We start from the raw sequence: 57,671 nt of genomic DNA on the forward strand, positions 1-57,671 counted from the left end.
TCATGATGGGCTGAAAATTAAATTGTGGTGAGAACCATGCACCAAAATCAAATTGTTGCAGCTGTTCTAAGGTGTAGTGATCCACTCGCCCAAAGCCGTTACTACAGCGGTCGATGGTGTGGTCATGGCAGACAACAAGGTGCCGATCTCGGGTGGGTTGAACATCCACTTCGATCCATTCTAAACCCATGTCTATTGCGGCTTGAATACTCACGAGCGTATTTTCAGGATATTGCCCAGCGACACCTCTGTGTCCGACGATGGTAATCGGCATTTTATGACTCTTATTGAATGGGTAAAGACGGTTTATTTTAGAACGAATGGGGCATTCCGGAAATGATTATTGTGTGCGCGTGATCGGCAAAAATTGCGCATAACCTGAATTTAAGTCGAGATAAGAAAGTCTTTTAAGCCGTGAGAGAAAAAGATGAAGTTTACTCGGTTCGTTGAAAAGCATGACGTAACTCACATTCTCTCTCTATTTGAAACGACCATTTTGGATATCACATGGACTCGTAAAATTATCACATTAAAACAATTAGTTATTGATGAATTTCGCGATTATCTAAGAGGAAATAGCGACGCCATTATTTCTGAATTACCACGTGGTGAGAAAGGGCGCATTTTAAGCGGGCGGGTTTACCGCTAGTGTGTGTTAATTTTTTGTTGGTGATGTGGTGCGTAATGGTTTTATTTTCGATGCTCCATTTAGCGTATTATTCAAATTTTCACAAATTATCATCACTTTTCTTCTACTTAAATTATCAAAATGAGCCATTTAACCTATAAATAATGCGTTTATAGGTTAATTGTTGGTCTGTATTGGTGAGTTCAACGAAAATACCGATAAAGTTCTACCTCATTGAAGCTTGAAAGGAATGTAAAAATGAAAGGATTAACACTGGTTTCAACGTGTGCTCTTATATTAGGAGGCTTCTCATTTGTTGAGAATGCACAGGCGGGAGAGCAGTACATTACCATTGGGACTGGCGGTCAGACGGGCGTTTACTATGTCGCCGGTCAATCGATTTGCCGTTTCGTAAATAGAGGTGGCGATGATCACAATATTAAATGTAATGCCCCGGCCAGTGGCGGTGGTGTGGCGAACGTCAATGGCCTTCGTAGCGGTGAATACAATTTTGGCATCATGCAGTCTGATCACCAATACAAAGCTCTTGAGGGCGTAGCGCCTTTCCAAAACCGTGAGCCAATGGCGGATATTCGCGCGGTTTTTTCACTACAAAGCGAAGTGTTTACGATTTTGGCGCGCAAGGATGCCGATATTACCAAACTGGATGACTTGAAAGGTAAACGAGTCAATATCGGCAATCCAGGCTCAGGCCAACGCGATACGTTTGAGCAAGTGATGGAAGTGAAAGGCTGGGAGCCTTCAGTATTTAGCCTCGTGTCTGATTTAAAACCGGCAGAGCAAGCATCAGCGATGAGTGACAATAACATTGATGCGATGAGTTATTTTGTCGGTCATCCAAATGGCGCGATTCAAGAAGCGTCAACGACAACCGATGCTCTATTAGTCGCGGTGACAGGGCCTGAAATTGATCAGCTTCTTGCGGATAAAGCCTACTTCACTAAAGCGGTCATTCCTGGTGGGATGTATCGTGGCAATCCTGACGATACCCCTTCGATTGGTGGCAAAGCCGTACTGTCTACCACAGCGGAAACCGATCCTGAGTTGGTATACCAATTGGTGAAATCAGTGTTTGATAATCTCGACCGCTTTAAGCGTCTGCATCCCGCTTTTAAAGATCTTAAAGAAAGCGAGATGATCGAGGTGGGCTTGTCAGCGCCTTTGCATGAAGGCGCAGCACGCTACTACAAAGAACGTGGTTGGTTATAAATGTATTTCACTCCGGTAGCAGGTAATTGCGGCCAATAGGAGATCGCGTTAAATAAAAGGTTTCCCTTTTTACTAAGTCTTAATCAAACACGTGTTAAGGCTTAGTCTTTTTATCTTATATAAAAACAATTAGAGAATAGTTATGGATAGACCGATATCTACAGCGTCGTCTCCGACGTCGGCTGAAGAATTGATCGCCCAGGATTTTGGGGCTCGATTGCCTGGCGGCATTATGGAAAAAACCATCGCATCATTGGCATTGCTTTGGTCACTCTTTCAACTTTGGATTGCTTCGCCATTGCCATTTATTGTGGGTTTTGGTGTGATGAATGACACTGAAACGCGTGCCATTCATTTAGGCTTTGCCCTGTTACTGGCGTTTCTAGTGTTTCCCGCTTTTAAGCGTTCACCCCGTGATCGCGTACCCGCTATCGATATGATGTTTGGCTTGATTGCTTGTGCATCATCTCTTTACTTATTTGTGATGTATGAAGCACTGGCACAGCGCCCAGGTAGCCTCACGACAGAAGATTTTATTGTGGCTTTGATTGGTCTTCCATTGTTATTGGAAGCCGCGCGACGCGTGCTGGGCCCCGCACTCCCTCTTATCGCCCTTGTCTTTATCGGTTACAGCCTGGCGGGTCCTATGATGCCGGGTATTTTGTCTCATCGAGGTGTACAGTTAGATGCGTTAGCAAACCATCAGTGGATCACTACCGAAGGTGTGTTTGGTATTGCGTTAGGCGTTTCGACCAGTTTTGTGTTTCTGTTTGTTTTGTTTGGCGCGTTACTAGAACGGGCAGGGGCAGGGCATTACTTCATCCAACTTGCCTTTAGTATGCTGGGGCATTTACGTGGCGGCCCGGCGAAAGCAGCGGTTGTGGCATCCGGTTTAACGGGCTTGATCTCAGGATCTTCAATTGCCAATGTGGTGACGACAGGAACGTTTACCATTCCGATGATGCGTAAAGTGGGTTTTAGTGCAGAAAAGGCCGGAGCGGTCGAGGTGGCGTCATCGGTTAATGGCCAAATTATGCCGCCAGTGATGGGGGCTGCGGCGTTTTTGATGGTGGAATATGTGGGTATTCCATATGTCGAAATCATCAAGCATGCCTTTTTACCTGCCGCCATCTCATACATTGCGCTCTTGTATATTGTTCATCTAGAAGCCTTGAAACTGGGCATGGAACCGTTAGAGACCACACACTCAAAACCTTGGCTCGCACGTTTAACGGGCTTTGCCTTTGGGGTGACATTGGTGAGTGGTTTGTCGCTATTGGTCTACTATGGTTTGGGTTGGCTAAAGCCGATGATGGGGGATTATGCTCTGCAAGGCGTTGCGGTATTGCTGGTGGTCAGCTACCTCGGTCTGCTGCGTATCGCTGCGAATAACGAACCACTGGCAGAAGAAGACCCTGATCGCCCATTAGATCAGCTCCCGAATACCCGACATGTATTACTTTCCGGATTGCACTATTTGTTGCCTGTCGTCGTACTGGTTTGGTGCCTTATGGTTGAGCGGTTATCTCCGGGATTATCGGCATTCTGGGGCTCAATGATCCTCGTCGTTATTGTACTGACGCAGCGTCCGCTTCTAAACTGGATGCGCAAAGACGGTCGACATGACTACGGCAGTTTCAAAGAAGGGTGTGTTGATTTGCGAGAAGGCTTGATTGCCGGTGCTCGTAATATGATTGGGATTGGTATTGCTACGGCAACGGCGGGCATTATTGTTGGCGCAGTCTCTCAAACTGGTGTGGGCCTTGTTTTAGCCGATTTGGTTGAGATGTTGTCGATGGGTAACTTGCTTCTGATGTTACTATTAACCGCCGTACTGAGCTTGATTCTTGGTATGGGGCTGCCAACCACCGCGAACTATATTGTGGTTTCGAGCCTCTTAGCGCCGGTGATTGTAACGCTGGGTGAACAGCACGGACTGATTGTGCCGTTAATCGCAGTGCATTTGTTTGTGTTCTATTTTGGTATTATGGCCGACGTGACGCCTCCGGTTGGTTTAGCCTCTTTTGCCGCCGCCGCGGTCTCAAAAGGCGATCCGATCAAAACGGGCTTAACCGCGTTCTATTACAGTTTGCGTACCGCCGCGTTGCCATTCCTGTTTATTTTCAATACAGACTTGTTGTTGATTGATGTTGATCTGTTTCATGGTATCGTCATCTTCATTGTCTCGACGATAGCCATGCTGATTTTTGCCGCGGCGACGCAAGGGTGGTTCTTAACGCGAAATAAATGGTATGAAGGCGTACTCTTACTCTTAGTCGCTTTTACTTTGTTTAGACCGGGTTATTGGGTTGATTTGGTGATTGACCCTTATCAATCAAGCAATCCTAAAGTGATGGCGCAGACGTTAGAATCTTTAGAGCCTGGCGGCGTATTAAGAATGCGAATCAGCGGCGAAGACAGCGTGGGTAAAATGCGTGATTTTTCGGTGTTGCTCGAAGTGCCAGAAGGTGAAACAGGGCAAGATCGCTTAGATACATTAGGCATTGCCACCTACCAGCATGATGGCCAAACCTTGATTGATGTCGTGGGCTTTGCCAGTCCAGCGGAAGCCGCGGGACTGCAATTTGATCAGCAAATCGTCGATATTCGGGTTCCGATTGAGCGCGTGCGTAAAGAATGGATGTGGATCCCTGCGTTATTGTTGTTTGGCTTCGTGGTTACACTGCAACGTCGAAGAGTCGCGAGGACGGCGATACCTGTCGCCGCCTAAAATCGGTAGGTCGTTTAATCGAAACAGTGTTTAAATTTGAAACCCGGCAGTGCCGGGTTTTTTCATTATGGTTAATTAAGCCCCATCAATTGATGACTAGTGCTTGTACTGATAATAATTGCGATTTAGAATCGCATCCTTCTTGGCTGTGTAAGAAAAAAAATGTCGAAAATATTGGTCGTTGATGATGATGTCGAACTGAGCAAGTTGATCGCTGAAGTATTAACGTTAGAGGGCTATCAAGTCGAATGTGCTCACTGCGGTGAAAGCGCCTTGCAATTTATTGAAAAGAACTCCGTTGATCTGGTGTTGCTTGATGTCATGTTGCCTAAATTAAATGGGTTACAAGTTGCACGCCGTATTTGCCAACGTTTTGCGACGCCAATATTGATGTTAACAGCATTAAATGATGAATCATCGATGCTGGAAGGGTATCAAGCCGGCGCGGATCAATATGTCGCCAAACCCTTCAAAGTGCCGGAGTTACTCGCGAGAATCAAAGCTATTTTTCGTCGTGTCGGGTTAGAAAAGCAGCGCCAAAGCTACCATTCTGATGAGCATGGTTTTTCAGAATCCGTCTCCGGTTTGCCGTTTACGGGCACAGAAGCAGATCTACTGAACTATTTAATGCGCAATGAAGGGGTCGTCATTTCAAAAGCGCAGCTACAAATTGAAGTATTGAAAAAAGAGCTCAGCCCTTTTGACCGCAATTTAGATATGCACATCAGCAATGTACGTCGTAAACTGGTGGAAGCCGGTATGTCTAAGCAGCATATCAAAACGGTACGAGGTAGAGGCTACAGTTTTGTCGCCAGTGTTCGGGAGTAATTTTTGAAACTTAAATGTCCTCTTTTTATTGAAAAACGTAAAGACGGATTAGCGTTCCAGCTGTTTAGCTATATGTCGATTGTTGTGCTGAGTATCTTGTTGCTACAGGGCCTGACCGAGCAAGCGTTGATCCGTACCGTTTTAGTTTTGCCCGATTCAGTCAAGTTGGAATTACGTCAACTCGCCGAGCAAGCCAACGAATTGATAGAAGAGGGCGATATGGATGAGCTTGCCGATTGGGCAAACGCACAACCGTATTATCTCTTTGTATTGGATGATAAAAATCAACCAATCACCCACCGAAAAATGCATCCACATTTCGCTTTTAAATTAAAATTTCTACGCCAACTAAATGAAATGATGGGCGACCGCGTGTCTAGACCGCTTATTGGTCAAACCCTGGTTAACAACCATATTTTGGTGGTTCAGTTACCCAGTCAGCTACATCCTGCCCATCGCTTTATCAGTTACCTCGCCGTCAGTAAGTTTGTCATCGCTTTCGGTATTCTCGCGTTATTCTCATTGATCTTAGCCCGTAAACTGCAGCAACCGCTTGATCGGCTTCGAGAAGCCAGTCATCGCCTTGCTCAGGGGCATTTTAATGTGAATGTTGAAACCGAGTTGAAATCGAACATTCGTGAATTTAATGAACTAGCCAGAGATTTTGATCAGATGAGTGTGCAAATTCATTCTTTGGCTGAAAAACAGAAACGATTAATTCGAGATGTCTCCCACGAACTTCGCACGCCTTTGGCGCGACAAAACCTGGCTCTGCATTTACTAAAATACAAAGTGTCAGAGTCTGAACGTGAATTGGTCTTACGCTTAGAGCGAGAAGTGGAAGAAATGGATTCGTTGGTTGGGGAAATTCTCACCTTCAGCCAATTAGAAAATTCACGTTATGAAGTCAACTTGAAACCGATGTGCTTAGAAAGTTATGTGGCGTCTCAAGTCACCCAAAGCCACTTTGATATCGGAGCGGAACAGAAATTGGTCTTTGTGCCCAGCCAATCAGAGAGCCAGGTGCTTGCTGATGAACGTCTGGTTGTGCGATGTGTACGCAACTTGATCACCAATGCGGGCAAATACGCAGGGGAGCAAGCCAATATTGAGGTACTACTTTATCGTCTCACGCAAAATGACCAAGAGTATAGCGTGGTTGCGGTGCAAGATGATGGTAAAGGCATTGAGCCGAGCCGTTTAGATGAAATTTTCCAACCTTTTACCCGCCTAGAATCAGCACGGGATAAGAAATCGGGCGGTTATGGTCTTGGTCTCGCCATTGTTAAAGAAGCAATGCATGTCATGCAAGGCAGGGTGCAAGCATCGAATCGAAGTGATGGGGGGCTACGAATAGAGCTCCTCTTCCCCAGTAATCTTGTAGCCACAAAGACAACACGCCAATAGGCGTGTTTTTTTTAATCTGAAATTTCAGTTTCGATAAAACTATGGACAAACAGCATGTTGGGGGAAAGGTAATATTTTCCTGACAAATGCAAAGAATGTAAATTTCAATGCAAATGATACTGATTATCAATTATATTTCGTTTCGTTAATTGCACGCAGTCGTAGTGGTCTGCGATTAAATAGTTCGGTTTACTAAGAGTCAAATAGATGTAGAAGCAGTGGCCATTTTCGAGCAGCTTTAAATGTTGCTTAGGGTTTGGCTTTATGGGGGTATAAATCAAACTTTATGGAAAAAGCGTTATTTAGGCTCTCCTAATGTTACCCATCACGACCGCCATCATTACTAGTTATATTTCGACTCGTAAAATCATTCTTATTTACGATGAGAGTTCCATGACATCGTAAATGACAAAATGAGTAGGAAAATTAAAAAATGAATTTCAAAGTAACAACCATTTGCAGTGCAGTGGCATTCGCACTTAGCACCTCAGCTGTGCATGCACAAGAGACAGATACACAGGTAGACGAAACGATAGTTGTGCATGCTCAGAGCTTCAACGACTATAAAGTTGATAGTGCAACAGGTGCGATGCGTACTGATACCAGCATGCTTGATACGGCACAATCAATCAATGTTATCCCTGAGATTGTACTGGAAGAGCAACTAGCGACCACGTTAGGCGAAGCGTTACAAAACGATGCTAGTGTGAGTGCAGGTACACAAAAATGGAACCGTGAAGTGTTTTATCTTCGTGGCTTTGAACTTTCTTCAACGAATGGCTATTTAAGAAATGGTCACTCGCTATTTACTCATTACATGTTACCTATCGAAACACTAGAAAGCATTGAAGTGATCAAAGGTCCTTCAAGTTTGCTTTATGGTCGTACTGCTCCAGGTGGTTTGATCAACATGGTTTCGAAAAAACCAACGGAAGCGCCTCAAGTCAATGTTGGAACAAACTTTGATGACTTAGGCAGCGCCCACCACCATATTGATGTTTCAGGTAAATTAAACGAATCAGGCACGCTGCGTGGCCGTACAGTACTCGTAAAACAAGATTCAGTAGAAAGCCGTAAATATGCAACTGGCGATGAGCGTGAGCGTGATCGCTTCTTGGGCTACGGTGTTATTGAAGCCGATCTGCAAGACTGGGGTTTATTGTCATTTAACTATGAGAAAACCAGCGACAGAGCACCACTTGATACAGGTGCTTGGTTAGACCTTAATGGTGATGTTATTGGTAATCGCGACATGATTCGTGATGCGAATTGGTCATTTATTGATAACGATGTTGAAAACTGGGGTGCAGATTTAGATATCTACATTAACAGCCAGTGGCGCGCAAACCTAAGCTATAACTCACAGGATATGAAGCGTCATCGTTACGACTCATCACCAAAACCAACGGGTCAAACGTCAGTTGATGGCAGCTACACGCTTAGCCCATTTGATCGCCACGATACATGGAAAACGCAAGCATTCCATGCAGACCTACATGGTGAATTTAGTGCTCTTGATGTTGATCATCAAGTACTAGTGGGTATGAACGGTCAGTTCTACGACTATGAACAACTAGTCGTTAAATCTGGAAGCAGCATTAACGTGAGCCCTGGTGAAAATCCAGCTAATCCGGGACTTGACTACAAGAACGATGATTCAGCATATAAGAGTGAAAACAACTACTACGGTTTCTATGTACAAGATTTGATTACTTTTAATGATCAATGGCAAGCTCTTGTAGGTGGTCGTTACGACATGTACTTCGCTGATGGCACAACGAGTCAGAATCAGGTTGTTAAAGGTGCGAATGACAGTGAATCATTCTCACCAAAAGCGGGCATCATCTACCATCCAACGTACAACGGTAGCATCTATGCGAACTACTCTGAAAGCTTCAATCCAGTTGACAATGTTGTCAATGACGACACAAGCATTACAGAGCGTAAGCCAGAAGAAAGTAGCCAATATGAATTGGGTACCAAGTGGGAGTTAATGGATAGCCGAGTACTATTGACTGGTGCGATATTTGATATTGAGAAGCGCAATATCAGCATTAAGGAAAATGGTATTACTACCCAAGATGGCATCCAACGTCATGTCGGTGCAGAAATTGGTTCGCAAGGACAAATTTCTGACAAATGGTTCGTGATGATGTCTGGTATGTATCTAAATGCCAACTACGACAAGCATGACCAGTACCAAGATAAAGTACCAGCAAACGTACCAGAATGGTCGGGTTCTGTGTGGACTCGCTACTCTATGACAGAGTCAACAGCGTTCAACATTGGTATGTTCTACCAAGGCGAGCGTTGGGCGGATAATGCCAATACTGTCAAGCTCGATGATTACGTGCGCTTTGATACAGGTGCTTCGCACTCAATTAATAGCGACTATGTGAATTGGGATTTCCGCTTCAATATCGAAAACCTATTTGATACTGAATATGTTGCGGGCACTGGTGGTAGCGTGAGTAACGATGTTGTAACTGATGTTCACTATGGTAACGAGCGTCGCTTTAAGTTCTCAGTAAATGCGACATTCTAAAGCTTGCCAATTAAGCTAAATGCAAATAAACACCGTTCTGTTTGGGGCGGTGTTTTCTGCTATCTGTCGTAAACCATTATGTAGGCCAGTTATGTAGACGTTTAGACAAGATTATTGCTATTCGACGCTAAATATTAATGATAATATTTATCAAATAGAAATTAGAAAATTGAGCTGCATTTGAGCGAGCTTTATTGTTGATTTATTGAACACTTTAAGATTATGAACTTATTTAAAACCAGTTTAGTTATTGTTATTGCTGCGGCTGTTAGCCCGGCTTTAGCTTCAAGCCTCGATAGCGCTCAAGCTATTCAGAATAAAACCAATAACGCCTCAGTAGTGAGCCAAAAGCGTATTGATAAAAGCGCGGATGCGTCACTTAGACTGCAGGCTGAGATTGAACAGCTAGAAGAAGAAGTGAAAAATCTCGACATCTATCAAAAGCACCTCAATGCATTGATTGCCAATCAAGAGCAAGAAATGACCAGTATTGATGGCCAAGTTCAAGACATCAAAATCACACGCCAAGGCATTGTGCCGTTGATGTATCAAATGGTTGATACGTTAAAGCAGCGTACTGAAGCCGATGCGCCGATTAAAAAAGAACAACGTTTAGAGCGTATTGAAAAATTACAAGTTCTGATGACTCGTGCTGATGTGAGCGATGCTGAAAAATATCGCCGTATCTTAGAGGCGTATCAAATTGAAATGGATTACGGCATCAAATTGGGTTTATACCAAGGTAAAATCTCACTCGCGGGCGAAAGCCGCGAAGCGGATATTTTGCACCTTGGCCGAATCTCGTTGATTGCTCGTAGCTTAAATGGCAATCAGTTTTGGGCGTGGGATAAACGTACCCAAGAGTGGACAGAAGTGGATGCGTCAATGAAGGCCAACCTTGATAAAGCATACGCAATGGCAGCAAAACAAATCGCGCCAAGTCTTCTTACTGTTCCTGTGTCACTGCTAGCGGAGACGAAATAATGAAAATCAAATTACTCGTTTCAGCTTGTGCATTAAGCGCGCTTTCATTCACCGCATTCGCCAGTGGCGATTTTACGGGTCAAGCCACAACGGAAAATCGCCAACAAGCACAGCATAACCAAGTTCGTGAGTCGGGCTTTAAAGCAAGTGAACAGGAACTGGCGACGCTGAAAGCACAGCTAGATAAAAAACGTAATTTGCTACAAACACAAAATGATGCGCTCGCTGAAACGTTTAGCCAAAATGAAGAGACGTTAGCGCGTTTAGAAGAACAGCTGCGTTTGGAAACGGGCAGCCTAGGTGAAGTGTTCGGCGTTGTTCGTCAAAATGCAAAAGAGTTACAGACAGAGCTGGAACAGTCAGTTACTGGAGTCGATGCGCAATCTTATAACGATCAAATTGATCAAATTATTGCGGCAACCAGTCTGCCTTCTATGCCTCAGCTAACGGCACTATGGCTTGCGTTAGACGAGCAAATTCAAGCAGGTGGCCAGGTCGCGCTGACTCAAGTGAACTACATTGATGGCGAGGGTAGAACAAGCCAAGTTGATGTGGCACGAATTGGTGCGATTGGCCTAATTGATCGCGATGGCTATGTGGTTTGGAACGGTCAGAAAGAAGAAGCAAAAGCTTATCTAAAACAACCAGATCAAGGCCCAACGTTGTCATCGGTTACGGCATTGAAAGACGGCAAACTTGAGAATATGGTTGTCGATCCTTCACGCGGCATCATGTTAGAGCAACTTGCGTTAGAACCGACACTTCAAGATCGTCTTGAAGCGGGTGGCGTTGTTGGCCAGATTATTCTTGGACTTCTGGCTATCGGTTTGATTATCGCAGTGGCGCGTGGCGCGAGCTTATCGATGGCTCGCCAAAAAATTCGTCGCCAACTTAAAACCCCGGCGGTACCAGGTAATAACCCGCTAGGTCGTATTTTAGCGGTATACAACAAAGAACAGAATCGCAGTGTAGAGGCATTGGAACTCCGCCTACTTGAAGCCGTTGTTGATGAGCAAACTCATCTTGAAAAAGGGCTTTCAATGCTGAAATTGCTTGCAGCGTTAGCGCCAATGCTTGGTTTGCTAGGTACCGTAACCGGTATGATTGAAACGTTCCAAGTGATCACCCAATTTGGCAATGGCGACCCGAAAGTCATGGCGGGCGGTATTTCAATGGCTCTTGTCACCACCGTACTGGGTCTTATTGCGGCAATGCCTTTACTACTGGCACACAATGTATTGAGCTCTCAAGCAGAAAGCATTCGTAATATTCTTGAAAAACAAGGCATCGGTCTTGTCGCTGAGCAAGCCGAGAAAGCCGAGCCAGTGATGAGTGCGCATACTGTGGAGAACGCTGCGTAATGGAGCTGTTTTCAATCTCATGGTTGCCCAGCGGCATTCAAACCAGTGATTGGCTAATGTCGCTGCAAAGCTTTATGGAGCAGGGCGGTCAAGTGCTCTGGTGGCTTGGTGGTGTGGTATTACTATGCTGGGTCTTGATCGTTGAACGCGTCATTTTCTTGCTTGTTCATTATCCTAAATTACGTCAAGACTGGCTGAACCAATGGCATTTACGTCAAGAGCAAAGTTCATGGTATGCCCATGCGATTCGTGAAAGCTGGATCGCTCAAGCTCACATGGCGTTATACCAGAACCTCAATATGATCAAAGTGCTGGTGGCCATTTGCCCAATGCTTGGATTGCTGGGCACGGTAACGGGCATGATCTCAGTGTTTGATGTGATGGCAACGCAAGGCAGCAGTAACCCTAAATTGATGGCCTCTGGCATTTCGTTGGCAACATTGCCAACGATGGCGGGTATGGTTGCGGCTTTAGCTGGCATGTTTGTTCATGCTCGTTTAGCAAAGGCCTGTCAGCTTCGTGAAATTAAATTAGAAAAATCATTAAGGAGTCAGCGATGAGACTCGGTAGACGCCAACATAAACAAGAAGAGGCGCAAATCGACCTTACTTCGATGCTCGATATTGTTTTTATCATGTTGATTTTCTTTATCGTGACCAGTTCGTTTGTACGAGAGTCGGGCGTTGAAGTGAATCGCCCACAAGCGTCCAATGTCGTCAGTCAAAAAGACGCCGGCATTTTTGTTGCGGTCACATCCGGTAACGACATCTATATCGATAAGCGAATTGTCGATGTGGAACGTGTGCAAGCGACGCTAGAACACCTATTGCTAGACAAACCAGACGCCTCATTGGTCATTCAAGCTGATGAGCATGCTTATAGCGGAACGGTTGTGAAAGTGATGGATGCCGCCAAGGGCGCGGGCGTGAAGAATATCGCATTAGCGGCGGAGAAAAAGTAGTGTTGCGCGTTCTTTTTGCGTTACCCATTGCCGGTGCTATAGCGCTGGCATTGTTTAGTTTTATGGCGTGGATGGTGGATAACGGCCACCGCCGCGCACCTGAATCAAGCGAAGCCCTAAGCTTTAACATGGTGATGGTTGAAAACGAACAAGAGACTCAACGTCGTCAGCGAACGGTGCCAGAACAACCCAAAGCACCGGAAGTGCCTGAACAAGCGCCGGTTTCTCAGGCTCAGAATCAAACGTCGAATGTGTCGCCAATGGCGATGCAACCCATGCTCGGGCTGAGCACGACGATAGATGGCCTGGCGATCAGTGCGCCTACGTTTGGCGATTTTGGTGTGAACCAGCAAGCCATGCCTCTTTATAGAGTAGAGCCTCGTTACCCTTCAAGGGCCTTAAAGCGTGGTGCACAAGGCTATGTGGTATTGAAATTTACTATCGACCCAACGGGGCGTCCGCAAGACATCGAAGTCTTGGATGCGAAGCCTAAACGTATGTTCGAGAAAGAGGCGGTTCGGGCGCTTCGTAAATGGAAATATCAGCCTAAAGTCGAAGACGGAAGTGCCTTGTCACAGGTTGGTCAAACGGTTCGCTTGGAGTTTAAATTAGCCAAATGATAATTCGTAATTTTCTAGTCGCGGTGTTGTGTTGTGTATCAATGGCCGCAGGCGCCGCTGAGCTTAGTCAGTACACCGCTATTCGTGTTCAAAAAGCGAATCAATTAGCTCAAGACGAAAAGTTTCTTGAAGCGATTGAAGCGTTGCAAAAAATTGATACCTCAAAAGCGTATGATCAAGCTTTTGTCGCACGTATGCTCGGTGTGTTTTATTGGCAAAATGAGCAGATAAAGCCCGCAATTAAACATCTAACGCTGGCCGTCAAAAGCCAACAGCTGGAAGATGAGCAAGGCTGGGTGACGCAAAAAATGCTGGCGGATTTATTACTCAGTGATCAACAGTTTTCTGCCGCACTGCCGCATTACTATCAACTTGTAGAACAAGTGCCAGCGACTCAAAAAGAAGACCAAGTTTGGTTGAGAATTGCACAAGCTCACTATCAGATTGAACAGTGGAAATCGGTCATTCCAGCAACGGATAAATACCGCCATTTTCAAACCAAAGATGAGTTACAACCTCTCTCGCTAAAATTGGGTGCACAGCTGCAATTGAAACGCTGGAATGACGCGATTCCTACGCTGGAAAAGCTGGTGACATTGCAGCCAGAAAAAGTGAACTGGTGGCGTCAACTCGTGAGCTTACAATTGCAGCAGGGGCAAAATAAGCAAGCGCTTAGCACGCTCGCGTTAGCAAAAGGTCAGGGAGTGGCACTGTCACAAAAAGACCGTATTTTGCTTGCACAACTATACGCGCAAAGTGGCATCCCTGAACGCGCTGCAATTGAGATATCTCAATTAGAAGGGGCAAACGCGGATGTGGATTTAGTCGTTTCACAAGCAAGTTATTGGCAACAAGCTCGTGAATGGAGCAAAGCCACTAAGCAGTGGCAATTAGCCGCAAAGCATGATCGAAAATACCACTGGAATGTCGCTCAACTGATGGTTCAAGAGGGGCAATATCAACAAGCTCTTGAGGTGTTAGAACATGTGCAAGGTCGTGAAGTCGATGTCGCATTAGCGAAAACCCGTGCGTATTACAAGCTGGATCAATTCGAGCAGGCCCTTATTCATGCGAAACAAGCCAATCATATTGAGCCCTCGAAGCAGTCGAGAAGTTGGATCAAATACCTAACGCAATTGCGTCGAGCTGAACAAGCAACAAAAGCGGTGTAATCGGCATTATAAATAGAAATGGAGCATTTGCTCCCTTTTTGCTATTCAATGTTTATATCCAATATTTGAATGGGGTCGGTGATAACTACAAAGAATGCTACACAGGCTGAGGCGTGTTCATGCAGGCGATCGAACGGAAGTCGATACAGGGGTTGATATGGATGTCGATATGGATGACGGGTCTCTGTTTTAGTCGTTAGTCACTGATGGTATTGCGCTTTTCAATCGCGCGGAAAAAGAGAGACAAACCTAAGCACAGAATAAAGTAAATCAAACCCACAATTAGCCAAATCTCAAAAATATAACCCGATGAATTGGCCATCTCTGTGCCAACAAAGGTCATCTCTTGAATCGAAATCAACGATACGATCGACGTATCCTTTACCAATGAGATGGTTTGTCCCGCCAAAGCCGGTGTGATGGATTTCATCACTTGTGGCGTAATCACGTAGCGATATTTCGACCAACGCGACATGCCAAGTGAATCTGCCGCTTCCCATTGTCCTTGGGGAATACCTTGCAAACCTGCTCGAATGATTTCACCGATATAGGCGGAAGAAAGCAGGCCAATGCATAGCACTCCAGAGGCGAGGTTTTCCCATAAATTGCTTGGTCCAAAGAGAAACGATTGCAGTGCGTTAGGTTGGCCGGTGTAATTACGCAGTACCGCTTCTAAACCAAGCAATGGGATCAGTTGGTTTGAAATAAAGAAATAAAAGATAAAAATAAAAACCAGCGGCGGAATATTGCGCACTAATTGAATAAAGGTGTTTGCTGGCATGCGCAACCAAGGCGAAGAAGAAAACTTTGCTAGACCCAGTGCAACGCCCACAACGAGTGCGAAGGCAAGCCCCCATAAACTGAGGCGTAAAGTTGAGATTAGCCCTTGGAAAAAATAGGGCAGGCTGCCATCTGCACGCGGCGTAAAGAGCAGTGATAGTGCGTCATCCCAATGCCATATATAGTTAACCCCAATGGTTGAACGATGATAAAGCCAGGTAAACAGCGTTAAACAGAGCGCGAGCAAAATCCAATCCATGGGCTTAAAACGCCAGGGCGATCTAGAGACAGGGTTTAGATTAGATTGGATAGGGACTTGCTGGCTCACAGGTTAGCTCCACGCTAGTGAGTCGCCGTTTAAGCCTTAAGCTCTAAGAGCTAAGCTCAAACGGCAACAATGTTTTTAAGGGACGGGTTCTACTATTGGCCTTGTGCGATCTGATCTTGCCAATCTAAGCTAGAGAACCAATATTCGTAACGCTCTTTTAACCAACCATCTTGAGTGCGTTGTTCAATCCATTGATCGAAAAAGGCTTTTTTATCTTCTTCACCTAGGCGGACAGCAAAGGCTTCGTTGCCTTGTGATAAACGCTCGCTAAACGGTAGAAAAAGCGTATTCGCGTGTTTAATCGCTTCATGTTCAGGTTTTGGGCTGGAAGCAATAACCGCATGGGCGTTGCCATTCAGCACTTCTTGGAAGGCTTGTGCCTCATCATCAAATTGTAAAATCTTGGCTTTAGGGAAGGTTTCACGAGCAACCTGTACTGTGTAAGCTCCGCGTCGAGCGGCGATTTTAATGCGTCGTGAGTCAAAATCTGAAAACTCGCTAAACCCTTCGGCTAACTCTTTATTTGCTGCTACTTGAACACCAGAATGAGAGTAAGGTTGCGTAAACAGGACACTCTCAGAACGCTCTGGTGTTATCGACATTCCGCCAATAATCACATCGAATTTGTTGGCCAATAGTGCCGGAATAATGCCGTCCCAAGCGGTCGGTACAAATTCAACTTTCCAACCAGAATCTGCCGCGAGTCGCTGAGCAACGTCAACCTCGAAACCGATCAATTCGCCTTGCTTGTTACGCATAGCCCAAGGGACAAATGTCGACATACCCACGCGTAATGTACCGCGGTCGTTGATGGCCTCAAGGTTTGAACTTGTTTGTTCTTTCGCGCTTAATGCACTAGGAAGAGCGATAGCGAGCCCTAATAATGCAGTGATGGTTGTTTTGAATAACTTCATGACATTTCCTTATATTTTACGCCAACTGGCTCCTAGTCTGCTTTCTAACCATGCGGATAGTCCAGAAAGAGATAATGTTAAAACAAGATAGATTGCGGCGACTGAAAACCAAATTTCAAATGGCATCGCGGTTTCAGAGACAATATTTCTTGCTTCGGTTGTTAAATCGAAAATCGCCATAACACTAACAATGGATGAATTTTTGATTAAAGAGACAACTTCATTGGTTAGTGGGGGTAAGGTCCGCTGTATGACTTGCGGCAATATAACGTCTTTATAGGTGCTATAAGAGGACAATCCTAGCGTTTTTGCCGCTTCAAATTGGCCTTTTGGCACTCCGTTTAGACCGGCTCTAAGAATTTCAGCGGTGTAGGCACCTTGAAACAATGAAAGCGCGAGGACGGCCGTGCTAAATCGGTCTAAGCCGATCACAGGGCCAAAGACGAAATAGAGTAAATAGATTTGCACGAGTAGAGGCGTATTACGAATCAGCTCTATGTAGCAAGTCGCGATAACGCGGCCCATAATGGAGTCGCTTAATCGCAGAAGCGCGGTTGTTAACCCAATAATGAGCGTAAAAACAAGACTGATGGCGGATATTTTAATCGTGACGATCAGACCTTCAATTAATTCTGCAGGCCACCATTCTCCCTCATCATAAAAGACAATGTAGTCGGGCACACGATGCCATTGCCATTGATACCCCATGGCTTGCGCGCCAGAATCTAATAGCCAGACGATGGCTAAGGTGATCAGAGCCATTTGCCCGATTGCCTGTATGACAGGCTTGATGATTCTATAGATCATTTAGTAGCTTAGAATTTGGTTTAAGAACGTTTGCGTTCGTGGATGCTGCGGGTTTTCAAACAGATCAATAGGGGTATTGATCTCAACAATTTCACCTTCATCCATAAACACCACCCGATTGGCCACTTTTTTTGCAAACCCCATCTCATGAGTCACACAGATCATTGTCATCCCGCTTTGTGCCAGTTCAACCATGACATCGAGTACTTCGTTGATCATTTCTGGATCAAGTGCCGACGTCGGTTCATCAAATAGTAAAAGGTCAGGTTCCATGCATAAAGAGCGGGCAATCGCGACTCGCTGCTGCTGACCACCAGAGAGCTGAACAGGGTATTTATCGGCCTGCTCTTCAATGTTTACGCGCTTGAGGTATTTTAAAGCACGTTGCTCGGCATCCACCTTAGACAATTTAAGGGTACGCATTGGCGACAGCGTTAGGTTTTCAAGAACCGTTAAATGTGGAAACAAATGAAAGTGCTGGAAGACCATGCCAATTCTGCCTGGTTTTATTCCTTTACTATTGGGGGATTGGTTAAATACACGGATATCACCTTGTTGGTATTGCTCAAGGTTATTGATACAGCGAATTAACGTCGATTTTCCGGAACCTGAAGGTCCGCAAACCACCATGATTTCGCCACTTTCAACGCTTAATCTGATATTTTTTAATGCTTGAAAATCGCCGAACCATTTGTTTACGTTGTTAAATTCAATGATGGGGGTGTTGGTCATCAAAGCCACATTTATCGTTGTTATTTGTATAAGACAATAACAATTAATTAACGCTTTTGCACTGTCTAATACTATGAAAACTAATGAATGTGGCGATTTGTAGGGGAGGTTTAGGCGACGGCATCAGATGAGCGCGTACTTGAGCAGGTGTTTAGGCATCCTAATGCTGGTTTTTTCATCAATGGTAACCGGTTAAAGTGTTTTGCATGATTGCCCAAAAAGGAAGAATGTGCGGTGTCGTGAACGTTTTTCTCCAATAATTTGTTTAATCAGGCGCAGTTTCACTCGGCTACAGCGATTAATCTTTTGAGCGTGGGCGTTTACAGTTAGAATTGCTCAGTCAAACGAAACGTTGGAGCTTGTGGCGTCCCATGGAATATATTGCAGTTGTTGTGTTGCTGTTTATTGGTTTTTATCTCTTTGTTCAAAAGCGCTATTTGAATCAAGACGATCTGAAAGACAGTACCTATAAAAAAAATGGGCCATTACTGAACAGCAAAGAGTCGGCGTTTTATGCGGCTTTAATGACCGCAGTCGGCGATCATGGTGTTGTCATGTCAAAAGTGGTGATGTCAAAAGTGGTCGTGCCGAAAGCAAGCGACAAAAAGGGATGGTTTATTGCAAATAATCGGATAGCGAAAAGTTACTTTGATTATGTTGTTTGCGATCCACGTAGTTTGGAAGTGCGAGTGGCGATAGAACTCGATGATGGAAACCCTTTAAACAAAGGCAAAATTGAACGCCAAAAACTATTGATGCACGTTTGTAAATCGGCGGGAATTCCTTTAATTGGAACAAGCGTAAAACACAGCTATCAAGTTGGAAGATTGCGACGTTTACTCGCCACCCATATTGACCTCATTGAACCTGAAAAAGAAGTGCGATTCTGTAAGCGCTGCGGCAGTCCGATGGTTATTAAAACCGCGACACAGGGCGATTTTAAGGGACGCCGATTCTTTACTTGTAGCCGCCAACCACATTGTACATATACAGAAAACTACAACATTGTGTTTGAAGATAGCGAATAACGATGATCAATGTTCATCGTTATTAAGAGATCATTTGTTCTGTACTGATATTCACCATGACTTGGTTGCGGCCATTTTTTTTTGCTTTATAAAGTTCAACATCGGCCATTTGCAGTACACTTTCTAGCTTGTCTTGAGCGGTGTATTGATAGACACCAATGCTTGCTGTGAGTGAAATGGCTTTCTCTATCGGTGAAAAGTTGAATTCAGCAATGGCTTTTCTGATCCGTTCTGCTTTTTCAATGGCTTTTTCTTTCCCCGTATCTTTTAACGTAATGCAGAACTCTTCACCGCCAATTCGGTACACGGCGTGCTCACCGCTGTAGGTGTCGATCAGATTTGCGGCCTGTATTAATACTTTATCTCCGACATCATGCCCATGCTGATCGTTCACACTCTTGAAAAAATCCAGATCGAGTATCAACAGCGACATCGGGTGCTGCTTGGTTTCGGTTCGATTGGCGCCAAAGTGATGTACTAATGCATGGCGATTGTAAACACCGGTCAGCGAATCTCGAGACGCTAATTGCCCAAGAGATTGATCAGAAGAGTTTCTTTTGACTTCGATCGTGTGTGTGATTGCCCAGATGCAAAGGTAACAAAGCAAAAAGTTCATCGAAATATAGGTATTTACTTCGTCATTAATTTGTTGGGCTCTGTATAGCGTCGCCATCGAGGTGAAAATCAAACCAATCAATGTCGCGAGTGACCCGTGTTTGCGGCCCAAAACTAAGTAGAACATGAGCGGAAAAACCGTCGCCCATATAAAAGCACCATGGTAGGTCTGTGAGTATGAAGTATTAATCGTAACGACGATGATCCATGTGTAGCAATAGAGAGTGCTCAGCCACTTGGAATAGTAGTTGCGGTAGGTATAAAAGCACATCAACGCTGAAAAAAAGCCAAAGAGAACTTCGAGCGAAATAAGGAGTATTGGTTGATGTAACGTTAAGTTTAAAAACGTTATTACGATTGAGGCGCCAGCTAAAATGAAACTTAACCAAAGCAATACCGCGCGTCTTAAATATCTCGCGGTATTAAATAGATCCTCTTCCATGCTGAATTGCCCTCGCCGCGAATATGCTCACATTTTAATACAACTAATCATATTCTTTTGGCGGAGGTTATCAATACAATTTCTGAACTAGTATCACACTTTTAGTAAAATAAATGTCGTATGACGTCTTATATATAAGATTAGCCTTAACTTGGCGCCATTTATCTAAAAGTTAAATGAATGGATGTAGCATTTTATTGTTGTTAAGTTAACATATTATTTACAAATATAATTCACTTTAAGACAGGTTAAGTCGCTTGCAAAGCCTGCTTATTGACTTTTCCGAACCATAACCAAGTTCTCAAATGCGTCAACTTCCATACCTCTCTTGTCATGAGTAAATTACAAATAACCAAACTCAAAGCAACCGCAATGGCGGCGCCGATTTCCTGGTATAAAGGAACTAAAGTAAATAACAGTATTAAATTGATGACCAAAGCAATCGCTAAAGAGCGCACGGTTTTTCGTTCGTTGTTGGTCATATTCAGCACCAAACCGACTGAACCTAACTGAATACTAAAAAAGTGACCGACACAGAGGATAATAAGTGCAGGGTAGGCGCTAAGGTATTCCTCGCCAAACAGTAGGCTGATCAAGGTATCACCGGCAAAAACCAGTACTAAAAAAATAGGGAGTGATACAAAAACGGTTAGCATCACTGCTCGGCTTAATAATGCTTGTGTGTTCTCCATATCCCCACTTTTATACAGGCGGGCAATATTGGGCATGAGAACCGCATCGATGGAAGATAAGACAATAGTAATGAGCATGACCGCTTGCATTGCGACTCTAAAATAGGCCACCGATTCTAATGCGCCTAACCAGCCAAGTAGCACCAAGGCTAACTCCGCATTCAGGGTAATAACACAGGTAATGAGCGCAAAGGGTACGAGCGATTTTAGCCAAGAATTGGTCATATAGCTTGATTTAGCCGGTTCACTATTTTTCTTAATGACCAATCGCACCAAAATATAACTTAATCCACATGTGGCAACCAGCGCGAGAACCGAGATGGTCACCAAGGTCATTGATGAAAGTGGTTTGTTAAATGCGACGAAATAGACCAGAACCGCGAGCGTAACGACAGGCGCTAAGAGTTTAGAAGGTAATTGGGCAAGGATGGGTTTTCTAAATCCATTTAGGACAGCGTCTTGTTGGCTCGCAATACCTCGCAAAGGGATTGCCCATATCGCGATAAAGAGAAGTGCCGCGACATGAGGTTGAAAGTATTCATAATGGATCAGCAGCATCATGCTGATTAATATCATGGCGGATGCGGCAAGAACATACCAACGAGACCACCAAATAATACCATTGAGTTGCGGCCAATTTTTTTCTAAGTGAAAATTGGCGACTTCACGAACCATTAAATTGGGGATACCCGCAAGAACGGGTAGCCCAGCGATGGTAATGATTGAAAACACATAGGTATAGAGTCCATATTGCTCTGCGCCAAGAAAGCGAGCAAAGATAACACCTGACACCACAGAAAGCCCACGGCTTAGAAATTGCAGGCTGGCAGTACCAAAAAATAACTTGGTGAATGAATTCATAGTGTACGACTTTACGTCCTGTATATGGGGAAGTATTGAATATTCCTTTTCAATACTGCTCACTTTGTGTTTGTAATAAACGGGTATCGTTCATTATTACATGTAAATTTGTCTGAAAGATGAGACGAAAATGAATACTTTGACTCATGATTGAACATGCGATCAATCATTGATTCGACCCTTTTTTATGACAAAGCACAGAGTACAGAGCATAACGTGACTCTTTGAAATGGAGTGGTTATTCACAACATAATGGGGCGGAGACCATATTGGTAAGCAACTCAAACTTGACTGGCTTAGAGTATAGATAGCCTTGTATCGTCATACATCCCAGCTCTTGCAGCAACTGCTGTTGCGCGAGCTCTTCAACCCCTTCGGCCACAATTTGGAGATCATTTGATTGTGCAATCGCAATGATCGTTTTCACGATGGTGAGGCTGGAATGTTCATTTAACATGTTCACAATGAATGAGCGATCAATCTTAATCTCATTGATCGGCAAAGCATTGAGGTAACTCAATGAAGAAAATCCGGTACCAAAATCGTCCAACGAAATACCAAAACCTTGCTTTTGTAAGGCGATCAATGTGGGTTGTACGGCTTTCAAATCTTCAATAAATACGTTTTCTGTTAACTCAAGAATGACAAGATCGCTGCTGAGTTGATAGCGTTCACTCGTAGAAATGACCAAGTCAACGAAGTTAGGGTGTAGCAGTTGTTTTGGTGAAACGTTCACCGATATTGATATAGGCTCACTTGCGTACTGGTTGAGTTGTTTTGCATCGCGGAAAGCGCGATCTAATACAAACGCCCCCAGCTCAATAATGGCATTGTTTTTCTCGGCGATATCAATAAAAACCAGAGGTGATACAAATCCTAACGTTGGGCTAACCCAGCGACATAGCGCTTCGATACCAACAATTTTCCCTGATGATGAGTCTACTTGTGGTTGATAGTAAATCTCCAACTCATCATTGCTGAGTGCGGATTTAAACTCGTCTTCCAATAGAAAGTGATGATGAAGCTCCGCGCGGATTTGTTGATCGAAGAAAGCAATAAGGCCTTTCCCTTGTTTTTTGGAACGCGTCAGCACGATATCGGCTTTAGACATCAATTCTCGTGTCGTATCGCCATCTGTTGGGTAGGTCGACACTCCGATTGAGGAGCTTAAGTCGAGTGAAATGCCCTCGATAACAAAGGGCTCGTCTAAACACGCTTGAATTTTTTGGGCGATGCTGTGGGCATGTTCTTTACTTTCGACTAGAGGGATGCTGAACACAAACTCATCGCCACCGAATCGCGCAACAGTGCCCTGACCTGCAATTAAGTGCTCAAAGCGCTGGCCGACCTTGACGAGTAGGGCATCACCAATCTCATGACTATATTTGTCGTTTACGCGCTTGAAATTATCCAAATCGACAAACAGCATCGCTAACATTTTGTTTTGTAAGTGGCTTGAAGCAATACCAAATTTAGTGTTTTTTTCTAATAACACGCGATTAGGTAGGCCGGTCAAACTGTCGTGTTGAGCCTGATAACGTAATTGCTCTTTGCTCTGGGCGAGCTTGCCGAAATCAATCTCGATTCTTTGTTGAAATTGATTAAATCGCTTGCCTAGATAACGACTTAGCAAAAGAGATAGTGAGATCAAAACCAAAGCAAGTGATAAGAAAATCACGATAATTCTGATTTGTTCTTGCTGATGCTGCTCACGCATCTGTATTAGAGGGTCTTTGATATAGTCATGAATATCTTCTAGATACACACCAGAACCAATCACCCAACCCCATTCATAGTCGTATTGAATATAACTGACTTTGTCGGACTTGGTGAGTCCATCAGGGAGATAGGGGGATTGATAGTGAATGAAACTGTTGCTCGTGTTCGCTGAGATAAATTGTTCACGAGTGTGTTTTGTTAGTGACTCAAGGTGAGTGCCAATCTTTTTTATGTCTTTGTGCGCGAGTATTTCACCTTGCTCAGTCAGAACAAATAAGTAGCCATTGCGACCAAAGCGAGAATTAGAAATCCAATTCAGGATATCATTTTTCACTTGTTGCTCGGCATCTTCTACATATTCGCCTGACCCAATAATCCAGTTAAAGGGCTCAAATTTGCGGCCATAGCCGATTTTTTCATGCTCACCTTCAGCTTGAGGCTTATCAAACCACCAACGGTAGTATGCGCCATCGCTATAGGTCGCTCGTTGAACACGATTGATCAATTCCTTAATAAAGAATACGCCGCGAGAGTCGGTCATATTGACGACTTGTTTACCCTCTTGTTGAGGGTGTGTGGCATGCATGACATTGGTGCCATCGGCTTGATAGATAAAAAAGTAGCCTTGACCATTGTTATAGCGGATGTTGCGTAAAGCATCCGCGATAATACGCTGGATTTCATGAGGCGGTTTATCGGCATTTTCTCTGTATATCGCCATGGAAACCTGGTGGGCGATGTCGACTTGATGTTTGACGCGGGACTTTAATAGGCTCACCGTCTGACGTCGTTGATAGCGTACTTGGTTGTATGCACTCTCGACACGTTGAGCAATCATCTCTTTCTGTCTAGTCAGGTTATTGGTGACTAGATTTTCTTCTAATTGCTTTAAGCGCGCCTGGCTATCACTCACAATGGCAACAAATAAAAGACTAATAAATATAATGATAAGCGCCAAAGGGATGACTTTAATCGTATAGAGAAGTTTTCTATCCGTAAACGCATTCATTTAAATCTGACTTCCTATTGTTATCGGCAGTGATTAATCGCGCAATAAATTACCACGTCGCATATGTGATAAGCTTTTACGTAAAGTTTCATAAAGTTGTTGTTTAAGCTATAAAATCGATTGAATAACACAACCAGTATCACGGATAAATTGCTCTTTGACGAGCTTAACAATAGAAGACAAATTGAGAACAAACAATTATTGAAATATTGTTTTTCTTTTATGATAAAAAATAACAATGTCGCATGTACCTCTTATCTTAAATAAGGGCGTCCGCGGTGATGAGATTCGTTAGCGGGAGGGAAATGAACGATATTAATGGATGTGTCAGTAACGTCGTTGGTCGTTTAAAAAAGGCAGCATTTATTGCTGCCTTTTCAGTTAATTGACCGGGTAGTTATTAAAGCCCAGTTTTTCAGAGATATTGCGTCCCGCCTGATGAAGTAGGGCGACATAATGGGCTTTCTTGGCTTCATCAAATCGAATGGTCGGGAATGAAATTGAAACCCCCGCTATGACGGTACCGAAGCGATCGTACACAGGAGCAGCAATGCAGCGCAGTCCCGGCTCTTGTTCTTCATTATCTTCGCCAAAATGTTGCTGTTTTACAATTTTAAGCTCATCAATCAACTGTTCGATGTTTTCAAGCGTGTTTTCTGTGCTTTTTACAAATTCAGCGTCAGCGAGTTGGGTGCGGACAAATACTTCATCTCGCTCTGCGAGCAACACTTTGCCAATTGCCGTGGTATGCAGCGGGTTTCTTCGGCCTACACGCGAGTGCATACGCAAGGCAAAGCTCGAATCAATCTTGTGCACGTAGATAATCGAGCCGTGATCCAACGCACCTAAGTGAATTGTTTCATTGGTTTCCTCTGAAATCACACGCATTTCTTTCTCTGCGATTGCAATCATATCGACCCACTCGAGTGATTTCGAACCGAGTTCAAACATCTTTAATGTGAGTGAGTATCGATCCGCTTCACCTTGTTGAGAAACATAGCCTAGCATTTTCATGGTTTGTAGAAAGCGGTAGGTGGTGGCTTTGGACATCATCAGACGTTGCGACAGATCCGATACACCAATTTCCTTCTGTTCCCCCAGAGATTCAAGAATCGTGAACACTTTCAATACCGATGATACGGCTTCTGGCTGGGTGGACTTCTCCATTGGTATTCCTTATGCGATCTGGTTATCCGCTAAAAATAGCATTTTCCGTAATTTATAAAAAGGCTTTTCAAAAAAATAAACCGCGAAGACGATCAACTTCAAAGTTTATGAATCAACCTTAAATTATTTGTGAAATGATGTTTTAAAAATAATTGTCAGCGTGATTTTTATGATCTATTGTATGACTAAATCGAGTGGCAACGAGCGATAGGTACGCCACTACACCAAACATAAATAAGGAAGCATGATGTTAGAGTCATTCAATCTAAATGGAAAAGTCGCGATAGTGACGGGTTGTGACACCGGTCTTGGTCAAGGTATGGCGATTGGCTTAGCAGAAGCGGGCTGTAAAGTCGTTGGCGTTAACTATGTTGAGCCTACAGAGACGATTGAGAAGATGAATGCAGCAGGTCATACGTTTCTAGATGTACGTGCCAACCTGCTAAAGCAGGAAGACATTCCGGCTATCTTGGATAAAACCCTTACGGAGTTTGGCCAAGTAGACATCCTTGTTAACAATGCCGGCATCATCCGCCGCGAAGACGCTATCGAGTTCTCAGAGCAAAACTGGGATGACGTAATGAACATCAACACTAAGACTGTTTTCTTTATGTCTCAAGCGGTTGCAAAGCAGTTTAGAGCACAAGGCACTGGCGGAAAGATTGTCAATATTGCCTCTATGCTTTCATTCCAAGGCGGTATTCGCGTGCCTTCTTATACCGCATCTAAGAGTGCCGTTATGGGCATCACTCGTGCAATGGCAAACGAATGGGCGAGCGACAATATTAATGTCAACGCGATTGCTCCGGGTTATATGGCGACGAACAACACGCAAGCGCTGCGTGAAGATGCAGACCGTAACGAAGCGATTTTAGGTCGTATTCCTGCAGGACGTTGGGGTACTCCGATGGATGTGGCGGGGCCATGTGTATTTTTGGCGTCATCAGCATCCGATTACATCAACGGTTATACCATTGCGGTCGATGGTGGCTGGTTAGCTCGTTAAGCTAATTTGTATTACAAAATCGGCTTTTTTGCTTCAGTCGTGATCGCTTGCCGATGGCAAGCCTGCAAAAAAGCCGGCTGATAAATGGATAGCTTACGCTAAAGCGTAAACATTTTACCAAACAATCAATTTTAGATTTGCAGCACTGCTGCGGGAGAACACAAATGAAAATCGCATTAATGATGGAAAACAGCCAAGCGGGCAAAAATGCAATGGTATCCGCTGAGCTTGAGTCAGTGGCGGGTGGTCTTGGCCATGATGTTTTCAACCTAGGTATGACTGACGAAAATGATCACCATCTTACCTACATTCACCTAGGTATCATGGCGAGCATTCTTATCAACTCAAAAGCGGTTGATTTCGTTGTGACAGGTTGTGGTACAGGCCAGGGCGCGCTTATGTCTCTGAACCTACACCCGGGCGTGGTTTGTGGTTATTGTTTAGAGCCATCAGATGCATTCTTGTTTAATCAAATCAACAATGGCAACGCGATCTCGCTTGCGTTTGCAAAAGGTTTTGGTTGGGCTGGTGAGCTTAATGTTCGCTACATCTTTGAAAAAGCGTTTACGGGTGAGCGCGGCCAAGGTTACCCACTAGAGCGTGCGGAACCACAACAGCGTAACGCTGCACTGCTAAACGAAGTGAAAGCCGCAGTCGTAAAAGATAACTTTATTGACTCGTTACGCGCGATTGACCAAGAGCTTGTGAAGACGGCGGTGGGTAGCGCTCGTTTCCAACAGTGCTTCTTTGACCACTGCCAAAACCAAGACATCGCGGATTACGTTCGTTCAATTTTAGATTAATTGCACGTGTGAATTTGTTTGAGCCAGCCTAATCAGGCTGGCTTTTTTAACGCAATATTTTTCCCATTTTCCCAGCGAGAATCTTTTGAAAAGAGTTTGAAGAGCAAGTTTTTCTCTAAAGATTATCAAAACAATGCTTATACAGAGTTTGAATTATGTCTTCTTATATCCATCACGATTTTCTATTAAGCGGAGAGACCGCCAAGCGTCTATATCATCGCTATGCGGCTGCGCTACCCATCATTGATTACCATAACCATCTTGATGCAAAAGAGATCGATGAGAATCGGCACTACGACAATATTGCTCAAGCGTGGCTGAGTTGCGATCACTATTTGTGGCGAGCTTTACGCAGCAATGGTGTTGATGAGCACTTTATTACTGGCAACGCGAGTGATTATCAAAAGTTTCAAAAATGGTGTGAGACGATGCCGTACTTGATTGGCAATCCTCTATACCACTGGTGTCATCTAGAGCTGAAAAAATATTTTGGTCTCGATTTGCTGATCAACCCTGAAAACTGTGACGCGATTTGGCAGCATTGCAACCAAAAGCTCAGTCAGGATTCCCATCAATTTCAATCGCTTCTGGAAAGTAGCCAAGTGGAGACATTGTGCACCACCGATGATCCCTTGAGCGATTTGACGTATCACCGAAAGTTAGCCGCCTCAGCGTTTTCTGTGCAGGTTTTACCCACCTTTCGCGCCGATGGTCTGATTGAAATTGAAAATCATCGCCAGTTTCAAAAGACACTGACTACGCTTTCTGCCGTCACCAATATGGACGTGATCGACTTTGCTGACTATTCCCGAGCGATAAATGCACGTGTGGATTATTTTGCTCATCATGGCTGCAAATTATCTGATCTCGGGTTAAAAGTCGTGGAGTTTGCACATTATCAACCCGAGGTTTTGGATCGGGTCATCGCTAAAGTTCGAGATGGGGAAGAGCTGGAGCGAGAGGAAATCGCGCAGTTTAAAACCGCCGTTTTTGAAGTGCTTGGTAAGGCGTATCACAAACATGGCTGGTCGATGCAGATTCATATTGGCGTGTTGACGAATGTAAACCGACGTCGCCTGGATGAACTCGGCGGAGGCACAGGATTTAGTGTGATTAGCGACAACGCGATTGCTGAAAACCTGAGTGGCTTGCTAAGTTTGCTCGATCAAGGGCGACAACTACCTCAGACCATACTCTATAGCCTTAACCCCAAAGATAATCCCGTTCTGGGTTCTATTATTGGTGCGTTTCAAGACAGCGATACCCACCCAGGAAAAATCCAATTGGGATCGGCATGGTGGTTTAACGATCACAAAGCGGGGATGGAGAGGCAGCTTCAAGATCTCGCAAACCTAGGAGCACTAGGGCGCTTTGTCGGCATGCTAACGGACTCTCGCAGTATATTGTCACTTTCTCGCCATGATTATTTCCGTCGTATTTTGTGCAATCTACTCGGGCAGTGGGTCGATGACGGCCAATTACCAAACGATGAACCCTTGTTGAAACAGAGTGTTGAAAACATCTGTTACTACAACGCCAAACAATTCTTCAATTTTCATTCGTCTCTCGATTTAGGATAGGCATCCATTATGTTGCAGTTTACCTCTCAAGAAATGGCGGCCATTCGTCGTCGTGCCAGCCAAGACATTATTGAACAGATTATTGCTGACAATCAGGTGGTACTGAACTCTGAGACGCTTGTGCCGCCTGATGCGCGCGCGACATGGAACTTATATTACTTCTGCCCAACTCATGGTGTGCGTTTGAATTGGGATAGAAATAAACCAACTGAACACGTTTGCCCAGTGGATAGTGAAGTTCTGACGGGTGAACCTTATGACGGTGCCTGGTGGCGTTGGCTTAATGGACTGAACTCAAAAGCATGTAATGACTTAGGCTTACTTTGGCAGATCACCGAAGAAAAACTGTATCTTGAAAAAGTGCGGGAGATTTTGTTGGCTTATGCCGAGTACTATCCTGATTATCAAGAGCACGGTGGAATCCCATACAATGGGCCTGGTAAAGCCAATGCACAAACCTTGTGCGAGGCGAACTGCAATATCGATTTTGCTCGCGGCTATGATTTTATTAAAGATCAATTGAGCTTTGATGAACAAGCGTATATTGAACAACGCTTATTGCGTGAAGGCGCTCAATTTTTAATGCAGCATCGCGCTGATCAATTGCACAATCATGAAATGAAAATTTCCGCAACGATTGGAGTGATAGGGCTAATATTGAACGATCAATCCCTCATCAACTTTGCGGTTAATACCCCTTATGGCCTCAAGTATCAGCTAGAGAACGGCGTAAAAGGCGAGGGGTTGTGGTTTGAAGGCTCAATCCACTATCACTACTACGCATTACAAGCCCTGTTAAATTTTGAAAAAATGGCGTGCAAGACTGAGCATTCTCTGCAATCAGAGCCCAATTTTCACACGATGCTTGCGTTTCCTCTCAAGCTGTTAATGAATAATGGTGATTTTCCGCGTTTAAACGACTGTATTGCGGGACAAGAGAAGTTAACCCACAGCCATTTATTTGAGTTTGCCTATCGAGAGTTCAACGATCCATTATTTGCCTCGGCACTGCAAAATATTTATCAACGTTCGCCAAGAAACACTATTGATGCTCTGCTGTATGGTGTTGAGACGTTGCCAGGCGCAGAACAATTGCAGTGTCAGTCCATTCACGCTGAGCAATCGGGAGTGACGATCATGCACAATCGTCAGTATTCCAATATGCTCCTGGTAAAGCATTCTCCTTATGGGGGAGAGCATGATCACTACGATCGTTTAGGATTGATTATTAACCGCAATGGAAAAGAAATTCTGCCTGATCTCGGTACAACAGGGTATGGAGCAGAGTTGCATTATGGCTACTATAAAAATACCGCAACGCACAATACGCTGGCCGTAAATCAACAAAATCAACCGCCAGCCAATCCTCAAGTGAACCAGTTTGTTGAAGCAAATGAGTATACATGGCTAGACACGCAGACCGATTGGTGTGGTGAGCAGCCAACAGTTGATAGCCATACGATTGTTCAGTGGGACGATGCGGCTTATAAAGATGTGGTGTTTCGGCGTCAAATTCTATGGTTAGGTGACGTGGCGATCGAGTTTGATACGGTAAAAAACCCACATCAGCAGCAGTTAGATCTTATTTGGCATATCCGAGGAGAGCATCACACCTTGTCTCAAGCGAAAAGCTGCGACAACCCTCTTGATGGGCCCTTAGCCAGAATGACCGACAGCCATGAAATACCGTTGCACGAATCGATTGAATTAAGCTATGAAATTGAAGGACAAACAAATTTTAATCAGCAGATTTTAACCGACAGCAAAGCCACATTATTGCTAGGGTACGCCCCCGATAATCCGGCGACGAGCGAGTTGGCTTATACTCTTTTGCGTTGTAAAGACGCGATGCTTAAAACCACGGTTGTCCATAATTTAACGGAAAGTGATGATATACGCGTTATCGGGGTTGAATGGGGTTTTGATTCGATCAACTTTACGTTGCTAAGAAATGGATTAGCACGATCGGTTTATATTAACCAGCAAACGGGAGTTGTGTTGATTGATTAGCGACGTATCAGTCAAAGCAAGAGTCGCAAAGAGGTGTCGTTTATTCTAGTAAAACAAAAGCCGACGCGAAGGTCGGCTTTTGCTTATTTGCTGTTCAGACTGGGTTTGAGCAACGTGTACTTATATTAGTTATTCGCTTCTTTAACGCGAATTTTGTTCTTAGCAATCTCTTTCAGATTGAGTTTGCTCAACGCCTCATTAGCTTCTTCTTCATCTGGCATTTCAACAAAAGCGAACCCTTTTGATTGGCCTGATGCTTGATCAAGAACCAGTGTACATTCACGTACATCACCAAATTGGCTAAAAAGTTTGCGAATTTCTTGCTCGGTAGTTACACGTGCGAGGTTGCGAACGAGTAATTTCATAATAAATCGTCATATATGAGGAAGGTGGGTAGATTGTACAGGCTACCCACCAAAAACCAAGACAATTAGTGTCATCGAGACCGCGATGAAGGATGACACGATCGTTTTGCCGAATAAACGATCAAAGCATGATGAACTTGAATTCACCCGCGATGCTCGCAAGATAGCTTAAGTGGTGTAATCTCGAGTGTTTTGATGTTTGTTGTGAATGGTCACTCGATTACGTCCTTCTCGCTTAGATTGATAGAGCGCATGGTCAGCAAGTTTGTAGGCTTCGCAAAATTCATCGTTATATAACGCAACGCCGCCAACAGAAATGGTGACATCAATATTTGCGATGGGTTTGTGGGCGACATGTTCACGAATCCGTTCGGCTTTAGTATGAAGCATCTCATCATTCATCTCTTTAAATAACACCACAAACTCTTCGCCACCCCAGCGTATGGCAATATCATCCGATCGAATTTGGCTTGCGATACGGCGTGTGATTTCGGTGATCACTTCGTCACCCACTTTATACCCATAATTATCATTAATCATTTTGAAAAAATCGATATCGATAATCAGCATAGAAAAGTTCGATACTTTTTTTAAACGAGGCTCGTAAAAATCACGGCGATAGAAGCCCGTCATTTTGTCGCGTTTAATATGCACCTGACGCTTCTTAAACACGATCATCGAAAGGTAGGCGAATAAAGAGATAAAGAGTGACGGAATGAGAGTTAACTTGAAAATATCCAAAAATCTAAAACCAATCGTTATTGGTTCGGCATCCGAACAGGGAATAACAACTTGATGTTGATAAGCGGCCCATCCATGTTGAGTCGTCGCAACAGTCCAATGATCTTTATTGAATGTGTTAATCATTTGGTGGATAAAGTTTTCTCTGATATCAATCGCGAGCAACGCATCTAACATTCTATTGTTATAAATAGGGTAGTAAACCGTGCGAATCAATTGATCGGTACCTTCTTCTATATATGGCTCAGAGAGTTTGATATTACAGCTATAGAACTGATCAAATGTATTTTCTAAGCCTTCAAGCTTAACGATGCGTTGTATCACATCATTGGGTTTGTATGAGTGATAGCGTTTTTTGTATTCCGCACGTAACGGTGAAAAATGGCTGTAGTGTGCTGGATTTTCAAAAATAGCAATGGTCCAAATATTATCTTGAACCATCGGAGCCAATTCTGTTCGTAGTTTGCTCATGCCGTGGGAGAGAATTTTCACCTCTCCGCGGCGAATGACCATGATGTCGACACCGTTTTTCTCGTAGATTCCTTTCTCTAAAGTGATGCTGGTGGTGTTGTTATAATATTGAGCGAAGCGTCGGCTTAGCGAATAGATCTGATTAAAATCATTGATGATGCTTTTAGATAATCGATTGATTTGAAAAGAATTAAACATGGCGTATGACAAGCTAACAATAACTAAAACTAGTATTGATAATTGCAGTATCGGTACGATATGCCTTTGGTATGAGCGAAAAAAGGGCTGATGCATTTTGGTTTTTTTATTTTATTGTTTCTCCAATTATACAACCTAATTGGTATAGAACGAATGGTTAATTTTTAAAGGATGATGCTTAGTCTTCACAGAATGTGATGATACTCCTTACACCGAACCATGTGTTTGCCAATAGGCTCGTGAAGCATTTAACGTGAAATCGTCCGTTATTGTTCAATAAGAGAGTTATGTCGCTCTTTTTAATTTATATTCGATCTATGTTGGCCATAAATAGCAAAGCTATGCGACCATCCTCAAATCTGTTCTTTCCATAGGCCGATAAAGTGGACACTCTATTTGTATGGTATGTAACGATAGAACCTATTTACAGGGCGCTGAGCACATGACTAAATTAAAAATGAAGAGATAATGTGATGGACATAGAAAACAAAATACACAATAAAGAAGTCTACTATTGTGATAGCGATGAATTAGCCGCTAAGCAAATTAAATGCTTAGATGTACTTTATGATTTTAATCATACGCGCCCGACAGAAATGGCCAAGCGTCAATCTATTATGAAGTCGTTATTTGCAGAAATGGGCGAAAATTGCTACATCGAACCGCCATTACGCGCGAACTGGGGCATTCACACGCATTTAGGTAAGCACGTATACGCAAATTTTAATCTAACGTTAGTTGACGATACGCATATTTACATCGGTGATTACGTCATGATTGGCCCTAATGTCACTATCGCAACAGCAGGGCACCCGATTAATCCAGAATTGAGAAAAAAAATCGCACAGTTTAACGTTCCCGTTCGTATTGAAAACAATGTTTGGATAGGGGCGAATTCGGTGATTTTACCTGGTGTCACGGTTGGTGAAAATTCAGTCATTGGTGCGGGGAGTATCGTGACCAAAGACATCCCTGCAAATGTTGTTGCAGTAGGGAACCCATGTCGAGTATTGCGTCCCATAGGAGAGCATGACAAAGAATACTATTATCAGGACATGAAACTTGATGAGGCGTTATTGTAATTGAGGAAATGCATCCACGGGTTGTGGTGCTATAGATACAACAAAGCCCGCTAAAAAGCGGGCTTTGTGTTTGTTCATAAGAACGAATATGGTGGACCCGGGCGAACTCGAATCGCCGACCCCCGCCATGTCAAGGCGGTACTCTAACCAACTGAGCTACGGGTCCAGATTGTTCTCTGCATGGCTATTTGAATAACAATGCAATTCAGGAATGGTGCGTCCAGGCAGACTCGAACTGCCGACCCCCGCCATGTCAAGGCGGTACTCTAACCAACTGAGCTATGGACGCATTCCCGTGGAACGAGATGGATATTACCCACTGTTTTCGGGTCGTGCAAGATTAATTTCGAGTAAATTGAACTGTTTGGATGACTTGTGTGCGAATTGATCGAAATTCATTCTAAGTGGAAAAATAAAACGTGCGCTATGTCACGTAATACTTTGAGGCCCAAGCATTACGTGACGAAAATGAGATTAATCGTCGAGTTTTATTGGCCCCTGCCATTAAACATGACGACCACCGTGCTTAACATAATGCTGCTATCCATCATTAACCAAGATTTAGTCGAGTGCAGTGACAGGGCGTAGCTGTGGTCAAATCCCACTTTTCTTCGTACATCGTCAAGACAGGTATCATAACCTTGATTGACTTGCGCCAGTCCGGTGATTCCAGGCATAACGCCATAGGTTCTATCAGCAAAATAGGGAATGGCGTTTTCAAGTTCGTTATAAAACGTCGGGCGCTCTGGGCGTGGCCCAATTAATGACATTTCGCCTTTAAGCACATTCATTAACTGGGGGATTTCATCTAAACGTGTTTTGCGTAAGAAATGCCCAACGGGTGTGATTCGCGGGTCGTTTTTCGTCGCCCAGACAGCGCCAGAGCGTGACTCTGCATCTTGGTACATCGTCCGAAATTTAATAATGTTAAAGAGTGTCATTTTATCTGGCGTTGATTTGCCGACACGAAGTTGGTGATAAAAAACAGGTCCGGGTGACGTTATTTTGATCGCAATAGCGATGAGCGGTAAAACGGGCGAAAGAATGCAGATGGCAAATACAGTGGCAAGTAAATCAAAGCAGCGCTTTGCAATCCATGTTGATGAGTGAGTAGGGATGTGTGGCATAACGAGCTCCTTAAACCTTTTTCCAATGGCCATTTTCTATGCCGGCGATATAACGCAAACCACCATAAAAATTAGCAATGTGTCCAGTAACAAAATAAGAAAGGAATCGGCAATAGCGATTTGATAGCGATCGCGGGAATACCATGCTGAGTCCGGCAAGACCGTAGATAAACAGTTGTAGACCCAGCGCAAGGGCAAAAAATACGTGATTCGCTAATATTGCTGAGGATATGAAGCAAAAAATCATCAAATAGGGCGTCAGCAAACGCAACCCTTTACCGGAAGCAAAAGCAAAGGCGACGGCTCGGTAGCGAGGTAAGAAGAGGTCGGCGAGTTGAATCGCTTGCTGCATGTTTCCGGCAGAAATTCGAATCCGACGCTGGTAGTCCTGATTGCTATTACTGTTTTCTTGTTCTATCGCCATGACATTTGGTTCGTAAATCGCTTTGTAACCACGGCGAACAATCGCCATGGGAAGAATGAAGTCATCGTTAATTGTATTGTTTGCAAGTGGCTGAAATAAGTGGGTGCGAAAGAGATAAAACGCGCCGTGAGCGCCTATATTGGCCCCTAAATGCGCCTCGCCAAGCTGGACCATGCTCTGATAGCGCCAGTATTTTTCTTCTGCGAGATTCGCCTCACTAAAATTGCCTAATTGATATTGGCTGTTCAGTACTCCGATACGGGCATCATGAAAGTGGTGGTCTGCCAATAGCAAAGCATCGATGGATATTAATGCCGAAACATCGCTTAGGGCTGTTATGTCGCTCGAAATGGTCGGCATTAAGTGATTAATGATGGCAACTTTGCCGCGATTTTCGGTGAAGTTGAATATCTCAAAGTGTGTTTCACTGCATATTGCTTCTTGTATGGTGTCTTCAGCAATGGAGACGGTATCATCAGTGCATCCATCGCAGGCGATGATCACATTGTAGCGATCGCGTGGATAGTCTAAGCAAGCCAGGTTGCGAATTTTATCTGCAATCCATTCTTGTTCGTTATAGGCAGGGATGACAATCGTGATCGACGCTCGCGCTCGATCGGCACGGCAGCTTTGGTAGTGTCGCAACGGCCCTTTAAAGGCGTCGACTTGCTTGGATTTTGCTAGCCAGTTGAGTAGCAGTGGATAACCCAAGTGATGATAAACAATCAGTGCGCCGCTGATAAAAAAAAGCGTAATTAGTACAAGTTCGATCATATTAGGTATTCCCCAAAGAAAGACGTTGATAAGCGTGAAGCATGTGATGAATGTCGTTGTTTTTAACAACAAATGAACGAGGGTTCTGTGGTTTCGCTTGTGCCAAAATAGAATAGATTTGATCCGCTATCGCTTGAGCATTCTCAGCGTTAAAGAGCCCGCCAGTGTTTGGGCAAATGGTCTCTTTAACGGCGCCAACATCGCTTGCAATTGTCGCGGTGCCGCAGGCTTGTGCTTCTAGCGTCGCGAGTGGGAAGCCTTCGTGTCGAGAAGGGAGACAAAATACATCCAGAGATTGATAAAACGTGGGCATATCATCCACTAAACCCAACCATATGATCCGGTTCTCTACACCGAGATCTTTACTCAGTTGTTTTAGATCTTTTTCTTGCGAACCAATGCCGGCAATCGCCAAGTTAAAGGTGCGTGGCAGCAGTGCCAACGCGCGGATCATCACATCGTGTCCTTTTACTTTTTCCAACCGACCCGCACTACCAATGAGCATGGCTCCTAATGGGAGATCGAGTTGCTGTCGTGCTTGTTTCTGATTGCCTGAATGAAAGCGACGGCAGTCGATACCATTTTTGATGACGGTGATATCACGGTAATCAAATACACGCTTTAAGTTCATGCTTACTTCGTCAGCGTCGGCAACCAACCGTGGCTGAGTCAACATAAGCAAAAAGCGTTGTAGCCAAGCATGCTTGGGGGTATCGAAATGCCACGCGTCGTGTTCGGTATGAATGTGCTGTGCTTGCTGAGAAGATTTCGCCGCAATACCGGCATATAACAGTGGGCCAATATGATGAGTGTGAATCACATCGGGCTTGATCAGAAGGAAAAGTCTGCGCAACTTTTGGATAGTCGCAAGATGAAATTGGCGAGGCTTGTTGAGAAAAATAATGTGCTGCTCGAAGTCTTGCAGTTTGGGCCATTGCTTGATTGAGTCTTCGCGTTCACCTTCCAGCGCGATGATCAGGACGCGCTGTTGAGCATGACGACAACGCAACATTTCTAATACCATCGACTCGATGCCTCCTGGCGTAAGGTGTTGAACAACATGAATAATCAGTTGAACCTTACTTGGCTTGGTCGGCGCTGTTTTTTCATTGGCTTCATTATCAAATGTCATGACTGGATTCCTCATGGGTGATAACTAGAGGTTGCACCTTACGTGCCAAGAAAATAGCTATTAAAATTCAATGGCTTATATTTTCATTCTGTTGATTGGTGCAATGTTTTTTATTTTGAGAATCGATCTGACGATTGAGATGACGATGATGGCTAAGGTTGAGGTATATTCGGTAAGGTGATCACGATTTTTGCGTTGGTAATCTGCTTAATTTGCTCCGAACGACGGATAGAGCTATCAAATAGTTCAAATAGATAAGCAATGCCAATACCAAGCGCCAAACCGCCCATTAGGCCAGCCAAGACGAAAATCAGCGTGGGAAAATTAGCGGGTGAGCTTGGCGTGTAGGGTAAATCAATAATCTTCACGCGTTTTTTTTCTTCAAATACACCAAGTGAACCGGTCAACTGCGCCATCTCATAACGTTGTAATAGTTCATCATAGAGTTGGCGTTTGATTTTGGCATCTCGCTCTAAGCGATGCATGATTTTGGCCGTATCACCAAAATTTTGGGCATTTTGTTCTATTTCTTGAATCATCGTTTTTAGGCTTTTCGTTTCTTCCGTTAATGACTCGTAACGGCCTCTTAAAATCTGTAAACCGTGAAGCTGTGTGACCAATAAGGGTTGAACGTCGCTTAAATCTGACAAAGTATTGCTGCTGGCAATGTCCCATAATTGATCGCTGGTCACATCTGGCTGGTCAACTTCAAGTAGGCGATTGCGTTCGCTCTCCAAGCGTTTTAGTTCTCGCTGCTTAGCTTGTACTGCGCTATGGCTCTCTGTGTATTTGGCTTGCAGTAGCGTCAATTGACTTCGAATTTCAATGATTTGATCTTCAATTCGTCCAATCACTGGATTGGTTTTGGAGAGCTGTTGATCAAGCGAGCCCAAACTTTTTTCTACACCGGCCAATTCGGCTTGTTTTTCGGCCAAGTTTTGTTTTAACAATGACAGTTGTGTCAGGCTTTGATTTTGCATTTCAGGAGTGACGGCCAGATGGCGATTACGGTAGTCGGCGAGCGCTGTTTCCGCTTTTTCTAGTTCTTCACGTCGCTTTGTTATGTGAATGGTTAAGAATTTACTTGAGTCTCGAATTGATGAACGCTCCGGCGCTAACAGTTGTTCAATAAAGTGTTCGCTGATAGAGGTTAATAGCGAGGCCATTCCGTCGCGTTCTTGCGCAGAAAGTTGTATGCGTAAAAAGTCCTTCCCGGGTTGGCTTACGGTTAAGTTTGACGATAATCGCTGAATGATGCGCTCTTGTTCTAGGTCGGACATAGTGTCGTTAATCAACCCATTATCGCGGGCGACAGAGTGCAATATATGGCGGCTTTTTAATAGCGTACTTAACGCGTTTAAGCGCTCTTTCAACATGGTTGAAACGGCAATATCTTCGAGAAAGGGGTTCATCTTCGCCGTCTCTTGGATCAACATGCTGGTATGCGAGATATAGACCGTTGGCGTAAGTTTGGCGATGAATAAGCCGACAAAAGGTAAAATGAGCGTCGGCAACACAATGACGTACCGCTGTCGCCAAGCCGCATTCAGAATTTGAATAAATCGGTTAGAGATATTATTCATAACAGGTTAATCAATTGACGAACAAATTGGCTACGGGCACTCCAACTTTCAGACGCAACGATATCCGCAGAGATCTTAGACTCATAAACCGCCAGTCTCAGTGCTTCTGCCATTTCATGTGCCGTGTCCACAATGTTAATGTGCTTCGAGTAAGCGTCTAACGCTGGGAATGGTGTGGCAATCACAGGGGCGCCGGTCGCTAAATACTCACGAAGTTTAAGCGGGTTACAAGCTTGAATTTGCTCATTAGATTTAAATGGCAACAAGCTGGCTTGCCAGTGTTGGCTATAGCATGGTAATTGATGATGAGGCTTTGGACCGAGGTAATGAATATTATCCAACTTCGGCAGTGGGTAATGGGTCATTTCATTTGGACCGATAAACACAAAGTCCCAATGCGGCAGATTGAGCGCGACGTAATTGATCAGCTCATAATCAAGCCAGCTGGAAAGGCTACCGTAAAAACCCGCGACAGGTTTACCATTGTTCGGAAAGTCCGCGGCTTTAGGGGCCGGTTGGCTAAATAGATCGATATCGACACCATGAGGTAGAAACATGGTTTTGCAGCGAGGAAATTTCGCGCAGATTTTTTCGCTCGCACCAAGAATAATGTTGGCTCTCTTCGCCATCTTTTCTTCGTGCTCGGTGACAACGTGGTGGTCAACGCCAGCCAGAGACGAAAAGTCATCGCCACAATAATAAATCACTGCAGATTCGTTAAGGTGCCCACACAGATCGGCGGCGGTGGGCAATGAGCTCCATAAAATCGGGCGCTCAATATTGTGCATCTTTAATATTGGCAGCAGCTGTTTAAGCATCATTGCCTTTGCCATTTTTCGTCCGATAGCCGTAGAGGGCGCTGGGATTGTACGCAAATTGACGACGTGAAAGTTATCCGGTAACTGGGATGGTGTGGAGAATCCTTGTTTGGCTTGACCAAGCAGTTTGCTCACCGCGCGGCGACAATCGTGGCTATTGAGCTTAGGCTGGCGTAAGCCAATCGAATTTACCCAAATAATTTTGCGCATTTGTGGCAGGTGTTTCACTAAGTGCTGTGTGCTTGATGGCAATCCGCCAAAATCTTCTCCGAAGACGATCATATCACGCATAATGTTGCTCCTTTAAATGACGAACGACTCTCGCAGGGTTGCCAACCGCAACGGTGAAATCAGCAAGATTTTGAGTGACCACGCTGCCTGTTCCGACGATACAACCTTCTCCAATGGTGACATTGGGGCATATGGTCACATTGGTCCCAATCCAAGCGTCACGCTTTATAATGATGTCGCCGGTGTTTTCTTCTTCATCAGGCGCACCAAGCGCGCGTTGCTCTGCGTCTCGTGAATGCCCGGAGTAACCGAAGATAAAGGCGCCACTCGCAATGCGGACGTTATCTTCAATCACCACTTTGCCGCTGACGGCAATCGTGGTTTGCCAGCCGATATCAACATTGTCCCCAACGATGAGTGTTGGCGATGCACTTTGAACGCGGCCGGATAAAGTGGTGCGTCCGGAAATTCGGCATTGGTTGCCAATCTCGATCGTTAAGGGACCTGAGGTGAAGGGCAATCCGCCATACAGATAAAGTTGGCGTCCGCATTGCGCCGCTCGTCCTTTAAATGCTGGGGTATAAATGAAAACACGCAGTGCGGTATTCAAAACCATGCTGATACTTTGAACAAGATGTAAGAGAATGACATTGATGAAACGCGGAGTCGGTAAACCCGCGCTGCGTGCGCTCTTCAATAATTGAAACAGTTTTTGGCAGCGTGGATCTGGATGGGTTTGCAGCCAAATTTTCAGTGACGTAACAGACATAGCTGGCCTCATTATTCGATACGTTTATGTGAGTGTTTCACATTACGTGCCAGTTATTTTGTTGTTTAAAATCAGGTGGATAGTTATTTGTTTTCTGAGGGTTCATGTTGATTCGCATTTTGAGAATCAACATGAATAATGCGATGGCAGGCAATCGCCAGCCCAGAAAGAATATAGATGGGCCAGTTAAAACCTTGTGTTAGGAAAGTACCGGAGACAATGGTACCGATAAGACCGGCATAGACGGCAAAGGCGGTGGCATGGACATAAGGGGAGAAAGTCGAGGGTGAGTTTTGTAATAACTTTAGGTTTTGGCGACTGGTTTTTACCACAGAGACAATAATCCCAACAAACACGATGAGGCCGACAAAGCCAGACTCGGCCAATACGCCGAACCATGTACTATGCACGGCGTGGTTTAAACCATCCCAGTGAGAGGTATAAAAATAATAGTTCGAGTAGAAATTGTCGATCCCAACACCAGTGAAAGGATGTTCAAGCGCCATTTTAAACGCCGCCTGCCACGCATACAGTCGACCCATGGCGGATTCATCAATCCCATCTTCTGCGGCACCACCTGATTGTCGCTCGGAGATCCCTGCCAAAGAAAACAGCACACCAATCGCAATAACCCCCAATAAGCCCAATAAAAATTTAGAACGAATATGTCTGAGACCAAATATGCCCAATATCGCAATACAGCCTAATAAACCGCCGCGGCTTTGGGTTTCGATAACCGCGTAAAAAGCGGCAACGCTGCACAGAGCCGAGAAGAGTCGTACCCATCCTAATGAACGGGTCATTGTTAAGCTCAGTGAAAAGGCGAGGGGAAACATCAACACTAATGAGAGATCATTCGGGTCACCAAGCATAGAACCAAAATCACGACCAATTGAAACCCGTGTATTTTCCACCAAGCCTATACCATTAATGGCATTGCTGATTGCCACTCCTGCGATCAACAAACCAGCGCAGACAATCATTAGAGCGATACGTTTTAAATTCAATTCGCTATTCACTAACCAGGCGATGGCGAGCGTCATAATGATGATTTTCCAATACACATTCTTGAAATATTCAATTGCGATGCCTCGGTTTGAAGCAAAGATAAGACCAATGATAATCAGTAGCCAAAATGCCAGTAACCAACCAAAGCAAGGGTGCCAAAATGGTTTGATTTGCTTACTGATCACTATGTGAAAACATAACGCAGCGAGAGCGCCAGCAGAAAGCAGAAGAGGTAGGCGAAAATTGTAGAGGATGGGTAACGCTTCGTGGATACGAAAGAATGAGAACAATACAAAAAGACTCACAAACCAGAAGGTTTGATTGATCACAAATACGCCGGCAAGGGGCAACACACAAGCGACAAGAACAATTTCTGGTCTTGGGTTAAACAGCCAAACCAAAGAGGTGATCAAGCATAAAGCCAGTAAAATAAATAAGCGGACATTGGTAATACCTGGCGGTTGTTTTGATGTCGGTAAGCTGACCGGTGTATTTTTCTTCTTCATGCTACTTACCTGCTCGCCATTGGTCTATGGCGCCACGCAACTCATGAATCGGCAGTGTGAGCAGTTGCAATCGTTCGGCAATGAACAGCAAAAAAACGGGTTGGATGACCGCAAATAACACCATGAGGGAAGGGGCGATATCGGCAAAAGTGCTGATAAGAAAAAGGCTATTTAATCCAATAAGAAAACAGAGCGAGGCGGTTTGATAAGGCAGTACCGCGATTTTTTGGCTTAGTCCCCATACCCAGAAAAAACGGACAATCTGCGCCACACAGATCGTTGAAATGATAAACCAAATTGAGTGCCAGTTAAAAACGAGAATCGCCGTTAATAAAACCATCAGCGTTAAGCTGGTGACCACGAGATTAATCAGCAGCAACGCTTGGGTTTTCTTCTGTTTTAAGAGGCCAATATTGACGATTTCGACGAATTCTTTAAATAGCATCGCAGTGCAGCACAGCGCTACCAAACTGGCCGCGAGATGATATTCAGCTGGCAGATAAAGGGTGACAAACCACTTGGCTAACCATGCAACGCTCAGTGAAATAATACAGGCATACACCATTCCACCTTGGCTGTTTTTTGCGGTTTGCTGGGGGCCTTTATCTTTCCAGCATTCAAAGCGTTTTGGCATCCACCACATATGAAAAGGTTGTAATAAAATCCCCACCGCTAACGCAAACTTTAGGGCAATAGCGTACTGGCCTAGCATGTCTAAACCGGCACTTTCAGCCACAATCCAGCGTTCACCGCCGTTGAGGCCAAAGGCGACTAGGCTTGAGCCGACAATGGGTAAGCAATAACGTAAGTAGTGTTTGAGCTGACGGAATGACAGCCAGCGAATCTGAAATCGATGCTGTATGTGTAATAAAATACACTGTAGAAGCGCGGTAAAAACGCCAGCGGAAAAGACGGCGGTGACGGTGGGGTAATAATGGACAATCCATATAATTAATGACACTTGAGTGACAACGCTCACCAGGCTGAGTTTAAAAAACAATTCGGCACGCCCTTGCAAGCGAAGCCAGGCGAGGCTGATCGCCAACGCGCTTTCGAGTAGAATCGAGGCGACAATCAACAGCCTTTGAAGTGGGGTGAAATAGTGTTCAAAAACGGAAACATTGAAGGCCCATTGATAAAACAATAGCAGCAAACTCAAACTGAGTATGACGAGAAAGGCCATCAAGATGGCGCTGATATAGAGTGCATTGGCCGCGTATTGGCGTTCGTCATCTTGTTCGATGGTCGCAACAAACCGATACAGATTTTCATGCATTGCTAATGATGCGATCAAGGCGAATAACACCGTGGTTGTCGCCAGCAGTTCAAGTTGCCCAATTTGCGTAATGGACAGGTAGTGAGCGGTGAAGGGAAGCGTTAATAACGAGCCCCCTTTAATAAGTAAAAGCGCAAAGCCGTACAGCAACATTTCCTTTGCTGCGCGTCCTAGTGAGCGGCTCACGGTTAAGCTACTCATTGTAACCTTCAGTGTTAACGACATTTTGTGCCTGTTCTGAAGAGCGTGCGTATTGAACACTTACGCAATTCACAATACGCGCGTACGTCTGGGCTGCATTGTAATGTTGAGATATTTTGTACCCCTGTGCTTGAATGTTTTGTAAGTGTTTACGATTTTGATAAGCCGACAATATCGCCTGACTCAGTGAGGTTGAATCACCCGCTTGATATTTGATGCAATGGATGTTGTGTCGTAGCTTTTGATCCCAATAGCTACCGTCTCGAGGGATGATCACACACATACCGGCGGCCAACGCCTCAAGGATAGATAAGCCAAACGGTTCATGGTGGCTGGTGGACACAAAAATATTGCATTGGCTGCGAATGGCATCGAGATTCGCAGGGTCATGATGCCACCGTGTGTGCGCGATGTTGACCGGGGCTACAGACATATCGAGTGTGGTTTGCTTTGGTTGGATGTAGCAAATCGTGCTGGCCACCGGTTGGATAAACTGAATTTTTCGCAAAGAGTCGATAAACACATCAAGCCCTTTCCATTTCAATAGCGAGGCGCACCAGAAGCAAACGGGAAAGCGCGCCGTGGTTTTGCTTGGCCAATTTTGACTCGAAATACCATTAACAAAGGGTTGAAATGCAGGTGAGTTGAGGAAATGCAGCGCCAGATTCTCGCTGTCGTCAATCTGTGTATTGTCCTTGATGTAGTGTGACAGCGCCGCTGTGATGCTTGGTTTCGCAGAGGGCAGATAGAAGACATTGTTTGCTTTTGTTAGGCACCAACCAATTGAGCGTGAGCAAGCGACGTTGCCATGAATTAATTGGACAACGGAATAGTCGGACAGTGCTTTTGCCAGATAAATCGACATATCAATGCCTGGCCCCGAAGCGCCAATCACATGGTGAACTTTGGGCAAGCGAAGTAGGGTGAGCAGCAGTATGAAGGTGAAATAACATTGGTTAACCCAATAGAGCAAACCACAAAACTGCTGGCTAAGCCAAGGGATTGACGTGAGTGTGACGATGTTCACTTTGTGATTTTGCACGAGTGACGAATGCTGCCAATACTCGCGGTCGACGGTTAAAATCGTTAACTGCACCTCATCCGGATTGCATTGATTAAGCGCCTCGCTTGTGGCAATTTTTGATCCTCCCTTAAACGGGATAGGATCAAAGATCAGATTGTGTACACGACATGAGTGGTTATTTGACATTTAAACCTCCCAGCGCGTGCGGCGCAGTCTAGGGAATTTGGTGTCTGGATAGCGTGATTTTATCCGTTTGCCGAAGGCCGTTTTTAAGGGCTTTAATCCTGACAATAAGCAAGGGGGTTGCTGTGCCGTTTGCTCGAGTAGTTCATCATAAATGGCTTCGACTTCAGAAACGTAGCGGCGGTGATTGAATTGTTGTTCAACCGTTTTTTTCGCTCGTTGGGCTAGGGTTAGGCATTGTTCTTTGTGTGAGTGGATGCAGCGCATCATATCAAGCAGCGGTGTGTAGCCTTGGTTGACGTAAAGCAAGGCACTCTCGCCATGCTGAACAATTTCTGGAATTCCCCCCTCAAAAGGCGCAATGATGGGAGTCCCAGCAACCGCCGCTTCTGCGACAACTAAGCCAAACGCCTCTTGACGGGCGCCACTCACGAACGCATCTGATCCTTTAAGCCACCCAGCAACATTGTGCTGCTCGCCAACGAAATGAACATTTTTTGATAGGTGGAGCTGTTCACACAGCTGTATTAACTGGTTTTTCTGCTCGCCATCACCCACCACAACTAAATGACTGTTTGGGTACTCTAATGTGAGGTAGCGCAGCGCTTGTATAATACGATCTACCCCTTTTCGGGCAATCAAGGACCCGACGGTCGTATAGACAGTATCTTCTGGTTGTAAGCCCAGTCTTTGACGTACATCCACTTCCGGTTGCACTGAGAGTTTGGCGACGTTAACGCCATTATGGACAACAGACAGCTTACTTTGTGGGTAGCCGTCTTCACGTAAACTCTGAGAAATGGCATCACTGGCCGTAATGACGTGGGGAGATAAATGCAAACCCAACGTGACGCGGTCACGCGCTTGATAATCGCTGTGCAGATGAGTGACAAGTGGACACTGAGATAGGCGCGCGGCGAGTGCCATCCATTGACAGGGCGCACCGCTGTTGGCATGCACCAGCGAAATGTTATAGCGTTGAATCAGTTGTCGTCCTTTTTTGACGAGCGCTAACCAATGAGTGACATCCATTTTGGGAGACGTCCAACCGAGCAGCAAAGGGAAGGTATCCAATTGATACTCGATATCCGCTTCTTCTAAAAACGGTACGAGTGCAGGGTTATTGGTCCAAACAAAAGGGACAAATCGTTGTTGATCAAGGTGACTGATTAAATCAATCAGACATTGTTCGCTGCCTCGAATCCAATCATCACCATAGTGAACGTAGAGTATGTTTGTTTTCTTTTTCATCGGTTAGCCTGCCAACGTTATAGGAAGTGTAGCTAACACTACGCAAGGCTAATGCCAATAAATCTAACAATATAATTGCTTGTATTTATTGGCTAAAAAAGAGAGAGGGCGAGAAAGAAAAATCAATTCTCAATTTGAGAAGCAAGATGAAGTCCGCTGTTGCGGTAGAACGTTATCATTTTAGGAATAATTGCGCTTTGCGAATGGTGTTGCAGAATCGTATTGGCCGCATTAACGCGAATCGCGGATTTGGCATCGTCACTCAGTGCAAGCCAATCAGCCAGTTTCTTTGCTAGCATAGGTTCGCTGTCGGCTATCCATCCGTTTACCCCGTCGTTAATAAGGCGCGGCAGTTCACCAACAGGAAAGGCGATAACCACAATGCCTCGGACCATGGCTTCTAATGCGACCATAGGTAAACCTTCAAAATGAGAACAGATGACCAAAACAGAAAGCGTTGGCCAGCTCGCCTTCATGTTGGGTTGGTAGCCATGGCAGGTCGTATTGCCAGGAGCCAGATCTTGAACGACCTTCTCCAGTGGCCCTTCACCAAAAATATCAAATAATTCGTTAGGGAACGCCTGTGCTAAACGACAAAAACGTTCAGGGGCTTTTTCTTCACTTAGACGTCCAACAAAGGCAATTCTTTGACCGTGGCTGAAGGGGATATCTTGGCAATCAATAAAATTGTCGAAATAGCAGGAATGAGAAGGGATTTTAGCTTTAATACCATGACTCACTGCGATAGAACGATCCGAAATAAAGGCGCTGTATCTATCCAACCAATCATACATTCTTACCTTGCCACGGGGCGTTTCGCCAGCGTGATACGTCGAGATTTGCGTACAGCGCGTGCGAAGCTTCGCCATTTTTGTCAGTAAGCTCGCACGATAGCCATGGGCATGCACCACATCAGGCTGGCATTGTTTGATCTGGTCAATAAGCTCAACAAGCGCAGAAGAATGGCTTTGCCCAAGAAACGCATAATGAATGCCGAGTTTTTCTAGCTTGGCGCAAAGAGGAGAGGCAGGAGTGTAGGCGCAAATCAACCATACTTTAACGGTTTGCTGGTATTGAATGAGCCCTTGAGCCAATTGCAAAACATGGGTTTCGATGCCGCCAAATTGACGGCTATCGAGAACCAACCATATCTCGCTAGACGAGGTTTTTGTCATCTTCTGTTTCCCACGCTTGTTTCTTGCGATAAACCGTAGAAGGACTGAGTTCGAGTAAAACCGCCGCATTTAGAACGTTACCATCACAAAGTTCAATGGCTTGTTGGATCGCCTCTCGTTCGATCTGCCACATGGGACGAATGACGGTGTTGGCGTCTAGTGGGCGCATTTCGTTAGTGTGAACGTCGGCATTCGTTTCGGTATTCGCTTCGTCCAATCCATTGTCTATCGGATGCATGCTATGGGGCGGTGTCGAAGAGTGGACTAATGTTGCTGGCGTTCTTTCATGGTTGACTGCCACGCTGGATGGTCGTTGGCGCGTCGTCGTTTGTTTTGAGGGTACGATTTGAGCGGGCAGATGCTCGGCATTGAGACGAACATCGTCATTTAGCACGACAATATTACGCAAAATATTTTGTAGTTGTCGTACATTGCCTGGCCATTCATAGCGGCGTAAAAGGCTTTCTGCTTCTTTGCTGATGGTTTTGAATTTCTTACCATCTTGTTTCGCGTACAGCTTGAGAAAGTGGTTGGCTAATATGGCAATGTCACCGCCTCGTTCGCGAAGCGGCGGCATTTCAACCGGTACAACGTGCACTCGATAGTAGAGATCTTCTCTAAAGCGATTTTCTTCCACCTCAACAAGGGGATCTCGGTTGGTCGCGCAAATTATTCGGATATCGACTTTTTGTTCTTTCATGCCTCCCAATGGAGTGAATGTGCCTGTTTGCAGAAAACGCAGTAATTTCTTCTGCATATCCAAATCCATTTCACACAATTCATCAAGAAATAGGGTACCACCGTCGGCCATTGTCGCCGCGCCTTTTCTATCGGTTACCGCGCCAGTAAATGCGCCTTTCATATGACCGAAAATTTCGCTTTCCATCAGATCTTTAGGAATTGCGCCGCAGTTAATGGCAATGAAAGGTTTATCTCGACGTTTACTCTCTCTATGTATTGCTTCAGCACATACTTCTTTACCCGTGCCACTCTCGCCAATGATAAAAACACTTGCCGTCGTTGGCGCGACGGAATCAATGATTTTGTATACCCCTTGCATGGGTAGGCTTCCGCCAATAAATCCGTGAAAACGCGTGCGATCAAAGCGGCTTTCGATGTTCTCAACCAGATCCTCTAATTTCGCTCGTTGTAAATGCAGATTAATCGAGGTCTTTAATCGGTCTGCTTTGATCGGCTTCTCTAAAAAATCTTTGGCGCCTTTTTGCAGAAGATTTACGGCCATATTGACCGACCCATGTGCAGTGGCCACAATGACCGAGGTCGGGACTTGATTTTCGACGATCCAATCAAGTATCTCTTCGCCATCCATGTCGGGTAATTTGAGATCAAGGATCACTAATTGAGGTACATTTCGCTCAATAAAGGCGATGGCTTCTCGGCCTGTTTCCACATGAAATAGGTCAAAGGGTTCATCTTTGACGTATTGTTGATAAAGAACCGCCAGCGAGGTTGAGTCTTCGATTAAAAGTACTTTTGATTTCATTGGCACTTCCTTGTTATGACATTGAAATTATTTAAATATTGGTTTTATTCTGAAAAGCCTAAGGTATTTCTATGGGCAAGTGCCACGAGAGATCGCTGCGCGATATCGATCAATTCATGATGATATTCAAATGCTTCTTCGCTTTGTCCTTTGAGGCAAAGGTGCTCAATTTTACGCGCTAAATCGGAAAGCTCTCGGTTTCCAAGCGCCAGCGATGAACTGCCTAATGTGTGGCTTTCAAACTCAAGTGTCTTCGCATCTCGCTCAATAAAAGCGTTGTTCATTGTGTCGATTCGCTCGGTTGACTCTTCAATATAGTGCTCAATCAAAAGGGGTAAAACGTCTGCGCTAGTATCTTGAATCATTTGTTGCAAGATCTCTTCTTCCACAAGTTCAATATCCACGGTTGTCTCCTTACATCAATTCCGACAGCAACGAGTCACTATTGGTGCATTTTCGTTGGTTATAATTTAAGAATAGATGAATTTTTTCAATTGGTTGTGACAATTGTAGGGGTTTTGACATGTAACCCTTTATTCCTGCATGTGTGATGAGAATACGGTTATTCTCAGCATGCTTGTTCTTTAATGAGCAAAGTGAAGGGCGTCTGGGTGATAGTTGTGGTCGTGTCGCGCGTACATGTTGCGCTCGGGGCTTGGCATCATGCGTTTGTCGCTTATCTAACGTTCGGCCTTAATTCAAGGCTAAGCTCAGTTCTAGTTCTTAGTCTGTAACTGAAAGACGTCGATGAGAGTGAGAGCGGGCAGGAGTAGACACGACAAGCCGCTAAGCGATTTGGGTGAGCAGTTCATTCTGAAGTAATTTGGCACTCCAGCGTTGTCGCCATTTTTGCGGAATCCAATGCAGCCGATTGAGTTCTCGCACCATTTCTTGCGCAAGACTGGGTTGGTATTGGCTATTCATCACACAGCCAATAATGTCGGCTTCACTGCGGTTTAATAATTCCATCGCAGAGTGTAAATGATGCTGACGAGTATGAGCACCTAAGACCACGAGCAAGGTGTGCTGACAAGCACTGGCAACACATTGCGCCGAAATATTACCTTGGTTCACCTGCAGTAACGGTGATGTATCAATGACCACTTTATCAAAATCAATTAACCAAGATTGAATCATTTTTTGCAAGTAGTGCGGGTTTCGATAATTAACTATCGCGGACTGTGAGCAAGGTTTGATGATACCGGTAAAAACACGACCATTTTCGACCTGTTGCAGCCAGGTAACCTCGTCACCGTCGGTCTGATGGGGAAGACCTAACGGCTCAAAGGCGGAATGAAAGAGATTGAGGTCCACCAACAGTGTCGATTGTCCCGCCAGTAAAAAACGCTCGGTTAACGCAGCGGCAACCGATGTGACACCGTCACCTGAGTGGCAGGCCGTCACGCATATTGAGCGCGACTGGGCGCTTTCCGCGGCCAGATAAATTTGTTCTATCTCATCGTGCGTCGCAGGAATCATTACAGCGCTCCTATCAAAACAATGGTGGTCGTCAATCGTAGTATGTCTTCAAGGCCGACACGCGCTTTTTCTAAGAAACTGTCGCGGCGATCAGGCACAAAGATGGTGTCACCTGCTCGAATCACGGGCAACTCATAGATATTGGCGGTTTTACTAAAATTAATTAGATTGAAGGTGCGAGCTTGTTCTTGGCAGCATGACATATTGACCACCGAGATTTTTTCTAGATACGCGCTGTCACTTGGGCCTCCTGCTTCAGCAAGAATGTCAAGAATCGTCATATTATCGTTAAACACGTAACGGCCGGGTTTGTTCACAGCGCCGAGAATACGGATGGTGGACTCTTTACTTTTGTCGAGCCAGTTCTTGTCTTTCTCGGGAATATAAATGGTGTCACCCATAGTGACGTTGGGCAGCAATGATTCGTCACCCGTCTCAAAGTAAAGTGATAGATTTAATTGACTCACTTTTGAGTAGGTTTTGTCACGATGCGTCACTCGGATGTTGTGGATGTCGGCATCTTTGGTTGGGCCATCGGCGGCAGACAAAATATCCAAAAAGTGCATCTCTTTGGTGAAGCGATAACGACCAGGAGAATTGACTTGGCCGAAGACATAAATAGAAGCATCAGAGCTTTGGCGAACCCATTGTGATTTGTTGTCTGACGGATCTTGCGGTAAATCATGAATACGGACGATGGATCCTGCACTGATGTAGGGCAGATCGTAACTTGGTGCTCCGTTGATGATGAATTCATCTAAGTTGAATGTGTGTAGTTTGCCATCGCCATTCACCACTTCAATCTTGGTGGTATCGGCTCGTAACGTGGGTCCACCAACGTGGGCAAGCAAATCCATTAAGTCCATTTCATTCGACCATTCAATGCGACCTGGTCGAACGACTTCACCAATAACACTGACGGCTCGGTCGGGGGCGATTTTTAACCATGACTTCTCATTCATGTCGGTCTTTTCAGGGACAAAAATAGCGTCCCCGGGGGCAATGTTAGGAGGGCTTTGGTTAGATAAGCCCTCGGTATAAGCGGTGAGATCAAATTTGATCACTCGACCATTGGCCTTGATCAAGCGAATTTGGCGTGATTCAGCAAAACGGGTTGGACCGCCAGCATTAGCAAGAATGTCCATAAAAGAGGCGCCTGATTTGCCTTCATAAGCACCAGGATGAGCGACTTCACCCATGATATACACCACATTGGCACCGGCTTTAATCTCTTCTTCTTGTTTGGGAACAAAAATGGTGGTGCCTTGCGATAGCTTTGGCAGCAATGATTTGTCGCCACTGTCGAGATAGCTTTTTAAATTGAACATTTGCGGTGAGTTATTGGTGATGACGCGAATTTGCTCAACAGATGCGTAGCGTGTTACACCGCCGGCACGCATGAGGACGTCGACTAAATCAGTGTTTGATTTATAGGAGAATGAACCCGGCGCATTCACTTCGCCAAACACCTTAATGGCGGTTCGGCTGTCAGCGCTATCACCAGCATTGGCTTGTTTGGCGGCATCGAATTGTTGCTCGATATTGCCGACAAGCGGAGAGGCGGGCACAAAAAGACTGTCGAGAGAACGCATCGTTGGTAGAAGAGATTCATCACCCGAATCGAGAAAGGCTTTGTAGTTAAACGTTTGCTTTTCTTGGCCGCGTTTTAAGAGCATGTTATCGAGCTGCGCGCCTGAACGTAGACCTCCGGCAGCATGAAGAGCCATCTGAATATTGGCGTTTTTGGGTAACGTGTATTCGCCCGGCGAGGTAACGTAACCCTGCACTGAGATCAGTATTTGTTGCTCTGAAATGTACACACTAGCAGAAGAAACATCACGATAGACTTCGCTTAATGCGGTTAATACGGTCTCTGACAATTGCTTTTCAGTGTAGCCCGCCACATACAAGGTACCAATTTCAGGAATCTCGATTCGTCCACGCTTATCGACCTGAAATCCACGGTTTAATGAGACTTCACCGGGTAGGTTAATCTGCACCATATCCCCGATCTGCACTTTTTCTGTGGTCGGGTTGGCGATGACGTGACTGCTCAAGAGGCTCAGCATCAGGAATAACAGATTAATCCAGCGCATAATAACCTCCTTGTGGCGTTCGTTCTGCCAACTCTTTCGTGGCGATGACTTCGATGCTGACTCGGCGATTGGTCAGTTTCACGCCTTCACTGTCACCGTCATAAAGGGGAAGTGAGTCACCCAGCGAATGCGTTGTGATCCGTTGAGGGTCAAGGCCAAAGATGGTCAGGTAGCGTTTGACCTGTTGAGCTCGACCCATGGCGAGTTTCTTGTTTGATAACTCATCGCCTGTGGCGTCAGCATGGCCGGTTACCGAGAGATTGAAACTGGGATTTTCGCGTAAAATATAAGCGGCTTTCGCTAAATGGCCCATGTATTTGGGATTCACTTCGGTTGAATTGAAGGCAAATTGGTTATCGACATTAAGCAGTTTGTAGAGCTCATCAACGACAGAGAGCTGCAAACGGAAGGCATCTTCGTTAATCGGCGGGGCACAATTGGCTTGAGATGTGACGTAATCGAGTTGGCGCTCAAGTTCACCCAAGCGTTTACGCTGAATGACGATATCATTGGCGGCATCAAGCAGCAATCCGCCCTCAAGTTCACGAGCAATCCGATTTTGCTTCTCAATGGCTTGAACGACAGCGGCAGGAAAGCACCAACGAGCGCCTTCGCGAATCAGTGAATCGAGATGGAGCTTAGTGAGCTGCCAATCGAAGCGCAAGCCGTGTTCAGGTCCAAGTGGCTCGTCGGGCATGACGGGTGAAAACCCGTTTTCAATATGATTTTCTCCGAGGCCACCGCTCCCTGAGTCAGGATAACTGGTGCACCCTAGCAGAAATATCGACACAGCTAAGGCTATGCTCGTGCGTAAATTGTTCATGCCAACCGCCTATTATTATTTTTTATTAGTGCTTTTGAGAATTAACGGGTATTGCCTGGTTGATTCTTAGTAAGTTGATGATTTCTAGTGGCTGACCGGTGGCATTTTCAATGCGCATGTTACGTTGGCGTTCGACTAGACGTTTGTAGAGATATACGATCGCCCCGATGCCTGAAGAATCAAGAAAACCGACATGAGTAAGATCGATTTCAATTTCAGCATGTGACGGATCGGCAATAATCTCGTCGAGATGGGGTTGAGCGCTGCGACTGCCTGCCGCGTCTAAGTTACCGTCAATAACGAGCGTTAGAATATTTTGGTTGGTTTCGATCTTACGTAGTTCCATAACATGACTCCTCTAAGTTTGCTTAAACATGGAGCATGGAATGTGCCAAGATTTATAACCCTTAAATAACAATAACTTAATTGGCATTCTCTTTAGGTGTACAACGCTATTCTCATTTTGACAGTCAGACTGCAAAGAAGGCGTATCCGTCATTGCGTTAACTCTATAATGGCGATACAAACTCAATGGATGCAAAAAAGGCCCCTCATTTTTATGCGGCAGTTTGCGAACTGCGCCGCGGTAAATTCATACTTTTTCTCGCGCGGATTACGATAATTTATGACTATCCCGTATCAGTATAGGTTGCATATGTATGTCGCGCACATTCACCGTCATTGCCAGTTGTTTTTTCGCTACATTGAGCACGAATGCGTACTCATTCGGCGATGGTTCCACGATCAGTCGGGGACCACAACCGGTCTTGCTGGCTCAACAATATCAATCGGGATTCGATCTTCGTCAGTATTGGAAAAGTGAAAAATTGGACGGAATCCGTGCTGTATGGGATGGCCAGCAATTAAAGACTCGAAACGGCCGTGTGATCAGTGCTCCGGAATGGTTTACGGACCCATTACCCAAATCCCCATTAGATGGTGAGCTATGGGCTGGGCGTGGTAATTTTCATCTTGTTCAACAAACAGTGCTCGATCATAAACCGGTGGATCAGGCATGGAAGCAAATTGAGTTTATGCTCTTTGATATGCCGGATGGGGCAGGGAGCTATAAAGAGCGCTATGGCGATTTAGTGGCTTGGGTTAATCAATTGAAATCGGATCATGTTCATTATGTGGAGCACACACCTATTCTTTCAGAGTATGCGCTTTATGAACATTTAAATGCCATTGATCGTGCGTCAGGTGAAGGCGTGATGCTACGGAAAATAGACAGCCTTTACCAAGCGGGCAGAAGCGCTGATTTGCTGAAGTTGAAATCGCATCAAGATGATGAGGCGATTGTTGTGGGGTATAAATTGGGTAAAGGAAAATACAAAGGGCAAGTAGGGGCATTACTGGTGGAATGGAAGCCGGGTGTTCGTTTCTATATTGGCAGCGGTTTGAGTGATGAAATGAGGCGCTCACCACCGCCCTTGGGCAGCAAAATAACGTTTCGCCATAATGGTTACACGCATAATCATATCCCAAAGTTTGCTCGATATTTGCGAGAGCGAGTAGAGTAACCCCATTCGAGATAAATTTTTGATCATTCGTCACTTTCTACCCATAAGATGACGATGTTGAACGACGCTATAAGCGCTTAATTTGTGACGCAATTTCGTTAATCATCTCTTGCCCATCATCACCGCGCAGTTTGACGAGAGTAATGAATATCGCGTCAGCAATAACATGTTGCGCGGTTCGTGCCGCCATTGAGGAGGCGCGATGTGCGGATTCATCGGCGACGGTATCTAAACAAATATCCGCGATATCGCGTAACGCACTTTTTTGCGGTGATGTCATTGCAATCACAGTTGCGCCTTTCTCTTTGGCCGTTTCCGCCGCAAGATTGATTTCTTTTGTTGTGCCTTGAAAAGAAAATACGATTTGCACATCGTTGGGAGTGAGCGTTCTTGCCATTCCTATCTGGACGTGACTGTCCATTTCCGTAATCGCTAATATTCCAAGTTTCAGCAGCTTATAGCCGAGATCTTTGCCTGACAAGGCCGAAGCGCCCATGCCGACAATTTGCACTTTGTGGGCGTGATTAATCAGTTCAACGACACGATCAAAGCGTTCAGAATCGAGCGCATGACTGGTTTGGAAAATCGCATCGGTCTTGGCTTTCACCAATTTTTGGATAATGGTGCTGGTGGAATCGGTCATCGCAATATTGGCGTGCAGCGGAGAGGATTGCAGAGCAAATTTTCGACTGATTTCTTCGGTCAGCGCTTGCTTGAATTGGCTATACCCTTTGAAGCCGATTTTTTGGGTGAATTTTACGATACTGGACTGACTCACTCCAATCGCACTGGCTAACTCTTGACTGGTGAGTGCCATGGTTTTTTCTGTATTGGCTAAGACCCAGTCGGCAATGGTGACTCCGCTAGCGGATAACTTATCTCGTTTTGAAACCAACCTATGTGTGAAACTCATCACTTTTCCTGAATCTAGTTAAAATAAATTATTCCAAAAACAAATTCGATTATTTATGAAGAATTTGTGGCACTAACTAAGCATACCTAAATATTTTGGCGTGAAACGACAATGTTCAATCAAGATTATTCCATTCCCTATGTAATTTTGGAATAAATAATTATGTGATCTGTCTCTTCGTTTTGGATTTTGGGATTCTCTATTATCCGCCCATAAATTGGGAACGAATAAGAGCAAACCATGAAAATTGACCTAAGCCACCTAGTAACCGAAAGCCGTAACGAAAGCAGCCAAAATATCGACATTTTACCGACATTAGAAATGCTGCAGGTGATCAACACTGAAGACCAAAAGGTGGCTTTAGCGGTTGAGAAAGTCCTACCGGAAATTGCACAAGTCGTCGATGCGACAAAAGCGGCCTTTTCTCAGGGTGGACGTCTTATCTATATGGGAGCCGGTACGTCAGGTCGTTTGGGTATTTTAGATGCGAGCGAATGTCCTCCAACCTATGGCACACCGGCCGAGCAAGTGGTTGGCTTAATCGCAGGTGGTCATCAAGCGATTTTAAAAGCGGTTGAGAACGCGGAAGATTCACCGCAATTGGCCGTGGCAGATCTGCAAGCATTGAACCTAACCGATAAAGATGTCGTGGTGGGTATTGCGGCGAGTGGCCGCACGCCATATGTCATTGGCGGTATGGAATACGCGCGTAATACAGGTGCCTTTGTGGCGTCGATTGTTTGTAACCCTTCATGCCCTATGATTGCCGCGGCAGACGTCGCCATTGTGACGATCGTTGGCCCTGAGATCGTGACGGGATCATCAAGAATGAAAGCGGGCACGGCGCAAAAACTGGTGCTGAATATGATCACCACAGGCGCGATGATCCGCAGCGGAAAAGTGTTTGGTAACTTGATGGTCGATGTGGAAGCGACGAACGCTAAGTTGATTCAACGCCAAGCGAACATCGTGATGGAAGCAACGGGCGCCGATGAGCAAGAAGCTGAACTTGCGCTTGCGCAGTGCCAAAGAAATTGTAAAACCGCGATTTTGATGATTCTCGCGGGAATTAACGCCCAAGAAGCCAAAGCATTGCTTGATCAAAATGATGGTTTCATTCGAGTGGCACTTGACTGTCATCATCAATCTCAACAGTAGCATTGAAGCAAACACTCTTTGGAATGTCTAAAGGAATACGGTAATGGCTAAAATTACACTTGATACCATTGATACGATTATCGCGGCAGTCGGTGGTAGCGCAAATATTGAGAAAGCGGGCAACTGCATGACGCGCCTGCGTTTGACGTTGAATCGTACTGAAACGGTTGACCAAGCAAAACTTAAAACAATCCCCGGCGTATTGGGATTGGTGGAATCAGACCAGCAGTTTCAAATCATTTTAGGCCCAGGTAAGGCGCAGCAAGCCGCTGAAATGATGAATGAGATACTTGCAGATACGCCAGCAGGTCAGGCTGAGCCAATAAAAAATGATGACTTGAATACGATTGCGAAACAACAAAAGTCGCAAATGAAAAGTAAGCAAACCAGTGGGATTCAGCGCTTTTTAAGCAAATTTGCGACGATATTTACGCCGCTAATCCCAGGTTTTATCGCTGCTGGTTTGTTGTTGGGCTTTGCAACATTGATTGAACAAACCATGATTGTCGGTCAAGATCCGAGTCAATTTGTTATCAGCCTTGTTTCTTACATGAAAGTATTTGGCAAGGGTCTATTCGCTTTCCTAAGTATCTTGATTGGCTATAACGCCCAACAAGCGTTTGGTGGTTCGGGTGTGAATGGCGCGATTTTAGCGTCGCTATTTGTGCTGGGTTATAACCCTGATGCGACATCGGGCATTTACTCTGGAATGAGTGATTTCTTTGGCTTTGCCATTGACCCACGCGGCAATATCATCGGTGTCTTACTCGCGGCGATATTAGGTGCCCACGTAGAGCGTTGGGTTCGCAAATTCATGCCTGATGACTTGGATATGATCCTAACCTCAGTCGTTACACTACTGATCATGGGTGCGGT

The 57,671-nt window shown here is 44.9% G+C and carries 50 protein-coding genes and 2 tRNA genes (2 of these 52 cut by a window edge); 21 read left to right on the top strand and 31 right to left on the bottom strand.

Going from position 1 to position 57,671, the window contains the following annotated elements:
- On the bottom strand, positions 1-274 hold the beginning of the coding sequence (locus tag OJ16_RS06550; protein WP_040988559.1) for a glycerophosphodiester phosphodiesterase family protein. It extends 446 nt beyond the left edge of the window; only the first 274 of its 720 coding nucleotides appear in the window; its start codon is at positions 272-274; its stop codon lies off the left edge, out of view.
- A gap of 153 nt (positions 275-427) precedes the next feature.
- Here OJ16_RS06550 and OJ16_RS06555 point away from each other — a divergent pair, with 153 nt between their 5' ends.
- The 12 genes from OJ16_RS06555 to OJ16_RS06610 all read left to right on the top strand — a co-directional run bounded on the left by OJ16_RS06555 (position 428) and on the right by OJ16_RS06610 (position 14,467).
- Positions 428-649 carry a hypothetical protein gene (locus OJ16_RS06555; RefSeq protein ID WP_040988560.1) on the top strand — a complete coding sequence of 74 codons (222 nt, stop codon included), beginning with the start codon at positions 428-430 and terminating at the stop codon, positions 647-649.
- 237 nt (positions 650-886) lie between these two features.
- Complete coding sequence (locus tag OJ16_RS06560; protein WP_040988562.1) at positions 887-1,858, top strand: TAXI family TRAP transporter solute-binding subunit; 972 nt, start codon at positions 887-889, stop codon at positions 1,856-1,858.
- A gap of 142 nt (positions 1,859-2,000) precedes the next feature.
- On the top strand, positions 2,001-4,589 hold the full coding sequence (locus OJ16_RS06565) for a TRAP transporter permease (protein ID WP_040988564.1): 2,589 nt from the start codon (positions 2,001-2,003) through the stop codon (positions 4,587-4,589).
- Between the two features lie 162 nt (positions 4,590-4,751).
- Positions 4,752-5,417 (top strand): response regulator transcription factor, encoded by a 666-nt coding sequence (locus OJ16_RS06570; RefSeq protein WP_040988565.1) that lies wholly within the window; start codon positions 4,752-4,754, stop codon positions 5,415-5,417.
- A 3-nt stretch (positions 5,418-5,420) separates the two neighbouring features.
- Positions 5,421-6,824: a histidine kinase sensor domain-containing protein gene (locus OJ16_RS06575; protein WP_040988566.1), complete on the top strand. Its 1,404-nt coding sequence runs from the start codon at positions 5,421-5,423 to the stop codon at positions 6,822-6,824.
- Positions 6,825-7,257: 433 nt separating this feature from the next.
- Positions 7,258-9,369 carry a TonB-dependent siderophore receptor gene (locus OJ16_RS06580; RefSeq protein WP_040988568.1) on the top strand — a complete coding sequence of 704 codons (2,112 nt, stop codon included), beginning with the start codon at positions 7,258-7,260 and terminating at the stop codon, positions 9,367-9,369.
- A gap of 222 nt (positions 9,370-9,591) precedes the next feature.
- On the top strand, positions 9,592-10,353 hold the full coding sequence (locus tag OJ16_RS06585; protein ID WP_040988569.1) for a DUF3450 domain-containing protein: 762 nt from the start codon (positions 9,592-9,594) through the stop codon (positions 10,351-10,353).
- On the top strand, positions 10,353-11,714 hold the full coding sequence (locus OJ16_RS06590) for a MotA/TolQ/ExbB proton channel family protein (RefSeq protein WP_040988571.1): 1,362 nt from the start codon (positions 10,353-10,355) through the stop codon (positions 11,712-11,714). Before OJ16_RS06585 ends, OJ16_RS06590 begins: the two co-directional genes overlap by 1 nt.
- A complete protein-coding gene (locus tag OJ16_RS06595; RefSeq protein WP_040988573.1) occupies positions 11,714-12,274 on the top strand; it encodes a MotA/TolQ/ExbB proton channel family protein in 561 nt (186 codons plus the stop codon). The genes OJ16_RS06590 and OJ16_RS06595 overlap by 1 nt, the downstream gene beginning before the upstream one ends.
- On the top strand, positions 12,271-12,675 hold the full coding sequence (locus OJ16_RS06600) for an ExbD/TolR family protein (protein WP_040988575.1): 405 nt from the start codon (positions 12,271-12,273) through the stop codon (positions 12,673-12,675). Before OJ16_RS06595 ends, OJ16_RS06600 begins: the two co-directional genes overlap by 4 nt.
- Positions 12,675-13,295, top strand: a complete 621-nt coding sequence (locus tag OJ16_RS06605; protein WP_040988577.1) for an energy transducer TonB — start codon at positions 12,675-12,677, stop codon at positions 13,293-13,295. Before OJ16_RS06600 ends, OJ16_RS06605 begins: the two co-directional genes overlap by 1 nt.
- Positions 13,292-14,467, top strand: coding sequence for a tetratricopeptide repeat protein (locus OJ16_RS06610; protein ID WP_040988578.1), 1,176 nt, complete (start codon positions 13,292-13,294; stop codon positions 14,465-14,467). The genes OJ16_RS06605 and OJ16_RS06610 overlap by 4 nt, the downstream gene beginning before the upstream one ends.
- A gap of 196 nt (positions 14,468-14,663) precedes the next feature.
- On the opposite strand, the gene OJ16_RS06615 is transcribed toward OJ16_RS06610, so the two are convergent.
- The 4 genes from OJ16_RS06615 to OJ16_RS06630 all read right to left on the bottom strand — a co-directional run bounded on the left by OJ16_RS06615 (position 14,664) and on the right by OJ16_RS06630 (position 18,028).
- Positions 14,664-15,557: an amino acid ABC transporter permease gene (locus OJ16_RS06615; RefSeq protein WP_236688418.1), complete on the bottom strand. Its 894-nt coding sequence runs from the start codon at positions 15,555-15,557 to the stop codon at positions 14,664-14,666.
- Positions 15,558-15,667: 110 nt separating this feature from the next.
- Entirely contained in the window at positions 15,668-16,489 is an 822-nt protein-coding gene (locus OJ16_RS06620) for a transporter substrate-binding domain-containing protein (RefSeq protein ID WP_040988580.1), read from the bottom strand.
- Positions 16,490-16,498: 9 nt separating this feature from the next.
- Entirely contained in the window at positions 16,499-17,296 is a 798-nt protein-coding gene (locus OJ16_RS06625; RefSeq protein WP_040988582.1) for an amino acid ABC transporter permease, read from the bottom strand.
- Entirely contained in the window at positions 17,297-18,028 is a 732-nt protein-coding gene (locus OJ16_RS06630) for an amino acid ABC transporter ATP-binding protein (RefSeq protein ID WP_040988584.1), read from the bottom strand. It abuts the gene before it with no gap.
- A gap of 371 nt (positions 18,029-18,399) precedes the next feature.
- Here OJ16_RS06630 and OJ16_RS06635 point away from each other — a divergent pair, with 371 nt between their 5' ends.
- On the top strand, positions 18,400-19,056 hold the full coding sequence (locus OJ16_RS06635; protein WP_040988586.1) for a DUF2726 domain-containing protein: 657 nt from the start codon (positions 18,400-18,402) through the stop codon (positions 19,054-19,056).
- Positions 19,057-19,078: 22 nt separating this feature from the next.
- Here OJ16_RS06635 and OJ16_RS06640 read toward each other — a convergent pair whose 3' ends face one another.
- The 4 genes from OJ16_RS06640 to kdgR form a co-directional block, all read right to left on the bottom strand.
- Positions 19,079-20,113 carry a GGDEF domain-containing protein gene (locus tag OJ16_RS06640; RefSeq protein WP_040988587.1) on the bottom strand — a complete coding sequence of 345 codons (1,035 nt, stop codon included), beginning with the start codon at positions 20,111-20,113 and terminating at the stop codon, positions 19,079-19,081.
- A 248-nt stretch (positions 20,114-20,361) separates the two neighbouring features.
- A complete protein-coding gene (locus OJ16_RS06645) occupies positions 20,362-21,666 on the bottom strand; it encodes a flippase (RefSeq protein WP_052810317.1) in 1,305 nt (434 codons plus the stop codon).
- A gap of 238 nt (positions 21,667-21,904) precedes the next feature.
- Complete coding sequence (locus OJ16_RS06650) at positions 21,905-24,394, bottom strand: bifunctional diguanylate cyclase/phosphodiesterase (protein ID WP_040988588.1); 2,490 nt, start codon at positions 24,392-24,394, stop codon at positions 21,905-21,907.
- Between the two features lie 381 nt (positions 24,395-24,775).
- Positions 24,776-25,561, bottom strand: a complete 786-nt coding sequence (gene kdgR, locus OJ16_RS06655; protein ID WP_040988590.1) for a DNA-binding transcriptional regulator KdgR — start codon at positions 25,559-25,561, stop codon at positions 24,776-24,778.
- Between the two features lie 244 nt (positions 25,562-25,805).
- Between kdgR and kduD the strand changes: the two genes are divergently transcribed.
- The 4 genes from kduD to OJ16_RS06675 all read left to right on the top strand — a co-directional run bounded on the left by kduD (position 25,806) and on the right by OJ16_RS06675 (position 30,960).
- A complete protein-coding gene (gene kduD, locus OJ16_RS06660) occupies positions 25,806-26,567 on the top strand; it encodes a 2-dehydro-3-deoxy-D-gluconate 5-dehydrogenase KduD (protein ID WP_040988592.1) in 762 nt (253 codons plus the stop codon).
- Positions 26,568-26,731: 164 nt separating this feature from the next.
- The gene (locus OJ16_RS06665) at positions 26,732-27,370 is read left to right on the top strand and encodes an RpiB/LacA/LacB family sugar-phosphate isomerase (protein ID WP_040988594.1); all 639 of its coding nucleotides are present in this window, start codon (positions 26,732-26,734) and stop codon (positions 27,368-27,370) included.
- Positions 27,371-27,525: 155 nt separating this feature from the next.
- Entirely contained in the window at positions 27,526-28,950 is a 1,425-nt protein-coding gene (gene uxaC, locus OJ16_RS06670; RefSeq protein WP_040988595.1) for a glucuronate isomerase, read from the top strand.
- A 9-nt stretch (positions 28,951-28,959) separates the two neighbouring features.
- Positions 28,960-30,960 carry a heparinase II/III domain-containing protein gene (locus OJ16_RS06675; RefSeq protein WP_040988597.1) on the top strand — a complete coding sequence of 667 codons (2,001 nt, stop codon included), beginning with the start codon at positions 28,960-28,962 and terminating at the stop codon, positions 30,958-30,960.
- 125 nt (positions 30,961-31,085) lie between these two features.
- Here OJ16_RS06675 and OJ16_RS06680 read toward each other — a convergent pair whose 3' ends face one another.
- Positions 31,086-31,325 carry an RNA recognition motif domain-containing protein gene (locus OJ16_RS06680; protein ID WP_040988599.1) on the bottom strand — a complete coding sequence of 80 codons (240 nt, stop codon included), beginning with the start codon at positions 31,323-31,325 and terminating at the stop codon, positions 31,086-31,088.
- Positions 31,326-31,493: 168 nt separating this feature from the next.
- Positions 31,494-32,735, bottom strand: coding sequence for a GGDEF domain-containing protein (locus tag OJ16_RS06685; protein ID WP_236688697.1), 1,242 nt, complete (start codon positions 32,733-32,735; stop codon positions 31,494-31,496).
- Between the two features lie 473 nt (positions 32,736-33,208).
- Here OJ16_RS06685 and OJ16_RS06690 point away from each other — a divergent pair, with 473 nt between their 5' ends.
- Entirely contained in the window at positions 33,209-33,817 is a 609-nt protein-coding gene (locus OJ16_RS06690) for a sugar O-acetyltransferase (RefSeq protein ID WP_040988603.1), read from the top strand.
- A gap of 89 nt (positions 33,818-33,906) precedes the next feature.
- On the opposite strand, the gene OJ16_RS06695 is transcribed toward OJ16_RS06690, so the two are convergent.
- The 19 genes from OJ16_RS06695 to OJ16_RS06785 all read right to left on the bottom strand — a co-directional run bounded on the left by OJ16_RS06695 (position 33,907) and on the right by OJ16_RS06785 (position 53,547).
- Positions 33,907-33,983: transfer RNA gene (locus tag OJ16_RS06695), tRNA-Val, on the bottom strand.
- Positions 33,984-34,029: 46 nt separating this feature from the next.
- Positions 34,030-34,106 (bottom strand) — tRNA-Val (locus tag OJ16_RS06700).
- Between the two features lie 199 nt (positions 34,107-34,305).
- On the bottom strand, positions 34,306-34,944 hold the full coding sequence (locus OJ16_RS06705; RefSeq protein WP_040988605.1) for a sugar transferase: 639 nt from the start codon (positions 34,942-34,944) through the stop codon (positions 34,306-34,308).
- A gap of 10 nt (positions 34,945-34,954) precedes the next feature.
- Positions 34,955-36,142 (bottom strand): glycosyltransferase family 2 protein, encoded by a 1,188-nt coding sequence (locus OJ16_RS06710; RefSeq protein ID WP_040988607.1) that lies wholly within the window; start codon positions 36,140-36,142, stop codon positions 34,955-34,957.
- Between the two features lies 1 nt (position 36,143).
- Positions 36,144-37,274, bottom strand: a complete 1,131-nt coding sequence (locus tag OJ16_RS06715) for a glycosyltransferase (RefSeq protein ID WP_040988609.1) — start codon at positions 37,272-37,274, stop codon at positions 36,144-36,146.
- A gap of 152 nt (positions 37,275-37,426) precedes the next feature.
- Complete coding sequence (locus OJ16_RS06720) at positions 37,427-38,857, bottom strand: GumC family protein (RefSeq protein WP_040988610.1); 1,431 nt, start codon at positions 38,855-38,857, stop codon at positions 37,427-37,429.
- Positions 38,854-39,966: a glycosyltransferase family protein gene (locus OJ16_RS06725; RefSeq protein WP_040988612.1), complete on the bottom strand. Its 1,113-nt coding sequence runs from the start codon at positions 39,964-39,966 to the stop codon at positions 38,854-38,856. Before OJ16_RS06725 ends, OJ16_RS06720 begins: the two co-directional genes overlap by 4 nt.
- A complete protein-coding gene (locus OJ16_RS06730) occupies positions 39,959-40,675 on the bottom strand; it encodes an acyltransferase (protein ID WP_040988615.1) in 717 nt (238 codons plus the stop codon). The genes OJ16_RS06725 and OJ16_RS06730 overlap by 8 nt, the downstream gene beginning before the upstream one ends.
- Positions 40,676-40,758: 83 nt before the next feature.
- The gene (locus OJ16_RS06735; RefSeq protein WP_082030220.1) at positions 40,759-42,189 is read right to left on the bottom strand and encodes an O-antigen ligase family protein; all 1,431 of its coding nucleotides are present in this window, start codon (positions 42,187-42,189) and stop codon (positions 40,759-40,761) included.
- A gap of 1 nt (position 42,190) precedes the next feature.
- On the bottom strand, positions 42,191-43,666 hold the full coding sequence (locus OJ16_RS06740) for a lipopolysaccharide biosynthesis protein (protein WP_052810316.1): 1,476 nt from the start codon (positions 43,664-43,666) through the stop codon (positions 42,191-42,193).
- Positions 43,659-44,876 (bottom strand): glycosyltransferase family 4 protein, encoded by a 1,218-nt coding sequence (locus tag OJ16_RS06745; protein WP_052810315.1) that lies wholly within the window; start codon positions 44,874-44,876, stop codon positions 43,659-43,661. Before OJ16_RS06745 ends, OJ16_RS06740 begins: the two co-directional genes overlap by 8 nt.
- A complete protein-coding gene (locus tag OJ16_RS06750; RefSeq protein ID WP_052810314.1) occupies positions 44,877-46,124 on the bottom strand; it encodes a glycosyltransferase in 1,248 nt (415 codons plus the stop codon).
- 122 nt (positions 46,125-46,246) lie between these two features.
- Complete coding sequence (locus OJ16_RS06755; RefSeq protein WP_052810313.1) at positions 46,247-47,299, bottom strand: glycosyltransferase family 4 protein; 1,053 nt, start codon at positions 47,297-47,299, stop codon at positions 46,247-46,249.
- The gene (locus OJ16_RS06760; protein ID WP_040988617.1) at positions 47,280-48,803 is read right to left on the bottom strand and encodes a sigma-54-dependent transcriptional regulator; all 1,524 of its coding nucleotides are present in this window, start codon (positions 48,801-48,803) and stop codon (positions 47,280-47,282) included. The genes OJ16_RS06755 and OJ16_RS06760 overlap by 20 nt, the downstream gene beginning before the upstream one ends.
- A 44-nt stretch (positions 48,804-48,847) precedes the next feature.
- Positions 48,848-49,207 carry an Hpt domain-containing protein gene (locus OJ16_RS06765; RefSeq protein ID WP_040988618.1) on the bottom strand — a complete coding sequence of 120 codons (360 nt, stop codon included), beginning with the start codon at positions 49,205-49,207 and terminating at the stop codon, positions 48,848-48,850.
- Positions 49,208-49,589: 382 nt separating this feature from the next.
- A complete protein-coding gene (locus tag OJ16_RS06770; protein WP_040988620.1) occupies positions 49,590-50,282 on the bottom strand; it encodes a P-loop NTPase family protein in 693 nt (230 codons plus the stop codon).
- Positions 50,282-52,378: an SLBB domain-containing protein gene (locus OJ16_RS06775; RefSeq protein ID WP_040988622.1), complete on the bottom strand. Its 2,097-nt coding sequence runs from the start codon at positions 52,376-52,378 to the stop codon at positions 50,282-50,284. The genes OJ16_RS06770 and OJ16_RS06775 overlap by 1 nt, the downstream gene beginning before the upstream one ends.
- Positions 52,365-53,201: an OmpA family protein gene (locus OJ16_RS06780; RefSeq protein WP_040988623.1), complete on the bottom strand. Its 837-nt coding sequence runs from the start codon at positions 53,199-53,201 to the stop codon at positions 52,365-52,367. The genes OJ16_RS06775 and OJ16_RS06780 overlap by 14 nt, the downstream gene beginning before the upstream one ends.
- Positions 53,202-53,226: 25 nt before the next feature.
- Positions 53,227-53,547 (bottom strand): STAS domain-containing protein, encoded by a 321-nt coding sequence (locus OJ16_RS06785; RefSeq protein ID WP_040988625.1) that lies wholly within the window; start codon positions 53,545-53,547, stop codon positions 53,227-53,229.
- A gap of 313 nt (positions 53,548-53,860) precedes the next feature.
- On the opposite strand from OJ16_RS06785, the gene OJ16_RS06790 reads away from it, so the two are divergent.
- The gene (locus OJ16_RS06790; RefSeq protein WP_040988627.1) at positions 53,861-54,724 is read left to right on the top strand and encodes a DNA ligase; all 864 of its coding nucleotides are present in this window, start codon (positions 53,861-53,863) and stop codon (positions 54,722-54,724) included.
- A gap of 67 nt (positions 54,725-54,791) precedes the next feature.
- Here the strand turns inward: OJ16_RS06790 and OJ16_RS06795 are convergent, their stop codons facing one another.
- Entirely contained in the window at positions 54,792-55,637 is an 846-nt protein-coding gene (locus tag OJ16_RS06795) for a MurR/RpiR family transcriptional regulator (RefSeq protein ID WP_040988629.1), read from the bottom strand.
- Between the two features lie 240 nt (positions 55,638-55,877).
- On the opposite strand from OJ16_RS06795, the gene murQ reads away from it, so the two are divergent.
- Positions 55,878-56,795, top strand: coding sequence for an N-acetylmuramic acid 6-phosphate etherase (gene murQ / locus OJ16_RS06800; RefSeq protein WP_040988631.1), 918 nt, complete (start codon positions 55,878-55,880; stop codon positions 56,793-56,795).
- 43 nt (positions 56,796-56,838) lie between these two features.
- On the top strand, positions 56,839-57,671 hold the 5' portion of the coding sequence (murP, locus tag OJ16_RS06805) for a PTS N-acetylmuramic acid transporter subunit IIBC (RefSeq protein ID WP_040988633.1). 616 nt of this gene lie beyond the right edge of the window; the window shows 833 of its 1,449 coding nt (coding positions 1-833); the start codon lies at positions 56,839-56,841; the stop codon falls past the right edge of the window.

It is taken from the genome of Vibrio renipiscarius, assembly GCF_000827885.1.
GTDB classification, from domain to species: domain Bacteria; phylum Pseudomonadota; class Gammaproteobacteria; order Enterobacterales; family Vibrionaceae; genus Vibrio; species Vibrio renipiscarius.

Bases quoted from the DNA above. Each gene is read 5' to 3' on its own strand.
- OJ16_RS06585 (WP_040988569.1), top strand. From the start codon at position 9,592: ATGAACTTATTTAAAACCAGTTTAGTTATTGTTATTGCTGCGGCTGTT.
- OJ16_RS06720 (WP_040988610.1), bottom strand. From the start codon at position 38,857: ATGAATAATATCTCTAACCGATTTATTCAAATTCTGAATGCGGCTTGG.
- OJ16_RS06650 (WP_040988588.1), bottom strand. From the start codon at position 24,394: ATGAATGCGTTTACGGATAGAAAACTTCTCTATACGATTAAAGTCATC.
- OJ16_RS06735 (WP_082030220.1), bottom strand. From the start codon at position 42,189: ATGAAGAAGAAAAATACACCGGTCAGCTTACCGACATCAAAACAACCG.
- OJ16_RS06690 (WP_040988603.1), top strand. From the start codon at position 33,209: ATGGACATAGAAAACAAAATACACAATAAAGAAGTCTACTATTGTGAT.
- OJ16_RS06710 (WP_040988607.1), bottom strand. From the start codon at position 36,142: ATGATCGAACTTGTACTAATTACGCTTTTTTTTATCAGCGGCGCACTG.
- OJ16_RS06580 (WP_040988568.1), top strand. From the start codon at position 7,258: ATGAATTTCAAAGTAACAACCATTTGCAGTGCAGTGGCATTCGCACTT.
- OJ16_RS06570 (WP_040988565.1), top strand. From the start codon at position 4,752: ATGTCGAAAATATTGGTCGTTGATGATGATGTCGAACTGAGCAAGTTG.
- OJ16_RS06685 (WP_236688697.1), bottom strand. From the start codon at position 32,735: ATGTTTAATTCTTTTCAAATCAATCGATTATCTAAAAGCATCATCAAT.
- OJ16_RS06635 (WP_040988586.1), top strand. From the start codon at position 18,400: ATGGAATATATTGCAGTTGTTGTGTTGCTGTTTATTGGTTTTTATCTC.
- OJ16_RS06770 (WP_040988620.1), bottom strand. From the start codon at position 50,282: ATGATTCCTGCGACGCACGATGAGATAGAACAAATTTATCTGGCCGCG.
- OJ16_RS06775 (WP_040988622.1), bottom strand. From the start codon at position 52,378: ATGCGCTGGATTAATCTGTTATTCCTGATGCTGAGCCTCTTGAGCAGT.
- OJ16_RS06555 (WP_040988560.1), top strand. From the start codon at position 428: ATGAAGTTTACTCGGTTCGTTGAAAAGCATGACGTAACTCACATTCTC.
- OJ16_RS06790 (WP_040988627.1), top strand. From the start codon at position 53,861: ATGTCGCGCACATTCACCGTCATTGCCAGTTGTTTTTTCGCTACATTG.
- OJ16_RS06760 (WP_040988617.1), bottom strand. From the start codon at position 48,803: ATGAAATCAAAAGTACTTTTAATCGAAGACTCAACCTCGCTGGCGGTT.
- murQ (WP_040988631.1), top strand. From the start codon at position 55,878: ATGAAAATTGACCTAAGCCACCTAGTAACCGAAAGCCGTAACGAAAGC.
- kduD (WP_040988592.1), top strand. From the start codon at position 25,806: ATGATGTTAGAGTCATTCAATCTAAATGGAAAAGTCGCGATAGTGACG.
- OJ16_RS06745 (WP_052810315.1), bottom strand. From the start codon at position 44,876: ATGTCAAATAACCACTCATGTCGTGTACACAATCTGATCTTTGATCCT.
- OJ16_RS06725 (WP_040988612.1), bottom strand. From the start codon at position 39,966: ATGCGTGATATGATCGTCTTCGGAGAAGATTTTGGCGGATTGCCATCA.
- OJ16_RS06675 (WP_040988597.1), top strand. From the start codon at position 28,960: ATGTTGCAGTTTACCTCTCAAGAAATGGCGGCCATTCGTCGTCGTGCC.
- OJ16_RS06600 (WP_040988575.1), top strand. From the start codon at position 12,271: ATGAGACTCGGTAGACGCCAACATAAACAAGAAGAGGCGCAAATCGAC.
- OJ16_RS06625 (WP_040988582.1), bottom strand. From the start codon at position 17,296: ATGATCTATAGAATCATCAAGCCTGTCATACAGGCAATCGGGCAAATG.
- OJ16_RS06680 (WP_040988599.1), bottom strand. From the start codon at position 31,325: ATGAAATTACTCGTTCGCAACCTCGCACGTGTAACTACCGAGCAAGAA.
- OJ16_RS06565 (WP_040988564.1), top strand. From the start codon at position 2,001: ATGGATAGACCGATATCTACAGCGTCGTCTCCGACGTCGGCTGAAGAA.
- OJ16_RS06740 (WP_052810316.1), bottom strand. From the start codon at position 43,666: ATGAGTAGCTTAACCGTGAGCCGCTCACTAGGACGCGCAGCAAAGGAA.
- OJ16_RS06755 (WP_052810313.1), bottom strand. From the start codon at position 47,299: ATGACAAAAACCTCGTCTAGCGAGATATGGTTGGTTCTCGATAGCCGT.
- OJ16_RS06640 (WP_040988587.1), bottom strand. From the start codon at position 20,113: ATGGAAGAGGATCTATTTAATACCGCGAGATATTTAAGACGCGCGGTA.
- OJ16_RS06645 (WP_052810317.1), bottom strand. From the start codon at position 21,666: ATGAATTCATTCACCAAGTTATTTTTTGGTACTGCCAGCCTGCAATTT.
- OJ16_RS06560 (WP_040988562.1), top strand. From the start codon at position 887: ATGAAAGGATTAACACTGGTTTCAACGTGTGCTCTTATATTAGGAGGC.
- OJ16_RS06620 (WP_040988580.1), bottom strand. From the start codon at position 16,489: ATGAAGTTATTCAAAACAACCATCACTGCATTATTAGGGCTCGCTATC.
- kdgR (WP_040988590.1), bottom strand. From the start codon at position 25,561: ATGGAGAAGTCCACCCAGCCAGAAGCCGTATCATCGGTATTGAAAGTG.
- OJ16_RS06610 (WP_040988578.1), top strand. From the start codon at position 13,292: ATGATAATTCGTAATTTTCTAGTCGCGGTGTTGTGTTGTGTATCAATG.
- OJ16_RS06750 (WP_052810314.1), bottom strand. From the start codon at position 46,124: ATGAAAAAGAAAACAAACATACTCTACGTTCACTATGGTGATGATTGG.
- OJ16_RS06785 (WP_040988625.1), bottom strand. From the start codon at position 53,547: ATGGAACTACGTAAGATCGAAACCAACCAAAATATTCTAACGCTCGTT.
- OJ16_RS06590 (WP_040988571.1), top strand. From the start codon at position 10,353: ATGAAAATCAAATTACTCGTTTCAGCTTGTGCATTAAGCGCGCTTTCA.
- OJ16_RS06665 (WP_040988594.1), top strand. From the start codon at position 26,732: ATGAAAATCGCATTAATGATGGAAAACAGCCAAGCGGGCAAAAATGCA.
- OJ16_RS06595 (WP_040988573.1), top strand. From the start codon at position 11,714: ATGGAGCTGTTTTCAATCTCATGGTTGCCCAGCGGCATTCAAACCAGT.
- OJ16_RS06780 (WP_040988623.1), bottom strand. From the start codon at position 53,201: ATGAACAATTTACGCACGAGCATAGCCTTAGCTGTGTCGATATTTCTG.
- OJ16_RS06705 (WP_040988605.1), bottom strand. From the start codon at position 34,944: ATGCCACACATCCCTACTCACTCATCAACATGGATTGCAAAGCGCTGC.
- OJ16_RS06630 (WP_040988584.1), bottom strand. From the start codon at position 18,028: ATGACCAACACCCCCATCATTGAATTTAACAACGTAAACAAATGGTTC.
- OJ16_RS06730 (WP_040988615.1), bottom strand. From the start codon at position 40,675: ATGTCTGTTACGTCACTGAAAATTTGGCTGCAAACCCATCCAGATCCA.
- OJ16_RS06795 (WP_040988629.1), bottom strand. From the start codon at position 55,637: ATGAGTTTCACACATAGGTTGGTTTCAAAACGAGATAAGTTATCCGCT.
- OJ16_RS06715 (WP_040988609.1), bottom strand. From the start codon at position 37,274: ATGACATTTGATAATGAAGCCAATGAAAAAACAGCGCCGACCAAGCCA.
- uxaC (WP_040988595.1), top strand. From the start codon at position 27,526: ATGTCTTCTTATATCCATCACGATTTTCTATTAAGCGGAGAGACCGCC.